We start from the raw sequence: 55,620 nt of genomic DNA on the forward strand, positions 1-55,620 counted from the left end.
CCCGCGCGGTCACCTACACGCGCTGGCTGCACATTTTCCTGGGGTCGGCCATTGCGTGGGTGTGCGCCTCGATCTATCCGGGGCTCTCCGAGCCCTCGTACACCGACTGGGTGCTCGTCGGGGTCACCCCCGTTCCCCTGCTGGTGATCGCTGCCATGGTGCCCGTCATGCGCAGGGCCGAGGGGCTGCAGGCCAGGATGATGCTGTTTCCCGGTCAGCACGCGCGCGTGCCGGGCGGTGAGATGGAGGAGACCGGCATCTCCGTGGCCCCGTCCGCCTCCTGGCGCGACCGGCTACGGACCGCCGTCTGGCTGGTGTTCCGCCTGGAGCTGGGCATCGCCCTGGTTCATGTGACGGGCCAGCTCATCGGGATGGTCTTCGCCGTGACGGGCGCGAACGACCAGCCCCCGGATGCGGACGGCCTGCTGCTCGACCCGCCCGAGGCGGCCTGGATCAAGCCGCCGCTGAGCCTGCTGCTCGTCCTGGCGGAGCTCGGCGTACTGCTGGCGGCGGGCCATCTGATGGCCGTGGTGGCCCGACGCCTGCTCGGCCCCTCCCCCGCCGAACGCCTCGCCGTCATGGAGGAGCGCACCGAACAGCTCCTGGAACGCAACCGCATCGCACGCGAACTGCACGACTCCATAGGCCACGCCCTGACCGTCGCCGTCGTCCAGGCGGGCGCCGCAAGGGCCGCCTCGGACCCGGAGTTCACCGCACGGGCCCTGGAGGCGGTCGAGGAGACCGGGCGGGCCGCCCTGGAGGACCTGGAGCGGGTCCTGCGCGTGCTGCGCGAGGACGAGCAGCCCGTGAGCGGACGGCCCACCCTCACCGACGCCGACCGGCTGCTCCAGTCGGCGCGTGCGTCGGGCGCGAAGGTGGACGTGGAGGTGTCGGGGCCCGTGGAGCGGCTGCCCGGCCCGGTCTCCCGGGAGGGCTACCGCATGCTCCAGGAGGCGCTGACCAACGTCCTGCGCCACTCCGGCCCCGTGCCGGTGCGCCTGCGCATCAGCGTGGACGACGCCCGTCTGGTGATGAACGTGCGCAACGCGCTGCCGGGCGCGACCAGTGCCACGGGACGCGGCGGCAGCGGCCTGCGCGGCATCCGGGAGCGGGCGACACTGCTCGGCGGGCGGGCCACCACAGGACCCCACGACGGCGAATGGCAGGTGCACGTCGAACTGCCCCTGCGGTGATCTAGGCTGATCCGATGCCTGTGACAGTGCTCCTCGTCGACGACGAACCCCTCGTACGCGCGGGCCTGCGTGCCGTCCTGGAGGCGCAGCCCGACATCCGGGTGGTGGGTGAGGCGGCGGACGGCGCGGCGGTGATCCCCCTCGTCCGCGAGCTGCGCCCCGACGTGGTCGCGATGGACGTCCGCATGCCGCTGCTCGACGGCATCGAGGCCACCCGCGCGGTGCTGCGCACGGTGCAGGATCCGCCGAAGATCCTGGTGGTGACGACCTTCGAGAACGACGAGTACGTGTACGAGGCGCTGCGCGCGGGCGCCGACGGGTTCCTGCTGAAGCGGGCCAGGCCCGCGGAGATCGTGCACGCCGTGCGGCTGGTCGCCGAGGGCGAGTCGCTGCTCTTCCCTGCGGCGGTCCGGCAGCTGGCGGGCGAGTACGGCGCGGAGCGGGGCAATCCGCAGGCCAGGGACACGCTCGCGAAGGCGGCCCTGACCGAGCGCGAGGCGGACGTGCTGCGGCTGATGGCACGCGGTCTGTCCAACGCGGAGATCGCCGCCCGGCTGATCGTGGGCACCGAGACGGTCAAGTCTCATGTCAGTGCCGTCCTCGCGAAGCTGGGGGCCCGGGACCGGACGCAGGCGGTCATCGCCGCGTACGAATCCGGTTTCGTCTCGCCGGGATGACGCCCCTGTGTGCGTCGCAGGCGGGCCCGGCACTCGCCGCCGTACCGTCCTGCGAGTACGATCCGGCCATCATGCGCACGAGCTGGGAGGACGGACGTTGGGACAGCTGAGTGGCGGGGACCCCTCTCTGTTGCGGCGTATCAACTCCGCGGTGGTGCTGCACGCGCTGCGTGCCGCGGACTTGGCGACGCTCACGGAGATCACCCGCGTGACCGGGCTCTCCCGGCCCACCGTCGAGGGGGTCGTGGAGGGGCTCATCGAGGCCGGACTCGTGGTGGAGTCACCGGCCGAGGACGGCGGCGCACGGCGCCAGGGCCGCCCTGCGCGGAAGTTCCGTTTCCGGGCGGAGGCGGGTCATCTGCTGGGCCTGGAGATCGGTCCGCACCGGGTGGCCGCCGTGCTCTCGGACCTGGACGGCAAGGTGCTCGGGGCGGCCTCGAAGGGTGTCTCGGCGGAGGCCTCCGCGGACGACAGGCTCGAACGTCTGCGTACCGTGGTCGCCGATCTGCTGCGGCGCGCCGGGATCGCCCGCAGTTCGCTGCGTGCCGTCGGGGTGGGCAGCCCGGGCATCCTGGACGCGGACGGCACGGTGCGGCTGAGCACGGCGCTGCCCGAGTGGACGGGGCTTCAGCTCGGCGAGCGGCTGCGCAGGTCGTTCAAGTGCCCGGTCCTGGTGGAGAACGACGCCAACGCCGCGGCTGTCGCCGAGCACTGGCAGGGCGCGGCAGCCGACACGGATGACGTGGTGTTCGTCCTCGCCGGGCTGAGCCCGGGGGCGGGGTCGCTGATCGGCGGGCGGCTCCACCGGGGCTACGGCGGCGCCGCGGGCGAGATCGGCGCGCTGCACCTGCTGGGCAGGGAGGTCACTCCGGAGACGCTGCTCTCCACCACGGGCGAGCCACTGCATCCCCTGGACGAGCAGGCCGTCGCCGAGGTCTTCGCGCATGCGCGCGAGGGTGACGAGCGGGCGCAGGCCGCGGTGGAGCGGTTCATCCAGCGGCTCGTGCACGACGTGGCCGCTCTGGTACTCGCCCTCGATCCGGAGCTGGTCGTCGTGGGCGGCTGGGCGGCGGGTCTGGACGGCGTCCTTGAGCCCCTGCACCGGGAGCTGGCGCGCTACTGCCTGCGGCCGCCGCGGGTCGCGCTGTCGATGCTGGGCGAGGCGTCCGTGTCGACCGGAGCGCTGCGGCTTGCGCTCGACCATGTCGAGGAGCAGCTGTTCGCCGTCGAAGGGACCGTCACCGCGCGTCGGTGACGGTCCCTTCGGCCGGGCGAAGTCAGGAGGCGCGGCGCTCCGAGTCGTGGTGGATCTCCACCCCGCCGGAGTCCCCGAACGTGAGGCGGCAGGTGTCCGCGCGGTAGGTGGCCACGGACACCGCGGCCGTGCGGCCCCCGGCGAAGAAGCGGGTCGTCACGACGAGCACCGGTGCTCCGGGGAGCCGGTCGAGGGCCCTGGCGTCGTCCGCGCGGGCCGAGCCGAGCTCCACGGCCCGGTCCTGCCCTTCGAGGCCGAGCCTGGCGAGCTCGCGCAGGACGACACGCGCGCGTGCCGCGCCGGACGGCGCGTCCATGCCGGTCAGTTCGGCGACGGACGCCGTGGGCACGAAGAGCAGCTCCGCGGCCACGGGCTGGCCGTTCGACACGCGGGTGCGGCGCACCATGTGCACCTGCTCGTCCGCGGCGGTCTCCAGCATCCGGGCCACGTCGGCCGGCGGGACCGCCGGAGCGCAGTCCGCGGGCTGCCAGGCGTCGCCGACCGCGCCCGGCCAGGCGCCCTGCGCGGATCCGACGGCCACGCCCATCCGCGGCGGGGCCACCGTGGTGCCCACTCCGCGGCGGCGCTGCAACCTGCCTTCGAGTTCGAGCTGTTCGAGGGCCTGCCGGAGAGTGGCGCGGGCGACACCGAAGCGGGCCGCCAGATCGCGCTCGTTCGGCAGGATCTCGCCCACGGCAAATTCGGAGTCGAGCGCCTCACTGAGCACGGTCTTCAGATGCCAGTACTTCGGCTCCGGCACCGTTTCGAGCTGAGTGGTCCCCACCCTGTCCTCCGCAATCGCCGTGACCGGCGGCGTTTTAGCGCCCTTGTTTATTAAAGGTTCCTGCACTATCCCTGCGACCATAGGCCTGCACCCACCCTTGGTCAAGACCAATCCTCGATCCGTTACAGCCTGCACAGGGACGATGCCACAGAGCATTCATCCGGAGTTCGCGCGGGGCCAAGCAGGCGTAATCGGCCAGGCACACATGAACGGCTGGCAAAGATCGCACGACTGAGCCCCCGCCAACCGGGACGGGGGCTCTGAAGTGCGACGACGCACCGCCGATGGCGGCGCGGGGCCGGGACCCTACGGAACGAGCGACGTGAGCTTGTCCGGATTGCGGACGATGTAGACGTCCTGGATGAGGCCGTCGGCGACGTCCAACTGGAATACGGAGTCGGCCCTGCCGTCGACCAGGATGAAGAGGCACTCCGCGCCGTTCGCCTCGATGAAGCGGACGTCCAGCTCGCGCGCGGCCCTCGCCACCTTGCCCGCGGTGCTGTGCAGGAAGCGGCCCACCTTGTCGGCGGAGTGCAGGGTGCGCAGCGGCGCCTTCGACTTGCCGCCGCTGTCGCCGACCAGCCGGACGTCCGGCGCGAGGAGGGACATCAGCCCGTCCAGGTCGCCCTCGGTCGCCGCGGCGAGGAAGCGTTCGGTCAGGTCGCGGCGCTCCGCGGGGTCGACCTTGTAGCGGGGCCTGCCCTCGTCGACGTGCTTGCGGGCCCGCCCGGCGAGCTGGCGCACGGAGGCCTCGGTGCGGTCGAGCGTGACCGCGATCTCGGCGAAGGGGAACCCGAAGGCCTCGCGCAGCACGAACACGGCGCGTTCCAGCGGCGAGAGGGACTCCAGGACCACGAGGACCGCCAGGGACACCGAATCGGCGAGCACGGCCCGCTCCGCGGTGTCCGGGACGGACGACTCCAGTTCGGTGGCGTAGGGCTCCGGGAGCCAGGGACCCACGTACGCCTCGCGCCGGGACTGCAGGTGGCGCAGGCGGTCGATGGCGAGGCGGGTGGTGACGCGCACCAAGAAGGCGCGGGGTTCGCGCACTTGGTCGTGGTCGGACGTCGACCAGCGCAGCCAGGCCTCCTGGACGACGTCCTCCGCGTCGGCCACCCGGCCGAGCATGCGGTAGGCGACGCCCATCAGGACTGGTCGGTGCTCTTCGAAGACGTCGGTCATGCTGTTGGTGGCCACGCTTCTATCCCAGCCCACGGAACAGCGCCTGTCCAGGCACTTTGGCTGCGGCACGCGGCACACTCGCCGCCTGTGGAGACCGGCCTCGCGAAGCGCCGCCGACCGCCCTCTTGAACTGGGAGCTACTGAGCGGTAATTGTTGCTGACAGCGTGTCTAACGTAGCGCGTGCCCAGCGTGTTGAGGAGCCGTCGCCCGGCGGCGGGGACAGGAGCAGTCATGGCCGCAGAGGTCTCCTTCAGTGTCGCGTCGCCCGGTGGCCCGCACACCGTGACGATCTCCTACGAACGGGCGGGCGCCGGAGAGCCCTTGCTGCTGCTCCACGGCATCGGCCACCACCGCCAGGCCTGGGACCCGGTGCTTGAGATCCTGGCCGCCGAGCACGACGTGATCGCGGTGGACCTGCCGGGCTTCGGCCGTTCGCCCGCGCTGCCCGACGCGATGGAGTACGGCCTGCCGTCGGTCGTCCCGGCGCTCGGCGCGCTGTGCGAGACGCTGGGGATCGAGCGTCCGCACGTGGCAGGCAACTCCCTGGGCGGGCTGCTCGCCCTCGAACTGGGCCGCGAGAAGCTGGTCCACTCCGTCACCGCGCTCTCCCCCGGCGGCTTCTGGACGCCCGCGGAGCGCCGGTACGCGTTCGCCACGCTCCTCGCGATGCGGCAGGGCGCACGGCTGCTGCCGCGGCCCGCGATCGAGCGGCTGTCCACCAGCGCGGCCGGACGCACGGCGCTCACGAGCACCATCTACGCCCGCCCCTGGCGCCGTTCCCCGGAGGCCGTCGTCGCCGAGACGCTCGCGCTGCGCGACGCCACGGGGTTCGACGCGACGCTGGCGGCCGGGCGCGACGTCCTCTTCCAGGACGACGTGACGGGCGTGCCGGTCACCGTCGCCTGGGGCACGCGGGACCGGCTGCTCCTGCGCCGCCAGGGGATACGCGCGAAGCACACCATCCCCGGCGCACGGCTGGTCCGGCTCCCGGGCTGCGGCCATGTGCCGATGAACGACGACCCCGCTCTCGTGGCCCGCGTCATCCTCGACACCTGCCGCTGACCGGCGCCCGGCGCGGGCGGCTCAGCCGTTGGTCCACGCGCGCGTGGAGAGCACCAGGCGGTAGCCGTCGGGGTCCTCGACGGTGACACCCCACTCGTTCCAGTACGGGTTCGGCGACTGGACGCGCTTGCCGCCGTGCCCCTCCAGCCGTGCCACCAGCTCTTCGGGAACCTCTCCGTCGAGGTAGATGACGAGCAGGTCCTCCTCGGTGGGGCGCGGCAGGACGGGCGCGGACGCCTCGTGGACGAGCTCCAGGTGCCACGAGGCGTCCGGACGGCCCACCATCAGGAGATCGTGCTCGCCGGGGGCGCCGCCGCCCTCGGCCCGGTACAGGACGCCGAGGCCGAGTCCTTCGACCCAGAACCGCTCGGCTGCCGCGAGGTCGCGGGACGGGCGGGCGATGCGGATGTGGCTCTGACCGCTGAACGGCACGGGACTCCCCCTCTGGTGCGGCGCGCCGGTCGGCCCGCCTGCGGGGCAAGAGCCTAGACAGTGACCGCGCGGCGGTTCCCCCACGCCTGTGGTGAGTTGTTCACTTGTGCTTCGCGTGGGCGCTGTGGCGCGGTACCGCCCGGGCACCCGCACACTGGTCGCACCCGTCAACTGGAGGCGCATTCATGTCGCAACGTCAGCCGAGTCCGTCCCCCCGTCGCCGCAGCGTGCTGCGCGGATCGCTCGCCGTACCGGCGGCGCTCGCCGTGCCCGCACTGGCCGGGGCCGCTCCTTCGCTCGCCCTCTCGGGCCGTCCGAAGGCCGAGTGGGGCGTACAGGCCGGAGACGTGACGGCGCACTCGGGGCTCGTGTGGGTCCGGTCGGACCGGCCCGCCCGGATGATCGTGGAGACGTCCGCCACCGAGTCGTTCCGCAACCCCCAGCGGTGGCGCGGCCCGCTGCTCGGCCCGGACACGGACTTCACGGGGACGACGCGGCTGCGCGGACTGCCCGCGGGAGAGCAGATCCACTACCGGGTACTGCTCGCCGACCCGGACGACCCGCGTCGTACGGGGAAGCCGGTCCCCGGCACGTTCCGCACCGCGCCGAAGGGCCGCAAGCAGGACGTCCGCTTCCTGTGGTCGGGGGACATCGCGGGCCAGGGCTGGGGCATCAACCCGGACCGCGGCGGCTACCGCATCTTCGAGGAGATGCGCCGCAGGGACCCGGACTTCTTCCTGTGCAGCGGTGACAACATCTACGCCGACGGACCCATCCTGCCCAGCGTCACGCTGCCCGACGGCAGCGTGTGGCGGAACGTCACGACGGAGGAGAAGTCCAAGGTCGCCGAGTCCCTCGCGGAGTTCCGCGGCGCGTTCCGCTACAACCTGCTCGACGAGAACCTGCGGCGGTTCAACGCCCAGGTGCCTTCGATCGTCCAGTGGGACGACCACGAGGTGCACAACAACTGGTATCCGGGGCAGATCCTGGCGGACGCACGGTACACGGAGAAGAACGTGGACGTCCTCGCGGAGCGCTCGCTGCGGGCGTTCAGCGAGTACTTCCCCGTCTCGACCCTGCCGCCGGGCGACGAGGACGGCCGGGTGTACCGGGTGCTGCGGCACGGCCCGCTCCTGGACGTGTTCGTCCTCGACATGCGCACCTACCGCAACGCCAACTCCCCCGGCAGACAGCCCGACGACGCCACCGGCATCCTCGGCGCCCGGCAGCTGGCCTGGCTCAAGCGCGAGCTGTCCCGCTCGCGGGCCGTGTGGAAGGTGATCGCCTCCGACATGCCGCTCGGCCTTGTCGTGGCCGACGGCAGGGAGAACTTCGAGGCCGTGGCGCAGGGCGATCCCGGCGCGCCGCTGGGCCGTGAGCTGCAGATCGCCGAGCTGCTGCGGCACATCAAGCACCGCAGGATCACGGGCACGGTATGGCTGACCGCCGACGTGCACTACACCTCCGCGCAGCACTACGACCCGTCGCGTGCGGCGTTCAAGGACTTCGCGCCGTTCTGGGAGTTCGTGTCCGGGCCGCTGGCCGCGGGCGGCTTCCCCGCGGCGAAGCTCGACGCGACGTTCGGCCCCGAGCAGAAGTTCATCAAGGCCCCGAGCCGGGCGAACACCTCTCCGGCAGAGACTCCGCAGTACTTCGGGGAGGTCGACATCGACGGCGGCAGCGGTGAGTTGACGGTGCGGCTGCGGCAGGAGGGCGGCGGGGTGCTGTTCTCCCAGGTTCTGCAGCCGGGCCGGGTGGGGCAGTGAGCAGCTGCCGGTGACCCGTCGCGGGCGGCGCCTGCGAAATTGCCGCCAAAGGGGCAGATGACCTCTTTACCCATCAGTCACAGGACGTTCGTGATCACGAAACACCGGTCAAGCACAGTGAACGTATGCGAGCTGACATGTCTGACGTGACACGGACCAAGCACGGACGCCCCGTTCATCACTGGCGGCGCGACGTGGTCGAACTGGCGGCCCTGTTCACCGCCGTCGCGGTGGCCGACGCCGTCGCGAACATGGTGGGGCACGGCCCCGACGGGCCCGCCCTGCTGGTGGTGTCTGCCGTGGTGCTGCTCGCCACGGCAGGCTTCCACATCTGGTGGGCCAGGAGGCACGACCACGCCCCTCCGCCCGCGCACGATACCGTCGCCCGGCCGCCCGCGGACGCGGAGCAGGCCGGGCCGACCACGACCTCCCCCACGGCCGGGGCGTCCTCGGCACTCCCCGGCGAGACCACCCTCTGGCGGATGCGCACGACCGTCCGGGACGAGCCGGGATCCCTGGCCGCGCTGTGCGTGACGCTCGCCGAGCACCGGATCGACATCCTCAGCCTCCAGGCGCACCCGCTGGCCGAGGGCACCGTCGACGAGTTCCTGCTGCGGGCGCCCGCGGAGCTCTCCGGCGCCGCCATCAGCCGGTCGATCGCGCAGGCGGGCGGCGCGGGCACCTGGATCGAGCGCGCCGACGCCCACGACCTGGTGGACGCCCCGACCCGGATCCTCGGCCTGGCCACCCGCACCGCGCTCGACGCGGCCGAACTCCCCCTGGCCCTGCGGCACCTCTTGGGCCGCTGCACCATCCGCTCGCTGCCCGCCACCTCGCGCACGGGAACCCGCGGGGACGAGGCCGCACCGTCGGAGGCGACCCCGGTGGACGGCGTGCTCGAAGGCACGGTGCTGCGACTGAAGGGCCCCGACGGTGAGGTCATCACCGTGGAGCGCCCCTATCTGCCGTTCACCCCCACGGAGTTCGCCCGTGCGCGGGCCCTCGTGGAGCTCGACACGCGGCTCGGCCCGCGCATTCCGCGCAGCCAGGACGTCCTGACGCTCCCCGAGGGCAACTCCATCACGGTGCGGCGCGCCGACACGGCCGACATCGAGGCCGCCAAGGCCATGCACGAGCGCTGCTCGCCCCGCACGCTGGACAAGCGTTACCACGGCCCGGTGCACGACGCCGACCGCTACCTCAACCACCTCCTCAGCCCCCGGTTCGGTCGCACGCTCGCGGTGCACACCGCGTCCGGACGGATCGTCGGCATCGGCCACCTCCTCTGGGACGGCGACGAGACCGAGGTCGCGCTGCTGGTCGAGGACGAGTGGCAGCGCCGCGGCATCGGCAGCCAGCTGCTCAGCCGCCTGGTGACGATGGCGGTCGAGGCGGGCTGCGAGAGCGTGTACGCGGTGACGCAGGCGTCCAACACCGGCATGGTGGCCGCGATGCGTGGGCTCGGCCTGCCGCTCGACTACCAGATCGAGGAGGGCACGCTGGTGATCACGGCCCGCCTGGACGTCACGCCGGTCAGTTCGCGGCTGCCGTACGACCACGCGCAGCGCCCTGCAGAGCGCCTCGGACATCCTCGGCAGGCGGAGCGCTGACGGTCCCGACTGCCGCCGGAGCAGGGACGGCGACCGGCACGGGACCCAGCGCCCGGTCCAGGTCGTGCCACAGGTCCTCGACGTCCTCGAGACCGCACGACATGCGCAGCAGCCGGTCGCTCACACCGGCCGAGCGCCGGTCCTGCGCATCCACCACCCGGTGGCTGATGGACGCCGGGTGCTGGATGAGCGAGTCGACGCTGCCGAGGCTGACCGCCGGGGTGATCAGCCGTACACCGGCGATCACCCCGTGCGGGTCGCCGTGCACCTCGAAGGCGACCATGGCGCCGCCCATCCGTGGATAGTGGACGCGGTCCACGCGCGGGTCGGCGGCGAGGCGGCGGGCCAGTTCCGCCGCGTTCGCCGAAGCCGCGCGCACCCGGACCGGGAGCGTCGCAAGGCCGCGCAGCAGCAGATATCCGGCGAGCGGATGCAGCACCCCGCCGGTGGCGAACCGGACCTGGCGCAGGCCGCGCGCGAGCTCCTCGTCGCACGCGACGACTCCGCCGAGGACGTCGCCGTGCCCGCCCAGGTACTTGGTGGCGCTGTGCAGCACCAGACGGGCGCCACTCTCGGCGGGCCGCTGCAGGACGGGCGTCGCGAAGGTGTTGTCGGCGAGCAGCGGCACCGTGCCGCAGGCGCGGGCGACCTCGGCCAGGTCCAGTTCGGCGAGGGTGGGGTTGGCGGGCGACTCGACCATCACCAGGCCGGTGTCGGGGCGGATGGCGTCGGCGATGCCCTCCGGGTCGACCCAGGTCACCTCCGTGCCGACGAGCCCCGCGGTGAGCAGGTGGTCGCTGCAGCCGTACAGCGGCCGGACGGCCACGACATGGCGCAGGCGCGCTGATCCCCGTACGAGAAGCACCGCGGTCAGCGCCGCCATGCCGCTGGCGAAGGCGACCGCGCTCTCGGTGCCTTCGAGCCGGGCGAGGGCGGTCTCGAAGCGGGCGACGGTCGGATTGCCGAGCCGGGCGTAGACCGGCGGCCCGTCGTCGACGACCCCTTCGGCGGCGAAGGCGTCGATGCGGGCGGCCTCGGCCCTGCTGTCGCGGGAGGGGTAGGTCGTGGAGAGGTCGATCGGCGGGGCGTGCAGGCCCATTTCGGCCAGATCGTCCCGCCCTGCGTGCACCGCTTCGGTGGCCAGGGCGCGCGAGGGTGGGGTGCTGCCGACGGAGGGTGTGTGCGGTGCTTTCCCGGTGTTCGCTTCCATGCCGCACAGGCTGAACAACACCCGGGGCCATGGGCCCGCACCCCGTGCTACGTTCGGCCGATGGCCGATTCTGTCGCACTGGACCCGGTGGACCTCCACATATTGCGCGTGCTGCAGAACGATGCCCGGACCACTTATCGGGACCTGGCGGCGCACGTCGGGGTCGCGCCCTCCACGTGTCTCGACCGTGTGACCCGGCTGCGGCGTTCCGGGGTGATTCTCGGACACGAGCTGCGCCTGGACCCGGCGAAGCTCGGCCGCGGGGTCGAAGCGCTCCTCTCCGTACAGGTCCGACCGCACCGCAGGGATCTCGTCGGCCCCTTCGTGGAGCGCGTCAGGGCCCTGCCCGAGTCGTTGTCCCTCTTCCACCTCACGGGCCCCGAGGACTTCCTCGTGCACGTGGCGGTGGCCGGGCCCGCGGACCTGCAGCGGCTCGTCCTCGACGAGTTCACCGCACGGCGCGAAGTGGCGCGCGTCGAGACCCGGTTGATCTTCCAGCAGTGGGCGTGCGGCCCGCTGCTGCCGCCCGACGCCGCATCCGACCCGGCGCAGGATCCACCGAGTGAATCATGGTGACGCGCAGCGGTCCCGCGTACGAGGATGTCCGCATGTCAGTCACCGAGAACCCGCATCCGAACACCGGCCCCCTGCCCCGCGCCGTCGCCGACGCCTACGTCGACGAGCTCATCGCCCTCGACCCCATCACGGGCACCTACCTCGGCATCGCGGAGAGCAGCAGCAAGCTCCCCGACACCTCCCCCGAGGGCCAGGAGGCCATCGCCCGGCTGGCGCGCACGACATTGGCCCGGCTGGACGAGGCGGAGCGCAGGCCCGGCGCGGACAGCGAGTCCGAGCGCCGCTGCGGGCGGCTGCTGCGGGAGCGGCTGACCGCGCAGCTGGCCGTGCACGAGGCCGACGAAGGGCTGCGATCGGTCGGCAATCTGCACACGATGCCGCATCAGGTGCGGGAGATCTTCAACCTGTCCCCCATGGAGACGGAGGACGACTGGGCCGCGATCGCCGAGCGGCTGCGCGCCGTACCGACCGCGCTCGAGGGGTACCGGGCCTCGCTCGAACTGGGCCTGGAGCGGAAGCTGTTCGGGCCGCCGCGCCCCACCGACACCTTCATCGGACAGCTCACCGAGTGGGCGGGGGAAAGCGGCGACGCCCCGAGCGGGCGCGGCTGGTTCGAGGACTTCGCGTCCGCGGGGCCGGACGCGCTGCGCGCCGATCTCGACACCGCGGCCCGCGCGGCCACCGCGTCGGTCGTGGCGCTGCGCGACTGGATGCGGGACGTCTACGCACCCGCGATCGAGGGCGCCCCCGACATCGTGGGCCGCGAGCGCTACGCCCGCCTGTCCCGCGAGTGCAACGGCACGGACCTGGACCTCGACGAGGCGTACGCGTACGGCTGGTCGGAGTTCCACCGGCTGCTCGCCGAGATGAAGACCGAGGCCGAGAAGATCCTGCCCGGCGCGGCCACGCCGTGGGTGGCACTCGCCCACCTGGACGAGCACGGTGCGCACATCGAGGGCGTGGACGAGGTCCGGGTCTGGCTGCAGGAGCTGATGGACGAGGCGATCGACGCCCTGGACGGCACCCACTTCGAACTCGCCGAGCGGGTGCGGAAGGTGGAGTCGCACATCGCTCCGCCCGGCGGCGCGGCGGCCCCCTACTACACGGGCCCGTCCGAGGACTTCTCGCGGCCCGGCCGCACCTGGCTGCCGACGATGGGCGAGACCCGCTTCCCGGTCTACGACCTCGTCTCGACCTGGTACCACGAGGGCGTGCCGGGCCATCACCTCCAGCTCGCCCAGTGGGCGCACGTGGCGGAGGACCTCTCCCGCTACCAGGCGACCGTCGGCATCGTCAGCGCCAACGCCGAGGGCTGGGCGCTGTACGCGGAGCGGCTGATGGACGAGCTCGGTTTCCTCACCGACCCGGAGCGCAGGCTCGGCTATCTCGACGCGCAGATGATGCGCGCGCTGCGGGTCATCGTCGACATCGGGATGCACCTGGAACTGGAGATCCCCGCGGACTCCCCCTTCCGCCCCGGTGAGCGCTGGACGCCGGACCTCGCCCAGGAGTTCTACGACGCGCACTGCAGCCGCCCCACGGACTACGTGACGAGCGAGATGACCCGCTACCTCACCATTCCGGGCCAGGCGATCGGCTACAAGCTCGGTGAGCGTGCCTGGCTGCTCGGCCGGGAGAACGCGCGGCGCCGGCACGGTGCCGCGTTCGACGCGAAGGCGTGGCACATGGCCGCGCTGTCGCAGGGGCCCCTGGGCCTGGACGACCTGGTGGAGGAGTTGTCCGCGCTCTGAGCGCCGGGCTTCAGCGGCGGCAGCCGCCTTCCGAGTCGATGACCTGACCGGTGATCCACTCCGCCTCGTCCGTGGCGAGCCACGCGATGAGGCGGGCCGGGTCGTCCGGCATGCCCCAGCGGCCCGCCGGGAAATGGGACTCGACCTCCGCGTAGGCCTCGCCGTGGAGGTAGTCCGTGTCCACGGGGCCGGGGTTGATGCAGTTCACCGTGATGGCGAGGTCGGCCAGTGCGGTGGCGAGCGAGCGGGTCGCCGAGGCCAGGGCGCCCTTCTGCAAGCCGTACGCGATCTCGTCCGGCATGCCGTCCGCGATGTCCTGCCCCGACGTCATCATCACGACGCGGCCGCCCGGGGTGCGGTGCGGCACCTGTGTGCGCAGCCGTGCGTACGCCTGGACGAGGAGGATCACGGAGCGGGTGTCGACCGCCCAGTGCGCGTCGAGCATGGCCGCATCGATCTCGTCGAGCGATCCGTCGCTGCCGCTCAGCGCATGGTTGGCGACGAGGATGTCGAGGCGGCCGCCGAGTGCTTCGGCGGCCGTCCCGATCAGCTCGGCGGGCGCCGAGGGCTCCGTGAGGTCGCCGGGCCCGGCGACGACCGGCGCGTCCGGGTCGCCGAGCGCCTCGCGCACTCCGGCGACGACGTCCTCCGTCCGGTCGGCGCCCCAGGGCATCGCGGCATCGTGCGGGATGTGATGGTGCAGGTAGACCCCGGCGCCGTACGCGGCGAGCCGTCGGGCGACGGCATATCCGATGCCCCCGCGTCGGCTGGCCCCGGTGACGAGGGCGGTCCTGCCGCGCAACGGGAGCGGGTCACGGCGGAGTTGGGCGGGTGTGGGCGGTGGCAAGTGCGGCATGACTGACCATGGTGGACGCCGGGACTCCGTCCCGCACGTGATTTCTTCCGGCCTGGCAGTCAGCAGCCGCAGTCCTCGGCGTCGACCGGGGCGGTGAGCGCGTCGGGGTCGCGCCGCTCGCGGCCCTCCCACGTCTCGAACTCGAATCCCTCGCGCGCCCAGTACTCGAAGCCGCCGAGCATCTCCTTGACCTGGAAGCCCAGTTGGGCGAGGGCGAGTGCCGCGCGGGTCGCGCCGTTGCAGCCGGGGCCCCAGCAGTAGGTGACGACCGGCACCGACTTGTCCAGGAGCAGCTCCGCCTGCTCGGGGATGAGGGCGGTCGGCAGGTGGACGGCGCCGGGGACGTGTCCCTGGTCCCAGGAGGCGGTGGAGCGGGTGTCGATGACGACGAAGCCCGGGTCGCCGTCCTCGGCGAGCGCCGCGGCCACATCGGACACGTCGGCGTGGAAGGCGAGGCTCGCGCCGAAGTGGGCGGCGGCCGCGGCCGGGGACGCGGGAGGAATCCGCAGGACCGCATTTCCGGCTGCGGGCGGTGCCGCAGTGGGGTGGGACGGAGCGGAAGAAGGGGCGCTGAGCTGCACGTTCGTGTTGTTCATGGCCAAAAATCTACGGGTGGCGACCGGAACTCTGAAGCGGTGATCCCCGGCATCCCCACGGGCTCACCGTCGAATTCCCGGCGAATCACGGTTCGACCGCCCCCTTCCCCCGCGGGCCGCGCAGGGGAAGCCAACAGGGTTGTCGTGAAAGGGCGTTGCCAGGAGTACGCACCTTCCGCCGAGAATGGTCCGGACCAGGATTCGGCTTGATCATGCACTGCTCCGCAAGCCCACCCATGGCCGCGACAACCGCACAGAAGGCACGGTCGGCACCCTTGCGCCGCCCACAACTCCTCTGCCAGATTCTCTCCCGCCAGAGATGGCATGCACGCGACAGAAGATACCCGCCTTCCAAGCGTGCACTGCGACTGCATACCTATGCGGTCTCGTCCTCATCAAGGACGTTTCATCCCCACACAATGGAGACGAACGTGCGAATATCCAGACTCGTCCCCGCGCTCGCGGCCACCGCCCTCGCTGTTCTGGGGCTCGCCCCCACCGCGGCGGCCCAGAGCGCGACGCGCGCGGAAACGCCCGCCGTGGCATCCACCCAAGGCCCCCGGCCGATCATCGGCGGCGGCTACGCCAGCAACGCGCCCTGGGCGGCCAGGCTCTTCTCCAACGGCCGGCAGACCTGCAGCTCCACGATCATCGCCCCGACCTGGATCCTCACCGCCAAGCACTGCGTCAGCGGCGGCGGCCTGTCGTTCCGCATCGGCAGCCTCGACCAGACGTCCGGCGGCACCACGGCCAACGGCACCAGCGTCAGCACCCACCCCTCCGCCGACCTGGCCCTGGTCAAGCTGGACCGCTCCGTGCCGGGCACCTACGCACGCCTCGGCTCCCCGGGCTCGGTGACGGTGGGCCAGACCGTGCAGGTGTACGGCTGGGGAGCGACGTCCCAGTGCGGTCAGGAGATCAACTGCCAGTCCCAGTTCCTGAAGGTCGCCGACGTCGTCGTGACCGGCGGCTGCCGCGACGCCTACCAGGGCCAGGCCATCTGCGCCCGGCGCGGCAACGGCATCACCGCGGGCGGCGACTCCGGCGGCCCCATGAATGCCAACGGCGCACAGGTCGGCGTCGCCTCCACCAGTGACCGCCAGACCACGACCGCGTACACGAACGTGACGGCGTACCGCTCCTGGATCCAGAGCATCGCGGGCGTCTGACAGCGCGCCGTGTGCGGCGGCGTTCCGCGGAGCTGTGCCGCCCCCGCGCCCTCACCGCGCGGGGGCGGCACAGGTCCGCTCCCCCGGACCTTTGCGGACGAGTGGGACCAATCCCCGGCATCCCTCTTGATCGGCCGGGGATTTCCCTGTTACCTCTCGGCCATGACCGGTTATTCCACGGACGCCACCGACTGGCGCATCCTCGATGTCCTCCAGCGGGAGGGCCGCGCCAGCTACGCCGAGCTGGCGCGCGCCGTCTCGATGTCCGCGAGCGCCGTGACCGAGCGGGTGCGGCGCCTGGAGGAGGCCGGTGTCATCCAGGGGTACGGGGCGGTGGTGGACCCGGAGCGGCTCGGTCTGCCCATCCTCGCGTTCGTGCGCCTGCGCTACCCCAACGGCAACTACAAGCCGTTCCACGACCTGGTCGACGCCACCCCGGAGATCCTCGAGGCGCATCACGTCACCGGCGACGACTGCTTCGTCATCAAGGTCGCCGCACGCTCGATGCAGCACCTCGAAGAGGTGGCGGGCAAGATCGGCGCGCTGGGGTCGGTCACGACGAGCATCGTGTACTCCTCGCCCCTGCCGCGAAGGCCGCTGGGCCGCTGAGCTTACGGTCGCTGAGCTTGCGGTCGCCGACCGGCCGTGCCCTTCAGGCGGACTTGCGTGCCACGCCGCCGTAGATGCCGATCGCGTCGGACCCCGCGGGTGACGGGGCGTCCGGACGCCAGAACGGCACCTGGGCCAGGCCGGGCTCCGCCAGCTCGAAGCCGTCGAAGAACCGCATGACCTCGGCCTTGGGCCGCAGGTTCAGGGTGGCGGTGGCCTGGTTGTACACGGCCTCGGCGTCGCGGCGGTCGGCGAAGTCGCTCGTGGCGTGCGAGAGGACGAGGTAACTTCCGGCGGGCAACGCGTCGCGCAGGGTGGCGACGATCCGCTCGGGCTCATCCGCCTCGGTGAGGAAGTGGACGATCGCCACGAGGAACAGGGCGACCGGTTCGTCGAAGTCGATGACGCGGCGGACGTCGGGGTGGTCGATGATCGCCCGTGGGTCGCGCAGGTCGGCGAGGACGGTGCTGGTCGTGCCGGAGCCGCTGAGCAGCGCTCCGGCGTGCGTGTTCACGATCGGGTCGTTGTCCACGTACGCGACGCGTACGTCCGGCGCCATCTCGTGGGCGGTCTCGTGCACGTTCGGAGGGGTGGGCAGCCCGGTGCCGATGTCGAGGATCTGACGGACGCCCTCGCCCACGACGTGGCGGACGGCACGCCGCATGAAGTCGCGGTTGGCCTGCACGCCGATCCGCACCTCGGGCGCGGCCGCGGCGAGTTCGTCCCCGGCCCTGCGGTCCACCTCGTAGTTGTCCTTGCCGCCCAGCAGGTAGTCATAGATCCGGGCCGGATGCGGCCTGCTGGTGTCGATCTCCTCGGCACGGAAGCCGCCGTCCTGTCCCACGCTTCGCCCCTTTCGACGACCGCCACGGCCACCCGGCCCGCGAGCGGCTGGCGACAGCTTGCCACATCAACTTGCCTGCACAGCAAGCGGTTCCGGGCAAACGATCTCCTCAGGCCCCGCCCCGCTGGCGTACGGCCGAACCGTCCCGCCCCTTCACGACCTCGAGCTGTGCGTGCACCCGCCGCCGCAGGTCCGCGACGTGGCTGACGATGCCGACGCTGCGGTCCCGCTCACGGAGCGAGTCGAGCACGTCGAGGACCTCGTCGAGCGTCTGGTCGTCGAGGCTGCCGAACCCCTCGTCGATGAAGAGCGTGTCCAGCCGGACGCCGCCCGCCTCGTCGGTGACCACATCGGCGAGCCCCAGCGCCAGGGCGAGGGAGGCGAAGAACGTCTCGCCGCCGGACAGGGTCGCCGTGTCGCGCTCGCGCCCCGTCCAGGCGTCGACCACATGCAGCCCGAGGCCCGAACGGCCGCGCCCTGTGCGGTCGTCGGAGTGCACCAGGGTGTAGCGCCCGGACGACATGCGCCGCAGCCGGACGGTCGCGGCCGCGGCCACCTGCTCCAGCCGGGCCGCGAGGACGTACGACTCCAGGCGCATCCTGCGTTCGTTGTCCGCCGAGGTGCCCGCGGCGAGACCGGCCATGCGGGCCACCCGGTCGTACGCGGCACGCAGCGGCGCGAGCCTGCGGGTCCCGGCCGTCGTCCGCGCGGAGAGCCGGTCGAGTTCGGTGCAGCGGCCCGCGGCGGCGTCCCGCGCGGATGCCGCGTCCCGGAGGCGCCGGGCGGCGGCCTCGGCGACGTCCCGGGCAGCCCAGAGGTCGGCGGTCGGCTGCTGGGCGGCGGCGGCCGTGTCCGGTTCGGCGAGGACGGAGCGCACGGCGGCCTCTTCGTTCCGCCAGGCGTCGATGCGGTGCTGGACCTCGCGGTACCTGGCGTCGTCGAGGAGGGCGGCCGCGGCGGCCGTCGGCGTGTCGAACCCGGCGCGGAAGGCCGCGTCGGCGAGTCGCGCGTCGGCGTCCTTGAGGCGTTCGGCGGTGTCGTCCGCGGCGCGGGCGGCGTCCGCCGCCTCGGTGAGCAGCTCGGTCTGCCGCTCCAGCTGGGCGGCGCGGGCGGCGACGCTGCCGGTGGCACCCCGCGCGCGGGTCAACTCCTCGTCCAGGGAGTCCTGCTCGCGCATCAGGGCGTCGCGCAGGGTGGTCCGGGAAGCGGCGCGCCGCGCGGCCTCCTGCTGCTGGACGAGCCTGCGGTCGTACTCGCGCTCGGCCTGCGCCAGGGCTTCCCGGGCGGCGTGCAGCCCGGAGGCACGGTCGCGGGCCTCGGTGTACGCGTGCCGCAACGCGTCGACGGACGCGGCGAGTTCGTCGGAGGCGGGGTCTTCGGAGGCGGGGTCTTCAGAGGTGCGGTCTTCAGAGGTGGGTACGTCCGCGCCTGACTCCGTGCCGGTGGCGTTGGTGTCGTCCGGGTCCAGCACGGGGCCGCCCCGCGCGGCGGCCTTCGCCGCGGCCAGGGATTCCCGGACCTCTCCGAGGGCGCCCTCGGCGGCCGCGCGGGACTCGTCCGCGCGGCGGTGGGCGGCGAGCGCCGCCTCCTCGGCCTGGCGGTCCACGTGCCCGGCGATCTTTCGCGCGGGGTCGGGGTGCTCCGTGGCTCCGCACACCGCGCACGGTTCGCCGTCGCTCAGGTGGGCCGCCAGTTCGGCGGCGATGCCGGTGAGGCGCTGCTCCTTGAGGGCGAGCCAGTGCTCGTGGGCGGCGGTGGCGGACTCGCGGGCGCCGAGGGCGTGTTCCTGCGCCGCCGCGACGTCCCGGGCGAGCCGGTCGCGGCGGCGGGCCGCTTCGAGGCGGGCCTCGGCGGGTGCGAGCAGGCCCGCCAGGCGCTCGGCGCGGGTCGCGGCTTCCTGGGCGGACTCGATGCGCTCCTGGAGCGTGGCCCGGGTCGTGTCCCAGCCGTCGAGCCAGCCGGAGGCGTCCTGGAGCAGCTCGTCGTCCGCGCGCTCCTGACGGTCGAGTGCCGCACGTTCGGTGTCGATCTCGGTGGTCCGCCGCTCGGCGCGCCGGGCCGACGCGAGGCCGCCCAGTTCCTCGGCGGCCGTGCGCGCGGCGGCGGCGAGGCCCGCCGCGCCGGAGGAGGCGAACGTCTCGGGCAGTCGGCCACGCGCGCGTGCCTCGGCTGCCGCGGCGTGGCGGTGCTCGGTGTCGGCGGTGTCGCGCAGGCCGAGCGCGGGCGCGACCGTCTCGGCCTTGCGGGCCCTTTCAAGGCGCTCTTCGAGAACGCGCTGTTCGTCCACGCGCGCGTGGAGCTGCGCGGCGCGTGTCTGCGCCTCGGCGAAGCGGTCCTGCAGCCGGTCGAGTTCGCGCACCTCGCCGAGCCTGCGTTCCGCGGCGGCCTGGGCGGATTCGGCGGCCGTGAGCGCACAGTGCGCGACGGTGAGGCGTTCCCGGGCGCCCGCGCGGGCGACGGCCGCCCAGGTGAGGACCGCGTCCGCCAGGCCAGGGTCGCCGGGCGTCAGGTCGGGCAGGGGCAGTTCGGCTTCCTGCCCGCCGTCGCCCGCGGCCTGCTGCATGCGGTGCGCGTCGGCGAGGAGCGCGGCGTCGCCCTCCTTGACCTCGGTCTCGGTGGTGCGCCGCTGCTCGGCGAGCCGCTGTTCCACGGCGGCGAACCTGCGCGTGTCGAAGAGCCGCCCGAGGAGCTTGCCGCGTGCCTCGGCGTCCGCGCGCAGGAAGCGGGCGAAGTCGCCCTGGGGCAGGAGCACGACCTGGCAGAACTGTTCCTTGCTCATGCCGAGGAGCTGGGTGATCTCCTCGCCGATCTCCTGGTGGGACCGGCTCAGGGCCTTCCAGGCGCCCGGTCCCGCCCCGGTGTCCGCGCCCTCTTCCGGCGCCGCCCCGGCGTCGTACTCGCGCAGCCAGCTCTGTGCCTTCTCCGTGGTGGTGCCCGTGCCGCGCTTCTTGGGGCGCTCCCACGGAGGCTGGCGGGTGACCTCCAGACGGCGTCCGGCGACGGTGAGTTCGAGGCACACTTCCGTGCGCGTGCCCTGCTGCGCGTGGTCGCTGCGCAGTGTCATGCCCTGGCCGCTGCCCTGCCGGGCGCCCGGCACCGAGCCGTAGAGCGCGTAGCACACGGCGTCCAGGACGGAGGTCTTGCCCGCGCCGGTCGGGCCGTGCAGCAGGAAGAGTCCTGCGGTGCTGAGGTCGTCGAAGTCGATGTCCTGGGTGGTGCCGAAGGGCCCGAAGGCGGTGATGCGGAGCCGGTGCAGCCTCATCGGGCGACCTCGCGCACGGTGGCGTCGGTGCGGACCGCGTCGAACGCCGAACGCAGCACTTCCTGTTCCTGCTCGTCGGGTCCCGCACCGCGCACGTGGGTCACGAAGTCCTCGGCGATCTGCTGGTCGCTGCGGCCCTGGAGACGCTGGGCGTACGAGACGTCCGGGTCGTCGGGGGCCCGGTCGGGGGCGAAGACGAGGCTGAGGGTGTGCGGGAAGCGCTCGCAGAGCCTGGCCATCGGGTCGTCGGGGCGCACCGCTTCGGTGAGGGTGGCCTCGACCCACGCGTCCTCGTGGCGGGCGAGGGCCGGGTCGTCGAGCAGGTCGTCCAGGGTGCCCCGGACGCGGGCGAGCGGGCGCGGCACCGGGCAGTCGACCCGCTCGGCCTCGATGTGCCCCTCGGGCCCGAGGTCGACGAGCCACATGCTCTTGCGGTGGTCGGCCTCCGAGAAGGAGTACGGCAGGGGCGAGCCCGAGTAGCGCACGCGGTCGCCGAGGGTCTGGCTGCCGTGCAGGTGGCCGAGGGCTGCGTAGTCCACGCCTTCGAAGACACCGGCAGGCACGGCCGCCACCCCGCCGACGGTGATGTCCCGCTCGCTGTCGCTGGCCTCTCCACCGCTGACGAAGGCGTGGGCGAGGACGACGGAGCGGGTGCCCGGTGTGCGGGTGGCGAGGTCGGCCCGCACGCGGTCCATGGCGGCCCCGATGACCGCCTCGTGCCCGGCCCTGTCGACCGCGAACTCGTCCTTCACCAGGGCGGGTTCGAGGTACGGCAGGCCGTAGAACGCCACGTCCCCGTGGGCGTCGCCGAGGATCACCGGATCCGCGCAGGCGGCCGGGTCGGTGCGCAGGTGGATGCCCGCGCGGTCGATGAGGCCCGCGCCGACGCCGAGGCGGCGGGCCGAGTCATGGTTCCCGGAGATCATCACCGTCGGCACGCCGAGGTCCGCGAGGCGGTGCAGGGCGTCGTCGAAGAGCTCGACGGCCGCGAGCGGGGGCACCGCCCTGTCGTACACGTCCCCGGCCACCACGACGGCGTCCACCTCGCGCTCGCGCACGGTCGCCAGCAGGTGGCCGATGAACGCAGCCTGGGCGTCGAGCATGTTCACGCGGTGGAACGATCGGCCCAGGTGCCAGTCGGACGTGTGCAGCAGCCTCATGATTCCCGAGACTATCGGGCGGGTCGGACATCACGGGCGGCCACTCCCGTAACTCCCCCGGACACCCGTGCGGCTCCCCTGGCCCCTCGTACGTCAGACATCCCCGTACGCCTCTCCCCCGAGCTCGAACACCGCGCTTCCGGCGGTGGCGTCGGCCAGCCAGCCGCGGAAGGCGTCCACGTCGGCGTCGGGCAGCCCGATCTCGATCGTGACGACGTCGCCGTAGTGGACGTCGCGCACCTCGCGGCCCGCCGCCCGCAGATCGTTCTGGACCTTGCCCGCGCGCTGGTGGTCGACCGTGACGGTGGCCAGGCGGAAGCGGCGGCGGGTCACGGTGCCGAGGGCGTCGAGCGCCTCGCCGACCGATCCTCCGTAGGCCCGGATCAGTCCACCGGCGCCGAGCTTGACCCCTCCGTAGTAGCGGGTCACGACGGCGGCGACGTAACGCATGTCGCGGCGCATCAGCATCTGCAGCATCGGGACGCCCGCGGTGCCGCCGGGCTCGCCGTCGTCGCTCGCCTTCTGTACGGCGGCGTCCGCCCCGATCACGTACGCGAAGCAGTTGTGGCTGGCGGTCGGGTGCTCCTTGCGGATGCGTGCGACGAATTCCTGGGCCTCCAGCTCGGTGGCCGCGGGTGCCAGGGCGCACAGGAAGCGCGAGCGGTTGATCTCGGTCTCGTGCACGCCCTCGCGGGCCACTGTGCGGTACTCGTCCTGCATCACGCCAGCGTATGCGCTCGTCGGAGGGCGGCCGCACCCGGGCGTGCCGCCGGGTGGCGTAGGCCACAGCCCGTACTCCTGTGCGGGGCACCCGGTACCGTGATCTCCCGTGACGTCACCTTCGATACCCGCGCGCCAAGTCCCCGATCCGGCGGGCCCCTTGGCAACCCTGCTCGACGGCGTGCCCGTCACCGTCGTCGAGACCCACGACGACCCGGCCGACGCCGTCCTCTTCCCTGAGGAGGAGGCGGTGGTCGCGAACGCGGTGGCCAAGCGGCGCAACGAGTTCACCACCGTGCGGCACTGTGCCCGTACCGCGCTGGCCCGGATCGGCGTGCCGCCCGCGCCGATCCTGCCGGGGCACCGCGGCGCTCCCGGCTGGCCGGACGGCGTCGTCGGCAGCATGACGCACTGCGCCGGGTACCGCGCGGCGGTCGTGGCCCGCGCGGGCGAGGTGATCTCCGTCGGCATCGACGCGGAGCCGGGCGAGCCGCTGCGCGACCCGGACGTCCTGAACCTGGTCGCCGACGAGACGGAGCGTGCCGTGCTGGCCTCGCTCGGCTCCCGGCAGCCCGCCACACCCTGGGACCGGCTGCTGTTCAGCGCGAAGGAGTCCGTCTACAAGACGTGGTTCCCGCTCACCGGACGCTGGCTCGGCTTCGAGGACGCCCGCGTGGAGCTCGCCGCGGACGGGACGTTCACCGCGCGGCTGCTGGTCGAGGGGCCGGTCGTGCAAGGCGTCGAGCTCAAGGGGTTCTCGGGTCGGTGGATCGTGCGGGACGGGATCGCCGCCACGGCCATCGTCCTTCGCTGACGCCAGTGCCGCTCATTGCCTGTAGGTGGCGCGGCCGCCCAGCCAGGTGCCCAGCACGCGCGCGTGCCGGATCTCCATCGGGTCCGCCGCGCGCGGGTCGGCGGAGAGCAGGACCAGGTCGGCAGGTGCGCCCGGGGCGAGCGCCAGGCGGTCGTCGGCACCCGCCTGGTGGGCGACGCCGGTCGTCGCGGCCGTCAGCGCCTCGTCGACGGTGAGCCGCTGGTGCGGGAGCCAGCCGTCGGCGGGCTCGCCCGTGAACGTACGCCTGGTGACGGCGACTTGAATGCCCTCCAGCGGTACGTGTGAGCTGACCGGCCAGTCGCTGCCGAAGGACAGCCGCACGCCGCCGCGCGCCAGTTCCCCCATGGGGTACTGCAGCGCGGCCCGCTCCACGCCGATGCGCGGGATGGACAGCTCGGTCTGGAGCGGGTCCGGCTGTGCCCACAGGGGCTCGAAGTTGGCGATGACACCGAGCTCCGCGAAGCGCGGCAGGTCGGCGGGGTCGACGACCTGGACGTGGGTGATCACCGGGCGCCGGTCCCAGGCCGGGTTGGCGGCGGTCGCGGACTCGATGGCGTCGAGAGCCGCGCGCACACCGGCGTCCCCGATGGCGTGGATGTGCGTCTGGAAGCCGTCGGCGTCGAAGGCCCGCACGGCCTCGGCGAGGGCGCTCGGCTCCCACACCGGCATGCCGCAGCTGTGCGGCGCGTCCAGGTAGGGGGCGAGCATGGCGGCCGTGCCGCCCTCGACGACCCCGTCGCTGAAGAACTTCACCGTCCGCGCGGAGAGCAGTTCCCCGCCGTCGGCCGCCACGCGCGCGCGGGTCACGGCGAACGGCGCGAGCTGCCCGCGCCAGCGGTCCGGGTCGGCGCGCTGGGCCAGGTCCACGCGGAGGGCGAGGGCCCCGCGCCGGGCGGCCGCGAGATAGGCGTCCACCATCTCCGGTTCGACCCAGGCGTCCTGGACCCAGGTGATGCCCGCGCGCGCGTACGCATGCCCAGCGCGGCGGATCGCCTCCACCAGCTCGTCCTCCTCGCGCACCGGCACCTGGTCGAGCACGAGGTCGCAGGCGTGCCATTCGCGCAGGGTGCCGAGAGGGCTGCCGTCCGCGCGCCGCACGATCCAGCCGAGGCGCGGCTCCGGAGTCGCCTCCGTCACCCCGGCCCTGCGCAGCGCCTCGGTGTTGCACCACACGGTGTGGTAGTCGTGGGCGCGCAGGACGACGGGCCGGTCGGGCACCGCGGCGTCCAGCCAGCGCGCGTCGAACTCGCCGTCGGGCGCGAGCGCGGGGTCGTAGGAGGCGCCGACGACCCACTTGGCCTCAGGGTGCCGCTGCGCCCACCGTCCGACCTCGGCGACGATCGCGTCGACGGAGTCAAGCTCCTTGATCTGCGGCCCGAAACTCTCCAGGCCGCCGAAGAGGGGGTGGGCGTGCCCGTCTCCGAAGGCGGCCATCAGCAGCCCCTCGCCGACGTCGACGACCTCGTCGGCGGTGGGGGCGAGGGCGCGGGCTTCGTCGCCGAGCGCGAGGACGCGGCCGTCGCGCACGGCGAGAGCGGTGGTGTCGCCACCGGTTCCACTGATCCCGCCGGCCACGGTCCCGGTGCGGACCGTGCCGAGGAAGACGAGGGTCGCCGCCGTCATGCTGTCGCTCTCTCCTTCTGGTCGTCGTTCAGACCGTCATGGTTCGGACGGGCCGTCGTTCAGGCGCGTTCCGCGTCCACCGTCGTCAGCCGCTCGTACGCCGCCGGGGCGCGCCGCCGGATCCGCAGCGCCACTCCCACCCCCACCACGAACAGCAGCGGCAGCGGTGCGATCAGGGCCGCGTTCACACCGCTCGACGCCCCGGTGAGCAGATCGAGGTCGGCGCAGACCAGGACGATCATGACGGCGAGCCCCGCACAGGCCAGCAGCGGCGCGACGACCACGCGCCAGGACGGCATGCCGCGCCGGTCGCGGCGGAAGAACCCGTACACGGCAAGCGCCGCGAGGGCCTGCATGAAGATGACGCCGAGGATGCCGGAGCCGCTGCTCCACAAGAAGGTGACGGTGTACGGATCAGCCCCGCCGATCATCGTCACGACGATCACGGCGAGCGCGATGGCCGACTGCGTGAGCACCGCGATGGCCGGTGCCCGCGTCTTCGGCGACACCGTGCCGAGGCGCGCGGGCAGCAGGCCTTCCCTGCCCAGGGCGTAGAAGTAGCGGGCGGCGCCGTTGTGGAAGGCCAGGGTCGCGGCGAAGGCGCTGGTGATGATCAGCACGTGCATGGAGTCGGCGGCCCAGGCGCCCGCGAACCGCTCGGTGGCGGCGAACACCATGTCGGGGCCGCCCTCCCCGGAGGCGACGGCCTGGGCCTCGTCGGATCCGTACGCGTTGATGATCATCCAGGCGGTGAAGGTGTAGAAGAGCGCGAGGAACGCCACCGCCACGTAGGTGGCACGGGGCACGGTCCGCTCGGGCCGCCGCGCCTCCTCCGCGTAGATCGCGGTCGCTTCGAAGCCGATGAACGCCCCGATGGTCAGGACGAACATGCCGCCGACCCCCGGCTCCCCGAGCCGGGCGGGCGAGAGCGTGCCGAAGTCGAGGCCCTGCGGGCCGCCCCCGTGCGCGAGGACGCCCGCCTCGAAGACGAACAGCACGAGGACTTCAAGGACGAGCGCGACGCCGAGGATCTTGGCGCTGAGCGTGACCCGGAGGTAGCCGAGCACACCGATGGCGACGAGGCCCGCCGACGCCCAGATCCACCAGGCCACACGCACCCCGGTGAGGTCCTCGAAGCCGGACTCGGTGAACCACCCGAAGGCGGCGAGCAGTCCGACCTCGATCGCGTTGTACGCGAAGAGGGCCACGTACGCGGACCCCGCCCCCGTCGCACGTCCCAGTCCCCGCCCGATGTACGCGTAGAACGCACCGGCGTTGCGCACGAACCGGCTCATGGCCGTGAACCCCGCGGCGAAGACCACGAGCAGCAGTCCGGAGAGCAGATAGCCGACCGGCGCCGCGTCGCCCGCCATGCCGATGGCCACCGGGGCCACACCCGCCATGACGGTGAGCGGCGCGGCGGCGGCCACGACGAAGAACACGAGGTCGCCGGTGCCGATGGCGCCTTCGCTGAGGGCATCGGCGCCGGGCGCCGACGGGGGTCCGGAGGAGCTGGGTCGGGTGGAGAGGGGATCGGAGGAGGCAGGTCCCGAGGAGGTGGGTGCGGTCACGCGCGTACTCCAAAACTAAACCCTTTAGTCCGGGCTGCCAGGACCGTACTCTGCGGGGGAAGCATCTGGGAAGAGGGCATGAAGTGACGGGCAAAGGACGGCCGCACAGACCCGTGTTGAGCGCGGATCTGATCGCGCGCGAGGCGCTGGCGATGATCGATGCGGGCGGCACGGACGCGTTCAGCCTGCCGCGGCTCGCCGACCGTCTCGGCGTGCGGACCGCCTCCCTCTACAACCACTTGGACGGCCGCTCCGCCGTCATCGAGGGGGTGCGGCGGCTGGTCGTCGAGGAGATGGACGTCTCCGCGTTCGCCGCGCTGCCGTGGCCCGACGCCCTTGCCGCGTGGGCGCGTTCGTACCGCGACGCGTTCGCGCGCCACCCGCACGCCATCGAGCTGCTGGCCACGACGACGATCAGCTCTCCGGCGACGCTCGCCATGTACGAGGCCGTGGTGGCGGCGCTGGCGCGCGGCGGCTGGCCGGAGCGGCACCTGATGGCGGTCCTGACGAGCGTGGAGTCCTTCCTGCTCGGCTCGGCGCTCGACCTCGTCGCGCCGCCGCTGATGATCGCCCCCTCGGATCACGCCCCTCGGGTGCCCGTCCTCGCCGCGGCACTGCGCGCCGCACCCGAAGGCAGCAAGTCGGCACGCGCGGACCAGGCCTTCGACGCGGGACTCGACGCGCTGATCCGTGGCCTGACGGCGCGGTTGGCGGAGCTGGGCGAGACGGGAGCGGAGTGAGTCAGCGGCCCCCGTCACGCCCGGCGAGAGTCGACCAGAACATCTCCTCGTAGTGCCCCAGCAGTCGGCCGAAGCGCAGATGGGCCGCCGTCACGCGCCCCCGCTCAAGGCCCGCCCGCACCGCGGCGAGGGCCTGCCGGTCGACGTCCGGCGCGGGCTCCGCGAACAGGTCGAAGAATCCGCACGCCTCGCCGTCGAAGCCGTAGTGGTCGCGCAGCCCGCGGGCGACGGTGGCACAACAGCTGCCCCAGGCGGCGAAGTTGGCGGTGAGCGCGAGGACGACGTCGGCCGGTTCGCCGTTCAGGGCGAGCCAGGACACGTACGCCGGATAGGCCTGGCAGCCCGGCTGCGGTTCGTACGTCGACGCCTCGGGCCTGCTCACTCCGCAGGCCTCGAACAGCGGGTTCAGCCGCTCCCTCGCGAGGCTCTCGCCGTCGGCGAGGGTGTCGAAGAAGGCAGCCGATTCCAGATCCTTCGCCTCGTCCGCCCGGCGGGCCAGATGCAGGAAGGAGCGCCGGTCCGAGGGGATCACGTGCCGCTGCTCCAGCGCCAGGAGCGCGATGGTCCGCGTCGACGCCCGGCCGTCGGCGATGCGCGGCACGAGCGGGTTCTTGTCCGGGTCGGGGGCGAGGCGGGCAGCCGTGCTCCGCAGGAGTTCTTGTGCCGTCGGAGTCATCACGCGCACCTTCCGCTGGGCGGGAACTTCTCGATCCGACTGCTAGTTTCTACTCTGCTGTAGAAACTGGCGGGGACCCGGACCTGCGCGCAGCGTACCGGGGACTCGTCCAACACCCCTGATACATCGATACGTTTATGGAGTTCCCCATGGCTCTGTGGGACCGCGTCAAGGAATCCGCATCGACGATGCAGACGCAGTTGATGGCGAAGAAGAACGACCTGAAGAGCGGAGCCTTCCGCGACGCGAGCATGGCGATGTGCGCCCTGGTGGCGGCCGCCGACGGCACCGTCGACCCGTCCGAGCGCCAGCGCGTCGCGCAGCTCATCGGCTCGAACGAGGTGCTGCAGAACTTCCCCGCGGACGACCTGCGCCGCCGCTTCGACGAGTACGTGGACAAGCTGACCGCGGACTTCGCGTTCGGCAAGGTGAGCGTGCTCCAGGAAGTCGCCAAGGCGAAGAAGAAGCCCGCCGAGGCCCGCGCGGTGATCCAGATCGGCATCGTCATCGGCGGCGCCGACGGCGACTTCGACAAGGACGAGCAGGCCGTCGTGCGGGAGGCGTGCTTCGCGCTCGACCTGCCGCCGCACGAGTTCGACCTCTAGCAGCGCAGCCGGACCGGCCCCGGACCCCTCGGGCCGGTCCGTTCGCGGCGAGCGGCGAGTCCCCTTGGAACCACACGTTGGAGCCGCGCGCCGTTCAGAGCGGCGTGGCCGCCCGCAGGATCAGGACCATCGTGACGGCGGAGTTCGCGGAGGACATCGCGGACACGGCCGTGCCGAACGCGGCGGACCACAGGGCGAGCCCCACCCCCGTGAACACGGAGGGCCGGGTCGCGGAAGACGGGGCCGGGGCGAGGAGCGCGGCGACGCGGCGCGGCACCGGCCCGGGCGCCGCAAGACCCGCGAGGGTCGGCGCGGGCACGCCTCGCGAGACCAGCGCCGCCTTGCCGATCGCCCGGGCGACGACGCGCCGGTCGCGCACCGCGCGGGCCGCCGCTTCGTCGGCCCAGCGCTCCGCGGCGTAGGCCACGGAGGTGCGCAGCGGCCGCAGGAAGGGGTTGGCGCGGGCGGCGAGCTGCGTGACGATCAGATGCCGGTGGTGGCGCGCCGACAGATGCGCCCGCTCGTGGGCGAAGAGCGCGCGGCGCTCCGGGGCGGCGAGCCGGGACAGCATCCCGGTGGTGACCACGACACGGCCGCCGCCGCGTGAGGGCAGGGCGTAGGCGTACGACGCCTCGTCGGCGAGGACGGCGACGGAGCTGCCGGGCAGCCCTTCGAGGGCGCGGCGCCCCCGGCGGCGCACTCGGGCATGCCGCCAGAGCGTGCGCACACATGCGGCGCACACCACGAGCAGCGCGGGGATCGCGACCTTCCCGGCCACCTCGTCATAGGGAACGGCCGCGCGCACCTCGGGGTCGGACCAGCCGTCGGGCAGCGGGTTGCCCGGCAGCTGGGCGGTGCCGACGACCATCAGGAGGGCCAGACAGAGCGTGCTGCACAGCGCCATCACCCCGGCGACGGCGGTGAGCAGCCGGGTCGCGGTGCGCGGGTGGAGGTGCTGCTCGGCGAGGCGGGCGATCGGCCACGCGGTCAGCGGCAGCACCAGCGGCAGGAAGACGAAGACGCCCATCAGCGAAGTACCCCCATCGGGCGTCAGTCGTCGGCCTCGGCGCCCGCCTGCCCGAGCAGCCCGCGCAGGAGCTCCTCGTCATCAGGGGTGAGCGTCGTGACGAAGCTGGCGAGCACGGCCTCGCGGTTGCTCTCGCCGTCGAGCACCTTGCGCATGCGGAAGGCCGCGAGTCCGGCCTCGTCCGACGCGGGCGTCCAGGCGAACGACCGGCCCGCGCGCTCACGGGTGACCGCATCCTTGGCGAGGAGGCGGGTCAGGATCGTCATGACGGTCGTGTACGCGAGATCGCCGCCGATCCGCTCCTGCACCCAGGCCGCGCTGACCGGGCCGCGCGCGGTGTGCAGCGCGGCGAGCACCTGCGACTCCAGCTCGCCCTGCGCGCGACGGCGCAGCCGGGGCTGCCGCTCGTCGTGCGAGTCGTGCCCCTCGCCCGAGTCGTGCTCGTCCTGGTGCGTCATGCCCGCGATCCCTCCAGCCTCAGTGTGCTCCACGGCGGACGCGGAGCGCCCTATCGTAACGGGACACCGCCGCACCACCCACTTCTACACTCCTGTAGATTTCAGTGAGCCAGAAGCCAGATCCAGCACTCGGACCGTAGGAGGACATCGTGGGAGTTTCCCTGGCCAAGGGCGGCAACGTCTCGCTCAGCAAGGAGGCCCCGGGCCTCACCGCCGTGGTGGTCGGCCTGGGCTGGGATGTGCGCACCACGACCGGCACGGACTACGACCTCGACGCCAGCGCCCTGCTCTGCAACGAATCGGGCAAGGTCGTCTCCGACCAGCACTTCATCTTCTACAACAACCTGACGAGCCCGGACGGCTCGGTCGAGCACACCGGCGACAACCTCACCGGTGAGGGCGAGGGCGACGACGAGGCCGTGAAGGTGAACCTCGCGCAGGTCCCCGCCGACATCTCGAAGATCGTCTTCCCGGTGTCGATCCACGACGCCGAGAACCGCGGCCAGAGCTTCGGCCAGGTCCGCAACGCGTTCATCCGCGTGGTGAACCAGGCGGACAACGCGGAGATCGCCCGCTACGACCTCTCGGAGGACGCCTCGACGGAGACCGCCATGGTCTTCGGTGAGCTCTACCGCCACGGCGCGGAGTGGAAATTCCGTGCGGTCGGCCAGGGTTATGCCAGTGGGCTGCGCGGCATCGCGTCGGACTTCGGCGTGAACGTCTGACCCGCGCGCGGCTCTGACGGCATCCCGCCGCGACATTCGAGGAGGCAGGCCATGTACGGCGACGACGAGACGGTGCGCAGGATCCTGACGGAGCTGGGCGACACCTGGGCCGTCGTGGGCCTGTCGAACAACCGGGACAGAGCGGCGTTCCGCGTCGCTTCCGTCCTGCAGCACTTCGGCAAGCGCGTGGTGCCGGTCCATCCCAAGGCCGAGACGGTCCACGGCGAGCAGGGGTACACATCCCTGTCCGCCGTGCCGTTCCCGGTCGACGTGGTGGACGTGTTCGTCAACAGCGCGCTGGCGGGCCCGGTCACCGACGAGGCGGTCGCCGCCGGTGCGCGGGCGGTCTGGTTCCAGCTGGGCGTGGTCGACGAGGCGGCGTACGACAGGACGCGCGCCTCGGGCCTGTCCATGGTCATGGACCGCTGCCCCGCCATCGAGATCCCGCGGCTCGGCTAGCGCTCTGGAGCGCCGGAGCCCTAGAGCGGCTGGTCGGGCCAGTCGAGCAGGCGGGCGCCGATCACCGCGGTCTGCAGGGTGTAGCGGTGCACGGGGGCGGCCGGGTTGGCGCCGGTGAGCTGGTGGATGCGGTCCAGGCGGTACGTCAGGGCGCGGACGCTCAGCGAGAGGCGCCGGGCGGCCTCCGCCGCGACACAGCCCGAGTCGAAGAACGCGGTGAGCGTGTCGATGAGGGGCCCCGCGCCGCCGCGGGCCTGCCGCAGCGGGCCGAGCGTGTGGACCACCAGGTCGGCCATGGCCTGCCGGTCGCGGGTCAGCACCGGATAGACGAGCAGATCGGCGGCGCGCAGCACGGGCCCGTCGAGTTCCAGCCGTTCGGCCAGGTCCAGGGCGTTCAGCGCTTCCTCGTACGACTGGACGACGCCGCCCGGGCCGGGCTGCGGCCTGCCGATGACGACACGGCCGCCGTCGATGGCCGCGTACGCGTGCTTGGCGAAGAAGGCGAGGACCTCGCTCTGGTCGCCCGGAGCGATGCACACCAGCCTGCCCTCCTTCGTGGTGAGCAGGATGCTGCGGTTGCCGAACCGGCCGATGAGGGCGGCCTCCACCTCGCGCGGCACGGTGTCCCCCTCCTCGTAGCCGCTCGGGCCCTGGGCGACGGCGACCGCATGCTCGAAGGAGAGGCGCAGACCGAAGCGTTCGGCACGTTCGGCGAGCCTGCCCAGGTCGCTGCGGCCGTGGAGCAGATCGTCGATGAACTCCCGCCGGGCCGCCTCCTGCTGGCGCACCGCCAGACGCTGGGCACGTTCATATCCCTCGGCCAGGGCGTCCACGGCCTGCTCGACGGCGGCCAGCACGCCGTCGGCGGAGGCCGTCCCTGCGGCGGGCCAGTCGGCACGGGTCGCCGCGAGGTGCGCGCCCACCAGCGCCCGCAGCCCGATGCCCGCATCCGCCGCGCGCTCCCCCAGCGCGCGGCGCGAGGACAGTTCCTCGCGGGTCAGCCGTCGCCCGGTGGCCGCCGCGGCGGCCAGAATGCCCGCGTAGCCGTCGAGATAGGCCTCGGGTATGCCGTGCCCCGCCATGTCCGCCCCCGGGGTCGTGGTGAACTTCAGCCACCGTGATGAATCAATTGATGCCTTTCTAGCCCATAATGCGACCGGACCGTTAACCAACCGTCGTTGGGACAGGCATGCCTCTGACTGGTGAGTACGAGCCCGGAACCTGGGTCTGGTCGAACGAGCAGACCGATCTGTACGAAAGCTCCGGCGGGACGAGGGGGACGACGCTGCAGGGAAAGCCGGTCGTCCTGCTCATCTCGGTCGGCGCCCGGAGCGGGAAGCTCCGCAAGAACCCCCTGATGCGCGTCGAGCACGCCGGGGAGTACGCCGTGGTCGCGTCGAAGGGCGGCGACCCCGCGCACCCGTCCTGGTACCACAACCTGGTCGCGCAGCCGCATGTGGAGCTGCAGGACGGACCGGTGAAGAAGGACTACAGCGCACGGGTCGTCACCGGTGAGGAGCGGCAGCTCTGGTGGGAGCGGGCCGTGGCGGTCTGGCCCCAGTACGACGAGTACCGGACGAAGACGGACCGTGAGATCCCGCTCTTCGTCCTGACACCGCTCGAATCCTGACCCGAACGGCACCGCACGTGCCCCGTGGGGCTCTCCGGAGCCCCACGGGAGCCGCGACGTGACGTTCGACGCAAACGGCGTCCGCCCGTTGTGGAGGGGCGCACCGAGCTGATCGGCTACGGGGACCGGGACCCGGGGGAGGCACCGGTGCAGCCGAACAGCACAGGAGAACTCCGCATGACGACCGGGTACTTCACGTCCGTCGACGACGTCGCGGCCCGCCTGGCCGCGACCGGCTATCTGGCCTCGCCCGCCGTCGCCACCACCGTGTTCCTCGCCGACCGCCTCGGCAAGCCCCTGCTGGTCGAGGGCCCGGCCGGGGTGGGCAAGACGGAGCTGGCGAAGGCCGTCGCCGCGGTCGCGGGCGCCCGGCTCGTGCGGCTGCAGTGCTACGAGGGCGTCGACGAGTCGCGCGCCCTGTACGAGTGGAACCACGCCAAGCAGTTGCTGCGCATCACCGCGGGCCGCGACGAGTCGTGGGACGAGGCGCGCACCGACATCTTCAGCGAGGAGTTCCTGCTCTCACGGCCGCTGCTCACCGCGATCCGCGGCAACGAGCCGAAGGTCCTGCTGATCGACGAGACGGACAAGGCCGACGTCGAGGTCGAGGGGCTCCTCCTCGAAGTCCTGAGCGACTTCCAGGTCACGGTGCCGGAGCTGGGCACGATCAGCGCGGAGCGCCGTCCGTTCGTCGTCCTCACCTCCAACGCGAGCCGCGAGCTGTCCGAGGCACTGCGCCGTCGCTGTCTCTTCCTCCACATCGGCTTCCCCGAGGAGGAGCTGGAGCGTCGCATCGTCCGGATGAAGGTGCCCGGTCTCGACGAGGCGCTCGCCGCTTCGGTGGTGCGGGTGGTCGGCGCGCTGCGCGCGATGGACCTGCGGAAGGTGCCGTCGGTCGCGGAGACCATCGACTGGGCGCGGACGCTGCTCGCGCTGGGCGCCGACACTCTGGACGAGACCGTGGTGCGCGACAGTCTCGGCGTCGTCCTCAAGCATCAGGACGACGTGCTGAAGGCCGCCGCCAAGCTGGACCTGGAAGCCGTGTGACGGCGCCGCCCGAGGGTCTGCCCGGCTCCCCCGCCGACGGGATCACCGGCCGGGTCACCGGCCTGGTCAGGACGCTCCGGTCGCACGGGCTGCGCATCGGTCCCGGCGAGACCGTCGACGCGGCGGCGGCCCTGGAGGCGCTCGGCCTCACCGACAGGGAGCGGGTCAGGGAGGGGCTTGCCACCGCGCTGCTCCACCAGGAGAGCCAGCGTGCGGTCTTCGACCCGGTCTTCGATCTGTACTTTCCGGCGGGCGTCGGCGCGCCGGGCGGCCGGGACGACCCCGTGCGCGAGGGCGGCAACGCCGAACGGGACGCGCTGCGCGAACGGCTCGTCGCCGCGCTCGCCGCGGACGACCAGGCGCTCATCGGGCAGCTGGCGGGCGAGGCCGTGGACGGCTTCGGCGGGTACGGCGCGTCCTCGCCCGGCGGGGACGGCTGGTCGTCGTACCAGACGCTGAGCAGGCTGCGGCCCGAGACGCTGCTCTCACGCGTGCTGGCCGCCATCCGTGCGGGCTCGGCCGGACAGGACACCGGCCTGGCCGCGTTCACCGACCGCCTGCTGGCCGACGAGGTCCGGCGCCGCATCGAAGGGTTCCGTGAGCGCGTCAGGACCGAGGCGCGCCGCCGGGTCGCCGAGCGGCGCGGCACGGAGGAGATCGCCCTGCGCGCCGTGGCGACGACCGCCGACCGCGTCGACTTCCTCCTGGCGGGCCGCGGACACCTGGACGAACTGCGCAGGGCGGTGCATCCGCTGGCCCGCAAGCTCGCGACGCGGCTTGCCGCCCGGCGCCGCAGGGCCGCGCACGGCAGCATCGACCTGCGCCGCACCCTGCGCGGTTCGCTGTCGACGGGCGGCGTGCCGATGCGTCCGGTGCTGCGCCGTCGCCGTCCCGCACGCCCCGAGCTGGTCCTGCTGTGCGACGTGTCCGGTTCGGTGGCGGGCTTCGCGAACTTCACGATGCTGCTGGTACAGGCGCTGCACGACCAGTTCAGCAAGGTGCGGGTGTTCGCCTTCGTCAACCGGGTCGACGAGGTGACGGGGCTCGTCGCGCACGGCAGCGCGGATCCGGCGGGCCTCGGCGCCCGGATCCTCGGCGAGGCGACGGTGACGGGCTGGCACGGCAGCAGCGACTACGGCACTTCCCTGGGCGAGTTCGCCGAGCGGTACGTCGACGCGGTCGGCCCGCGCTCGACGGTCTTCGTCCTCGGCGACGCCCGTACGAACATGAGCGACCCCAATCTCCCCGCCCTGCGGCACATCGCCGAGCGGGCCCGCCGGGTGTACTGGCTCAACCCGGAGGGGCGCGGGAACTGGTCGACCGGGGACTCGGCGGCGTATGCGTACGCCGAACTCGTCGAGATGCACGAGTGCCGCAACGCGCAGCAGCTCAGCGGGCTGATCGCGCGGCTGCTGCCGGTCTGAGGGCCGATCTGACCGTCCCCGCGCACACGCACAGCCAGACCGCCACCGCGATCCACAGCAGCACCCGGCCCGGCTCCTCCAGCCAGGGGAGCCGGGCCGCGGCGCTCACCGAGAGCGCGGCGACCGCCGTCATTCCCATGGGGAAGACCGTGGCCCAGCGGCGCACGTCGTAGCGCAACCGCGGGCGACGCACCTCGGCGAGGAGCAGGACGAGGTACCACGCCAGGTCGAGGGCCAGCACGATCAGCGTCACGGTGCGCAGGACGTCGTGCCAGGCCCCGCCGTACAGGGGCGCGGCGACGAGCTTCGACCCCGCGAGCGCCGAGATCGCGAGGGCGCCGCCCGCCACCCACTGGTCCCCCGCGCCCGTCCGGACCTCCGCGAAGTCGAACCGGGCGAGGGCGGCGGCGTACAGCGCCAGGCCCAGACAGAAGAAGACGAGCGCGACGACGCAGAGCGGGCGCGCGGGCAGGACGGCGGCCAGGGTGCCGGACAGCACCGCAATGGCCTGGGTGGCGACGCAGACGAGGAAGACCGCCCCCGGCATGCGGTGCCCCCAATGGCGTACGACAGCGGGCAGCAGGACCAGCCAGAGGGCGGCCGCAACCACCAGCAGGCACACGGCGATGAACGCCAGGTCCAGGAGCGCGAGGCGGGTGCCGAGCACGCACGTCGCGGCGACGGCGGTGAGCGCGGGCGGGGTGTCCGCCTCGGACTCCCAGCGGGCGCGGTCGGAGAACAGCCGGACGGCGAAGTCCGCGGCGAGCGCGAGCCAGGCGGCGACGGTCAGGCCGAGCGCCACGCGGGAGGGCGTCTCGTGGCCGAGGAGGTGCAGGCCGACGGAGATGATCCCGGTGGCCATCACCGCGGAACCCGCCGCGGGCGGCAGCCCCGACCACCACGACGCGCGAAGGGTCATGGCCCCAGCATCGGTGACCGCGCACGGACCCGCCGGTCGGGCGGGTCCGATCGGTGAGCCCCGTAGGTCACCTCGCCGAGCTCACTCGGGCTGGGGCACCGGCCCGTCCGTCAGGGACGCGGGCAGGGCGCCGGGCGTGCCCGTGCGGGCGAAGGCGAGCCATGCGGAGCGCAGCGCCCTGCCGAGCTCCTCGATCTCCGCCCGCGGCGTGGTGCCTAGGACCGGCGCCGACCGCCAGGCGTCGTAGGTTCCGAAGAGCAGGGGCAGTTCGAGGCAGTGGGCGGCACCGAGCGGAGATCCGGCGGGGCGCCAGTTGATGCGGTACGCGTGCACCCGGGCGCCGGCCTCGGCCAGGCGCTCGCCGTACCGGGTGAGCGGCTCCTCGTACACCTCACGGGTGCGGACCGCCGTATCCTCTCCCTCGCCCTGGAAGACGGTCATGTCATCGGCGTTCCACCCGTACAGGACGTCGAGGCCGCGCACGTTCTCGCCGGACGGGGCGCCGGGACCCGGGAGGGGATCGATGCCCTCCACCGGGACGAACGCGGGTTCCATCCGTCTGCCCGCGGTGCGCAGGTGGAACAGTGCCGTCTCGCCCTGCGCCACGAGGATCGCGGGGATGTCGGCCGTGCGCGGGTCGGTGCCGAGCGTTTCGGCGAAGAACTGGCCGAGTGCGAGTGACTCCTTGTGGGGCCGGGCGGTGATCTCCAGTGGGGCGCTCTGGAGGACGGCCCGGCGGAACAGGCCGCGGGCCTCGGGCAGTTCCATCAGGAGACGGACGGAGATGCCGCCCGCGGACTGTCCGAGGACCGTGACGTTCGACGGGTCGCCGCCGTACGCGGCGATGTGCGTGTGGACCCAGCGCAACGCCTCCACCTGGTCGTACAGACCGAGGTTGCCCTCGCTCACGCCGTCGAGGCAGAGGTAACCCAGTGCACCCAGACGGTAGTTGACGCTGACGACCACCACGTCGCCCTCGGCGGCGAGCACGCTGCCGTCGTACCAGTCCATGAGGCCCGCGCCGCTGCTGAAGCCGCCGCCGTGCAGCCATACGAGCACCGGCCTGGCACCCTCGTCCCGGGCCGGGGTGGATATCGACAAGTTGAGACAGTCCTCGCCCTGGGGGTGGCTGTCCTGGGGCGTGCCCATGACGAAGTCGAGCCTGGAGGGCGGTTGCGGGCTTATCTCGCCGTCGACGGGGCGAGGGTCGTGGTCCGCGACGGGCCGGGGCCGCGCGAAGCGTTCGGCGGTGGCATAGCGGATCGGTCCCGTACGGACCACTTCCGTACGGGTCGTCATCGTGTCGGTCATGCTCCGCACCTCTCAAATGTTGACGGTTCAACCCTGTGAAGTTTCCGTCAACGGGCGGTACGGCGCCACTGGTTGGGCCGGTCGTCGGCCAGGGCAGTCCGCTCCTTTCCGCTCAGACCATCGCGTCTCCTGTCAGCTCAGACCATCGCACCGGTCCGCGACGGGCCGCCCGGCACGTCGTGGTGGATCGGGGTCCGTGAACCGGTCAGCGGGCGGCCCGTGCCGCCCTGGCGCGCCGCGACGATCTCCGCCGCGATGGACAGGGCGGTCTCCTCGGGCGTGCGGGCGCCGAGGTCGAGGCCGATCGGCGAGCGCAGCCGGGCCAGTTCGGCCTCGGTGACGCCCTCCTCGCGCAGCCTGCGGTTGCGGTCCTCGTGGGTGCGGCGCGAGCCCATCGCGCCGACGAACGCGACGGGCAGCCGCAGGGCGGACGCGAGCAGCGGCACGTCGAACTTGGCGTCATGGGTGAGCACGCACAGGACGGTGCGGGTGTCCGTCCCGGTGCCGCGGAGGTAGCGGTGCGGCCACTCGATCACGATCTCGTCGGCATCCGGAAAGCGGGCCCGGGTGGCGAAGACGGGGCGGGCGTCGCAGACCGTCACGTGATAGCCGAGGAACTTGCCCGCACGGACGAGGGCCGCCGCGAAGTCCACGGCACCGAAGACGATCATGCGGGGCGGCGGCTGACTCGACTCGACGAGGACCGTCACTGCGCTGCCGCAGTGCGCTCCGCTCTCGGAGACCACGAACTCCCCGGTGCGCCCCGCCGCGAGGAGGGCGCGGCTCTCCCCCACGGCGGTCCTGTCGAGCTCCGGGTGCCCGCCCAGCGTTCCTTCGTACGCCCCGTGCCGCCCGGCCTCGTCGGGCCCGGCCGGGGCCACCAGGAGCGGTCGGCCCAGCAGTTCGACGGGGCCCCTGAACACCCGGGCCAGGGCCGCGGCCTCACCACGGGCGGCGGCCGACAGGGCGGCGGCGAAGACCGCCCTGTCGGGTGCGTCCGCGGCCACCGGAGCGACCAGGACCTCGATGACCCCGCCGCAGGTGAGCCCGACCGCGAAGGCGTCGTCGTCGCTGTAACCGAACCGCTCGACGACGGCTTCGCCCTGTTCGAGGGCCTGGACGCACAGGTCGTAGACCGCCGCCTCCACACAGCCGCCGGAGACCGAACCGATGACGGTTCCCTCCCCGTCGACGGCGAGCGCGGCGCCGGGACCGCGCGGTGCGCTGCCGCCGACGCTCACGACGGTGGCGACCGCGAAGTCCCGGCCCTCCTCGACCCAGCGGTTCAGGTCGGCGGCGATGTCAAGCACGGTGCTCTTCCCCGGGTACGGTCCCCGCCCGCAGGACGCGGTCGGGGCGGATGGGGAGGGACCGGTGCCGGACGCCGGTGGCGTGCCGGACCGCGTTGGCGATGGCCGCCGCGGCGCCCACGATGCCGATCTCCCCGACGCCCTTGATGCCGACGGGGTCCTCGGCGTCCGGGTCGTCGACCCAGTCCGCCTCGATGTGCGGCACGTCGGCGTGCGAGGCGATGTGGTAGCCCGCGAGGTCGGGGCCGACGAGGCCGCCCGTCGCCGGGTCCCTGACGGCTTCCTCGTGCAGCGCCATGGACAGGCCCCAGGTCATGCCGCCGATCAGCTGGCTGCGCGCGGTCAGCGGGTTGACGATCCGGCCCGCGGCGAAGATGCCGAGCATGCGCCGCACGCGCACCTCGCCGGTGGTGACGTCCACGGCGACCTCGGCGAACTGCGCGCCGAAAGCGTGCCGTTCCTTCTGCGAGAGCGCCCCGATGACGTCGCTGGTGTCCGCCCGCGCCGTGAGCCCATCCGGCGGAATGTCACCGCCGAGGACCAGCTTCTCCCGCAGTTCGCGCGCGGCGAGCGTGATGGCCCAGCCCCAGGAGCGGGTGCCCATGGAGCCGCCCGCGAGCATCGCGTGACCGAAGTCGCTGTCGCCGATGCGGACCCGGACCAGGTCCGTCGGCACTTCGAGGGCGTCCGCCGCGATCAGGGTGAGCGCGGTCCGTGCGCCGGTGCCGACGTCCGCCGCGGTGATGCGCACGGTGAAGGTCCCGTCGGCCTCCGCCGTCACCGCCGCCGTGCTCGGGGCGACGAGCACCGGGAAGGTGGCCGATGCGGTGCCGGTGCCGAGCAGCCAGCGGCCTTCGCGGCGCAGGCCGGGGCGCGGGTCGCGGTCCGCCCAGCCGAACCTGCGGGCGCCCTCTTCGAAGCACGCGAGCAGGTTGCGGCTGCTGAACGGCAGACCGGAGACGGGGCCCACGTCCGGTTCGTTGCGGGCCCGCAGCGCGATCGGGTCGACGCCGCACCGCTCCGCGAGTTCGTCGAGCGCGGACTCCACCGCGAAGGAGCCCGGCGCCTCGCCCGGGGCCCGGACCCAGGTCGGCGTCGGCAGGTCTAGGCGGACGACGCGGTTGACGGTGTGGTGCGCGTCGGCCGCGTACATGGCACGCCCGAATCCGGCGCTCTCCTCGACGAACTCGTGGACCGTCGACGACAGGCTCTGCGCCTGGTGGTCGAAGGCGCGCAGCCGTCCGTCCGGGTCGGCGCCGAGCCGGACGCGTTGCGTGGTGGGGCTGCGGTAGCCGATGAGCGAGAAGACCTGGGGGCGGGTCAGGACGACGCGGACGGGCCGGTCGAGGGCGGTCGCCGCCATCACGGCGAGCACCTGGTGGGCCCGCGGCCCCTTGGACCCGAAGGCGCCGCCGACGTGCTCCGACTGCACCCGCACCGAGGCCGGGTCGAGGGAGAAGAGCTGCGCCAGTTCGCTCGCCACCCAGCTGCTGCCCTGGTTGGAGTCGACGACCTCCAGGCGGCCGCCGTCCCAGCGTGCCGTCGCGACGTGCGGCTCCATCGAGCTGTGGTGCTCTTCGGGCGTCGTGTACTCGGCGTCCACGACGTGCGCGGACGCGCCGAGCTGCGCCTCCAGGTCGCCCTTCGCCATGCGCATTCCGTCGGTGTCCGGCGTGTACGTCCCCGGGCGTCCCGCGGAGAAGGCGACGTCGTGCTGCTCCTGGTCGTAGTGGACCACGAGCGCCTCCGCGGCCTCCCTGGCCTGTTCGGAGGTCTCGGCGACGACCAGCGCCACCGGCCAGCCCACGTAGGGCACCCGGTCGTGCTGGAAGACTTCGAGGACCGGGTCGGGCCGCCCGAGCATCCCCACGTAGTCCCCGTCGACGCGTGGCGCGTTCCCGTGGTGCAGCACGGACACGACACCGGGCATGGCGAGGACGGGCGCGGTGTCGACCGAACGGACCCGGCCGCGGGCGATGGTGGACAGCACGAGCCAGCCGTGGGCGAGGTTCGTGAAGGGGATCTCGCCTGCGTAGCGGGCCGCGCCGGTGACCTTGTCGCGGCCTTCGATGCGGGTGTGCGGGGTGCCGACGGCGCCCGTCACCGCGGTGGTTGCGGTGGTCGTGGTCATCGGGCGGCCTCCTCGGTGAGTTCGGACAGCAGGGCCACGACGAGGTTGCGCGTCAGCGTCACCTTGTAGCCGTTGTCGGGCAGCGTGCGGGCGGCCGCGAGTTCGGCGTCGGCCGCTGCGGCGAAGGCCTCGGCGGTCGCGGGTCCCCCGGTCAGCGCCCGCTCGGCCGCCCGCGCCCGCCATGGACGGGACGCGACCGCGCCGATGCCGATGCGCACGTCACGGACGACGCCGTCCCGTACGTCCAGGGCGGCGGCGATCGAACCGATGGCGAACGCGTACGAGGCGCGCTCGCGCACCTTGCGGTAGCGGGAGACTTCGGCGACCGGAGCGGGCGGCAGGCTGACGTGGGTGATGAGGGCGCCGGACGGCAGCGCGGTCTCCAGGTGCGGGGTGTCGCCCACCGGCAGGTAGAACTCGGTGATCGGCAACTCGCCGGGTCCGTCGGCCGTTTCGTAGTGGACGACCGCGTCGAAGGCCGTGAGGGCCACGCCCATGTCGGAGGGGTGGACGGCCACGCAGTGCTCCGTGGCGCCGAGGATCGCGTGGTTGTGGTGCTCGCCCTCGACGGCGGAACAGCCGCTGCCGGGCTCGCGCTTGTTGCAGGGCTTGGTGAGGTCGGTGAAGTACCCGCAGCGGGTGCGCTGGAGGAGGTTCCCGCCGACCGTCGCCATGTTGCGCAGCTGGCCCGAGGCACCGGCGAGGACCGCCTGTGCCAGCGCGGGGTAGCGGCGGCGCACGTCGGGGTGGGCGGCGAGGTCGCTGTTGGTGACGGTCGCGCCGATGCGCAGTCCGCCGTCCTCGGTGGTCTCGATGGTGTCCAGGGGCAGTTCTCGTACGTCGACGAGGAGCGCGGGCCGCTCCACGCCGGTCTTCATCAGGTCGACGAGGTTGGTGCCGCCGCCGAGGTAGCGGGCTTCGGGGTCGGCGCCGAGGACGGCGACCGCCCCTGACACGTCGTACACCCGCTGGTAGCCGAAGTCCCTCATGCTGCTCCCTCTTCTGCACGGGCGGCCTCCGCGACGGCCTGCACGATCGACACGTACGCGCCGCAGCGGCACAGGTTGCCGCTCATCCGCTCGCGGATCTCCTCGGCGGTGAGCTCGGGCACGCCCGCCTCGGGCCGCACGTCGGTGGTGGCGGCGCTCGGCCACCCCTCGGCGTGCTCCTGGAGCGCGCCGAGTGCGGAACAGATCTGTCCCGGTGTGCAGTAGCCGCACTGGAAACCGTCGCGGTCGAGGAAGGCCTGCTGGACGGGGTGCAGCCGGTCGCCGTCCGCGACGCCCTCGATGGTGGTGATCTCGCGGCCCTCGGAGGCGACCGCGAGGGTCAGACAGGAGACGGCCCGGCGGCCGTCGATCAGCACCGTGCAGGCCCCGCACTGGCCTTGGTCGCACCCCTTCTTGGTGCCGGTCAGATCGAGCCGCTCGCGCAGGGCGTCGAGCAGGGTCGTGCGGTGGTCGACGGACAGTGTGTGCTTCTCACCGTTGATGTTCAGGGTGACGGCACTGGACGTCGATGGAGCCATGAGCAGCCTTCTTTCGCGAATCGCGTAGATCCAGGCGGTCCCGGTGGAAGATCGGGAGTGATGGCGCTTTACAGGAGGCGGGGGCCGCGGCCGCTTCGGCAGCGGGGGTCCCCAGCGGGCGTGTCTGCGGTATGGTGAGCCTAAGTGGACAGCTGTCCGTTAACCGTCGAACTTAGCGGACAGTTGTCCGCTCAGCAAGGCACAACCAGGCCGTGACGCGCAGAATCGGCCATGACGCGCCGAAGGAGAGCGAATGGGTCAGCACAAGACCCCGCCCCTGCGCTCGGACGCGCAGCGCAATCGCGAGCGGATCCTCGAAGTGGCCCTGGCGGAGCTGACACTGGCCAGTGACGCCCCGCTCAGCCTGATCGCGAAGAAGGCGGGCGTCGGGCAGGGCACGTTCTACCGCAACTTCCCGAACCGCGAGTCGCTGGTCCTGGAGGTGTACCGCTACGAGGTCCAGCAGGTCTCCGACGCCGCCTGCCAGTTGCTGGCGAGCCGGGATCCCGACCGGGCCCTGCGGGAGTGGATGGACCGCCTCGTGCGGTACGCGATGGCCAAGGCGGGCCTGGCCGAGGCGATCCGCAAGGCGACGAGCACGCTCGGCAGCCTGGCCGGGGTCGGACCCGGCCCGCTGACCGAGGCCGTCGGCCACCTGCTGAGGGCGAACGAGGAGGCCGGGACCATCCGGCCGGGGGTGACCCCCGACGACTTCCTGCTCGCCATCGCCGGTCTCTGGCACATCGACCCGCACGACGACTGGGAGACCCGGGCCGGACGCCTGATGGACCTGGTCATGGACGGACTGCGGACCGGCGCCCCCGGGCGCCGGGAGCACGGCTGATCCTGCTCACCCACGGGGGCGGCCGGACCCGCCCTGTCCGCAGCCATCGGATTTCCGATACCTCCCATTGGTTTCCTCATTGGATACCTATGCCCGATGGATTTACGTTTGGGGACATCACGCACTGACGTTCTGACTCCAGAACGTCAGAGTGACCGGAACGTCAGACCGCCCGCCCATCGGAGGCCCTCACATGTCGAAGATCCTGTTCGTAGTCACCGGCGTCGACCACTGGACCCTGGCCGACGGAACCCGGCACCCGACCGGCTTCTGGGCCGAGGAAGCCGTGGCGCCGTACGAGGCGTTCAAGGCCGCCGGTCACGAGGTCGTCGTCGCCACCCCCGGCGGCGTCGTCCCGACCGTCGACGGCGGCTCGCTCGCCCCCGAGTTCAACGGCGGACAGGAGGGCGCCGACCAGGTCGCCGCCGCGCTCGCCGCGTTCACCGAGCTCCAGCACCCGGTCAAGCTGACCGAGGTGAACCTCGACGACTACGCCGCCGTCTTCTACCCCGGCGGCCACGGGCCCATGGAGGACCTCGCCGTCGACGCCGAGTCCGGCAGGCTGCTCACCCGCGCCCTGGAGACGGACAAGCCGCTCGGGATCGTCTGCCACGCCCCGGCCGCGCTCCTGGCCGCCGTCTCCGCCGACGGCACGCCCGCCTTCGCGGGCTACCGCCTCACCGGTTTCACCAACGTCGAGGAGACCCAGGCGGGCCTCGCCGACCGGGCGAAGTGGCTGCTCCAGGACCGCCTGGTGCAGGGCGGCGCCGACTTCCAGGAGGGCGAGCCCTGGGCCCCGCACGTGATCGTCGACCGCAACCTGGTCACCGGCCAGAACCCCGCGTCCGCCGCCCCGCTCGCCGTCGAGCTGCTCGGGAAGCTGGCCTGAGCCATGGGCACCGACCGGCTCGACGAGGTCCTCGACGCCGCCTACGACTGCCTCACGCGGTACGGCGTGCGACGCACCACGATGGACGACATCGCCTCCGCCATGGGCGTGTCCCGGTCCGCCGTCTACCAGTACGTGCGCAGCAAGGACGACGCCTTCCGCAGGCTCGCCGGACGCCTCCACGAGCAGGCGCTCCGGCGGGCCAGGGCGGCCGTCACCGCCGACGCCCCGTACGCGGAGCGGCTCCACGGCGTCCTGGCCGCCAAGCTCGACCTCGTGCTCCAGCTGGCCGGGGACTCCCCGCACGCCGCGGAGCTGCTCGACGAGAAGGCCCGCCTGTTCGGCGACATCTGCACGTCGTTCACGGCGGAGCTGCGCGAGCTGCTGACCGCCCTGTTCACCGAGGCGGGCACAGTCGCGGAGGTCGAGCCCCCGCAGGCCGCCGACATCTGCGTCGCGCTGGTCGTCGGCCTGGAGCGGGCGGCAGACCCACGAAGCCTGCTGGCCCCGGCCACCGACGTGCTCGCCGCGGGCCTGCTCGGCACGGCCGCCCCGGCGGACAGCCGCAGCACCCCCGGCAGCCCCCAGCACTGATCGACACAGCACAAAGCACACAGCACGAACCACCCCCTGAGGACCCCCCATGACCACCGACGTCACCCCCACCGACCGGACCGCCGCCCTGGTGGCCCGGCTCCGCGCGACCTTCGCCACCGGCCGCACCCGGCCCCTCGCCTGGCGCCAGGAGCAGCTGACCCGGCTGCGTGCGCTGTTCACCGAGAACCGCGAGGCCATCGCCGACGCGCTGCACAGCGATCTGCACAAGCCCCGCCCCGAGGCGTACGGCGCCGAGGTCGACCTGCCCGTGCACGAGATCGACCACACGCTGGCGCACCTCACTCAGTGGCTGGCACCGCAGCAGCTGGACCAGGGCTCCCTCGCCGGGCTGCCCGCGGGATCGACGGCCGGTACGCAGTACGAGCCGCTGGGCACCGTGTTGGTCATCGCCCCCTGGAACTACCCCGTCCAGCTCTCCCTCGTGCCGGTCGCGGGAGCGCTCGCCGCCGGTAACACGGTGATCCTGAAGCCGAGCGAACTCGCCCCGGCCACCTCGGAGCTGATGGCCCGTCTCGTGCCGGAGTACCTGGACCCGGAGGCGGTCGCGGTCGTCGAGGGCGGCATTCCCGAGACCACGGCGCTGCTCGCCCAGCGCTTCGACCACATCTTCTACACCGGCAACGGCGCGGTCGGCCGCATCGTGATGCGTGCCGCCGCCGAGCACCTCACCCCCGTCACCCTCGAACTGGGCGGCAAGTCACCGGTGTTCGTGGACCGGGACGCGGACGTGGTGACCGTCGCCGCCCGCCTTGCCGACGCCAAGTTCCGCAACGCCGGGCAGACCTGCGTGGCGCCGGACTACGTCCTGACCGACCCGGCCACCGCCCGCGCCCTCGAAGTCGCGCTCGCGGAGGCCGTGGAGCGGCTCTTCGGCGCCGACCCGCAGTCCTCCCCCGCGTACGGGCGGATGGTGAACCAGCGGCACTTCGACCGGGTGAGCGCCCTGCTGGCTTCCGGCACGACGGCGTTCGGCGGGAAGACCGACCGGGACGACGTGTACATCGCGCCGACCGTCCTGACCGGAGTGACCGGCGACGACCCCGTCATGGGCGAGGAGATCTTCGGCCCGGTCCTGCCCATCGTGGAGGTCGCGGGCCTGGACGAGGCCATCGCCTTCATCAACGACCGCGACAAGCCGCTGGCCCTGTACGGCTTCACTGAGAGCGAGACGACACGACGTCGCCTCGCCGCCGAGACCTCGTCCGGCGGGCTCGGCTTCGGACTGCCGATGGCTCATCTGCGCGTACCAGAGCTGCCGTTCGGCGGCGTCGGCGAGAGCGGCCTCGGCAGCTACCACGGCCCGCACTCCATCGCCGCGTTCAGCCACCGCCGCGCCCGCCTCGACGTGCCGCTGGGCCCGGCCTGACGGGTCAGGTGGCCAGCGCTCCGTAGCGGGCGTGCGGGGCGCCGGTCACGAAGGCCCAGTAGCGGTCGCCGTAGGACCAGTGCCACCACTGCCCGGGGTAGTTCACAAGGCCCGCGGTGGCCAGGGCCGCGGTGAGGGTGCGGCGGTTGCGGCGGGCCGTGGCGGAGATGCGGCCGGCGTCGGCGTGGCAGGCGCCGTCGCACTCGGCGGGGTGGGCGTTCACCGGTGTGCCCAGATCGAGTTCGGCGCCGTTGGTGGCGCGCAGGGTGATGTCGACGGCGGCACCCGCGACGTGCGGGGCGACCTCGGGCGGCGCCGGGGAGCGGTGCTCCTCGAAGTACTTGGTCTGCAGGTCGAACGGCCGGTATCCCTCGGTGACCAGCAGGCGCAGCCCCTCGGGCAGCAGCCGGGCGGCGCGGGCGAGCCGCCAGGAGACACCCTCGCGCAACTGGGCGTACGCGCCCTCCGGGTCGGCGAAGCGGTCGTCGACGTCCACGAAGGGCAGGTGGCGGAGGTCGACGAGGGGTTCGCCGCAGTCGCGGACGGGGATGCCGACGACTCTTGGATCGTTCATGAGGACGATCGGCGACATGCTCGGCCCCCCATGGTGACGTCACTCTTCGCGGCGAGGGGCACAGCCCCGGGGACGGACTGCTGCCCGTCCCCGGAGTCCCCCGGTACTGCAGCGGCTCCACGCGCCGCACGGCCCATCCGGCCGACTGAGTCGGTCGTATGAGCCGTGCGCGCAACAGCGGCCTTTCCCCCGATAGTCCCCCGTTGGCTCCCCCGTTGCTGTCGGCCTGACTGCGCCGCCGACACGTAGAGCCTGACGCGGTGCGCTGCAAGTTCTCTGCAAATCCGCGCCAAGTGCGCTGTGGGAGCGCTCTGTCTACAGGCCGGGCTCGTGCCGCTCGCGTGCCTCGTACGCCGTGAAGACGTCCCGCGCCTCGGCGCGCAGTGCGAGCGCGTCCGCCCGTTTGCCCGCGGCCTCCCGCGCCGCGGCGAGATCGCGCAGGGTACGGGCGCGGGCCAGCGGCAGGTCCAGGACGTCCCAGAGCGCCGCCGCCCGGGTGAGCCGTACCTCGGCGGCGGCGATGCGGCCGTCGGCGAGCTCGCACTCGCCGAGCGTGCGCAGCGTGAGTGCCTCCCCGAACCGGTCGCGGTGGGCCCGGCAGGTGTCCAGGACGCCGCGCAACTCGGCGGCGGCCGCGGCGGAATGCCCCTGCCTCATGCGGCACTTGGCACGCGCCTGTACTGCGTAGGCCGCCATCAGCGAGTCCCCGATCTCGGTGAGGAGCGTCACCGCACGGTCGGCGAGCCGCTCCGCATCGGCGTACGCACCGAGCGCGCGGTGCACGAGGCTCAGCGAGCGCAGCGTGAGCGCTTCGCCCCGTCGGCTGCCGAGTCTGCGGTAGGCCCGCAGGGACTCGTCGAGGAGCGTGAACGCCTCTTCGTCCTCACCGAGTTCGAGGTGGACGGTGCCCGCGAAGCGGCAGGAGAGGCCGAGGCCTGGATCGTCCCTCAGCTCCCGGAAGCCGTCGACGGCCCGGGCCAGCACACTGAGCGCGGCCCGCAGCCGTCCCGCCTCGCGCAGGGCGCTCCCGAGTCCGGCGAGGGCGGCGGCCCGGCCGCGGGTGTCCCCGAGGTCGGCGCAGATCCCGGACGCCTGCCGGAAGTAGTCCTGCGACTCGGTGAACCGGTCCTGTTCGTAACGGAGTTGACCGAGGCCGATGAGGAGCAGGGCCTCGCCGGAGCGGTCCTCGGCGCGCCGGGCGGCGGCCAGTGCCGCGTCGTGGCTGCGCCACCAGGCCTCGAAGCGGTTGCCGACGGCGTACGCGGACGAGCACAGGGCGGCCGCGGCCTCGCAGGCCAGGGTGTGCAGGTCGAAGGCCGCGGCGCGTTCGACCGCGGCGGCGAACGCGTCGGCCTCGGCCTCGAACCAGGCGGCCGGGTCCGCGAGCGCGCGCCGGGTGGCCGCGGGACCGACGGGCCGCACGTGGTGCCGCCGGTCCCCGGCCGCCGCGCCGACGGGTCCGCCCGAGTCAAGGAAGCCGCGGTGCAGTTCGACGGCGCCGGACGGCGTGGCCGACGCGACGCGTCCGGTGAGCCAGAGTCCGGCGCCGAGGGCCCGGCCGACGGCGGCGGAGCGTTCGGCGGGGCTGTCCTCGGCCTCGGCGCGTTCGGCCGCGTACACGCGCACGAGGTCGTGCGGCCGGTAGCGGGGCTGCCCGGCGCGGTCCACGAGGGTGCAGTGCAGGAGCTGGGCGTCGATGAGCTGCTCCACGACGCGGTCCGCCGCGCCCTCCGGCACGTCGAGCAGCGCGGCGACCACCCAGGACGCGACGTCGGGCGCGGCGAGCAGGCCGAGGCGGCGCAGGGCGGTGCGGGCGGCCGGGTCCAGGGCGCGGTAGCTCAGGCCGAGGCCCGCCCTGACCTCCAGGTCGCCGACGGAGAGTTCGTCCAGGCGGTGGTGTTCGTCGGCCAGCCGGTCGGCGAGCGTGCCCGCCGACCAGTGGCTGCGGGTGGCGAGGCGGGCGCCCGCGATGCGCAGGGCGAGCGGGAGCCCGCCGCACAGCTCCACGATGCGGCGGGCGGCGTCGGGCTCGTCGCGCACGCGCTGTTCGCCCGCGACCCTGGCCAGCAGATCGGTCCCGGGCGCCACGTCGAGGACGTCGAGGTCGGTGCGGTGGGTGCAGGGCAGCGCGCCGAGGCGGGCGCGCGCGGTGATCAGCACACCGCAGGTGGGGCTCCCCGGGAGCAGGGGGCGCACCTGGGACTCGCTGCCCGCGTCGTCGAGGACGAGCAGGATGCGGCGCCCGGCGACGAGGCTGCGGAAGAGGTCCCTCCGTTCGGCGTCCCCCTCCGGCGGGTCGGCGCCCAGGGCGCGCAGCAGTCGGCCGAGCACCTCGCAGGGTTCCACGGGGGCGGTGGCGCCCCGCAGTTCGGCGTAGAGCTGTCCGTCGGGGTAGGCGTCGGCGATCCGGTGGGCGGCGGTGACGCCGAGGACGGACTTGCCGATGCCGCCGGGTCCGGAGATGACGACGACGGGCACGGCCTGGCGCGGTCCGGGCCCCGTCAGTGCGGCCTGCACCTCGCTGAGCTGCGCCTCGCGTCCGGTGAAGTCTCCGATGGCGGGCGGGAGGAGGGCGGGTGCGGGAGGAGGGGGTTCGGCGAGGGGCACGCTGCCGGTGGTGGTCTCGATGCCGCCGGGGGCGGCGGCGGGGGCTCCCGTGTCCGCGGCGTACGTTCCCGTGTCCCTGGTGGACGACTCCTCCCCCGGGCCTGGCAGCAGGGACGCGTCCGCCCGCAGGATGGCCTCGTGCATCGACCTGAGCCCCGGCCCCGGGTCGATCCCCAGCTCCTCCGTGAGGACGTCGCGCCCGTCCGTGTACACCGCGAGGGCGTCGGCCTGTCGGCCCAGCCGGTAGAGGGCGAGCATGAGTTGGGCCCGCAGTCGCTCGCGGGTGGGGTGCGTGGCGACCAGCGCGGTGAGCTCGCCGACCAGCTCCGTCTCCCGGCCCGCCTGCGCGAGTTCGGCGCCGATCCGCTCCTCCAGGGCGGCCTGCCGCGCCTCCTCCAGACGGTCGGCCATGGCGCGCAGGGTCCCGCCGATCCCGCCGAGCGCGGGGCCCCGCCACAGCGCGAGGGCTTCGCTCAGGAGCCGGGCCGCCACGGCGTGGTCGCCCGTGGCGGCCGCCCGCCGCCCCCGGGCCGTGAGCCGTTCGAACGCCGCACGGTCGACGACATCGGCGTCCGCGTGGATCAGATAGCCGGGCGGACGTGTCTCGATGACGTCGGCGGACAGGGCGCGGCGCAGCGCGGAGACGTACGACTGGATCAGGGATCTCGCGGTGTCCGGCGGGCGGTCGCCCCAGATGACGTCGATGAGCGTCTCCGCGGAGACCACGCGCCCGGGTTCCAGGAGCAGCGCCGCGAGCAGCGCCCGGGGCTTGGGCCCGCCGAGGGCGAGCCGGTGGCCCGCGCGCCACGCTTCGACCGGCCCCAGTAAGCGGTAGCGCATGTCCGGATGTGCGCCGTACACGCCCTCCGTACCGTACGCACCGTCCGCGCTGTTCACGCCCTTCACGCCGTTCACGCCCAGCTCCATGGGTCCTGCCCCGCACCGCCCCCGATCCACGATCCCCATACCCGGTCCGGCGCACCGCGCCCCGGTCCGGCTTACCGATCGACTGGTCATGCTACGGGGGCGGGACCCCAACCTGCCTGCGCATACAGCGAATCAGGCCAGCTCGGCGACCGGGCGTCCGGACCGGTGCCGCCTCCCGGCGAACGCAGAAGTCGCCAGCCTCGGCGCCATCGGGCACTGCGGCTGACGACTCTGGGCGCGGGGTGTTACGCGCCGCTCGCCTTGAGCATGTCCTCGCGCTCGACGATCTTCACGCGCTCGCGGCCCTGCGGCTCGCCGAGCGCCTTCTCCGCGGCGTCCAGGCGGTACCAGCCGTCCCACGTGGTGAAGCGGACGTCGCGCTCGCCGAGGAAGGCGTCCACGGCCTCCGGCTCGGGCGAGGCGGGGGTGTGCAGGCGGCCGTTCTCGCGGTCGGCGAGGAGGCTGGCGACGGTCTCGTTGGCGTCGCCCTTGGTGTGGCCGATGAGGCCCACGGGGCCGCGCCGGATCCACCCGGTGACGTACGTCGACTGGAGGTGCTCGCCGGACTCCTCGATCACGCGGCCCGCCTCGTCCGGGACCGTGCCGGACGTGACGTCCCAGGGGAGCTTGGGGAGCTCGTCGGAGAGGTAGCCGACGGCGCGGTAGACCGCCCCGAGGTCCCAGTCCTTGAACTCGCCGGTGCCCTTGACGTTGCCGGTGCCGTCGAGGGCGGTGCGCTCGGTGCGCAGGCCGATGACCTTGCCGTCCTCGCCGAGGATCTCGGTGGGCGACTCGAACAAGTGCAGGAAGAGTTTGTGCGGGCGGTCGCCGGCGTCGCGGATGGCCCAGTTCTCCAGGGTCTTGGCGACCATGTCGGCCTGCTTGTTGCCGCGCCGGGTCGCGATCGAGCCGTCGTCGTAGTCGATGTCCTCGGGGTCGACGATGACCTCGATGTTGGGCGAGTGGTCCAGCTCGCGCAGCTCCATGGGGCTGAACTTCGCCTGCGCGGGGCCGCGGCGGCCGAAGACGTGGACCTCCAGGGCCTTGTTGGCCTTGAGCCCTTCGTGGACGTTGGCCGGGATCTCGGTGGGCAGCAGCTCGTCGCCGGTCTTGGCGAGGATGCGGGCCACGTCGAGCGCCACGTTGCCGACGCCGAGGACGGCGACCTTCTCCGCCTCCAGCGGCCAGGTCCGCGGCACGTCGGGGTGTCCGTCGTACCAGGACACGAAGTCCGCGGCGCCGTACGAGCCGTCGAGGTCGATGCCGGGTATGTCGAGCGCACGGTCCGCGGTGGCACCCGTGGAGAAGATCACTCCGTCGTAGAAGGTCCGCAGGTCGTCCAGGCTGATGTCGCGCGGGTAGTCGACGTTGCCGAAGAGACGGATCTGGGGCTTGTCGAGCACCTGGTGCAGGGCCTTGATGATGCCCTTGATCCGCGGGTGGTCGGGGGCGACGCCATAGCGGATCAGACCGAACGGCGCAGGCATCCGCTCGAAGAGGTCGATCGACACACCCGGCTCGACCGCCACTGCGGATTTGAGCAGCGCGTCGGCGGCATAGATCCCGGCGGGGCCGGCTCCGACAATGGCTACCCGCAGAGGGCGAGGCATGTGAGGTTCCCTTCGAGCGGTGATGGAGTGACTCGAGGGGAAGCCTAAACTAAGGCAAGCCTAACTAAGTAGGCGGGTCATATTTATGACCCCATAAGGCTGCCTTATGAGTCCTACCCTACGCTGCCGGGGTACCGGAAGATCATCCGGGGGGGGCCGCCCGCGCTCCGTCGGCCTCGCCCGACGCTCACACGCTCGCGAACAGCCCGTCGAGCGGAGCCGGTACCTCGCCGGGAGCGAGGGCCTCCGTCAGCAGACGACCGTAGCGGATCTTGCGCCCCTTCTTGGTGCCGAGGAAGCGCCGCAACTGCTGATGGCGCGGCCTGCCCTGGTGGGCGGGCTGGCGCTGCAGAGTCTGCCAGGCGCGCAGGTCGCCCTCGTCCCGGACGATCTCCTCGACCCTCGCCGTGCCCAGCGCGCGGATGAGCTCGTCCTCCAGGTCCGCCGCACAGACGTGGATGTCCCGGCGCGGCGCCCCGGCCCGCTCGAGCCCGCGATCGTAGAAGCCCTGCTCGGCCACGTCGCACAACCCCGTCAGGCGCAGGCCGAGACCGGGCGGCCCGAGCAGTCCGGCATAGCGGCCGACGCTCATCGCCCCGCCCATCGGCACGACGCACACCCCTTCGGCGGCCAGGTCCCGGCCGCGCAGCGCGGCCAGCGCGTCGACGGCCGCGAGATCGCTTGGCCCCTCCAGGAGCACCGCCGTCCGCAGCCCCAGGTGCACGGCCAGGTCACTCGCCGGTCCCCCGGGACCACCCGCCGCCCAGCCGCTGACCGCATCCCGGAACGCCCACATGTCCGCCATGGCACGAGTCTGCACGTACGCGGCCCGGCGCGGCACCGAATATCAACACCCGGCGATCAAGAACCGTCCGCCGAGGCCGCGCCGCACCGCCGCCAGGGGACAATCTCCTCATGACACGCGAGAACGACTACCTCCTCGACAACGCACGGTCCGAGGCGGGCGTCCGTTTCGACGCGCTGAGCGAGCTCTTCGACCCCGTGACCTTCCGGCACATCGACACCTTGGGGATCGCTTCGGGATGGAAGTGCTGGGAGGTCGGAGCGGGCGGCTCCTCGGTGGTGGCATGGCTGGCCGACCGGGTCGGGCCGACCGGCCGGGTACTGGCGACCGACATCGACACCTCCTGGGCGTCCCGGGCGACGGGAGGGGTCGTCGAGGTGCTCCACCACGACGTGGGACGGGACGATCCACCGGCGAGCGGCCTCGACTTCGTGCACGCCCGACTGGTGCTGGTGCACGTCGCCGACCGGGAGCGGGCCCTGCACACCATGGTCTCCGCGCTGCGGCCCGGCGGATGGCTCCTCCTGGAGGACGCCGATCCGGCGTCGCAGCCACTGATCTGCCTGGACGAGTACGGACCCGAGCAGGCCCTGGCCAACAGGCTGCGCACCGGCTTCCGCGCACTGCTCGCGGCCCGTGGCGCCGACCTGTCCTACGGCCGCAAACTCCCCCGGCTGCTGCGGGAGTCGGGCCTGACCGACGTCACCGCGGACGCCTACTTCCCGATCACGTCCCCGGCCTGCGACATCCTGGAGGCGGCGACGGTACGGCACGTCCACGGGCAGCTCGTCTCGGCGGGGCTCGCCACCGACGAGGAGATCGACCGGCATCTCGCGAACGTCACATCCGGCCGCCTCGACCTCGCGACCTCGCCGATGGTCTCCGCGTGGGGCCGACGCCCGCTGTCGTGACCACCGCCGGACGGAACGGGCACCGTGCGGGGTGCAGACATTAGACACCTGACAGATCACGGCGAGGAAGCTACGATCTGCGCAATGACGACTCATTCTGCTGGCAGATTGGGGGTCCCGTCCGCGCAAGGTGAGTGCTGATGCTCACTCAGATCGCAGACGGTCGTACCCGCCACACCACTTGCACCTCCTCTCCGTTCTCTTTGGTCTCTTCGCCCCCGCCTTCTTTCACTTCCTTCTGGCCGCGCGTACGAGAGTTCGCCGTGCCGCCCTCCATGATCGAGAAGGCGACCGCCCGCCGTGACGTCGGCGACTGGGCGGGGGCATGCTCCGCCGCCAACTTCGACGTCGACCTCAGCCCACGCACCGTGGCGCACACGCACGGTCGGCTCATCGCGGCCCAACTCCGTTCCGACCTCCGCCACTTGGCACCTGACCTGCTGCGCTGGCACATGCCGAGGATCGCTCCCGACGGGCTGCTCCGCCCGGGGCTGACCCTCGCGCTCGCCCGGTACGACGCGGCCGACCGGGACGGCGTACGTCCCCTGCATCTCGTCGCCCGGACACCGCCCGCCTGGGCCGATGCCGGTCAGCGGATCAGTCTGGCGCTGTGGGACGGTTCCCACAGCGGCACCGGCGCGTCCCGTCACCCGCATCCCCACCCCCATCCGCGGTTCCGCCTCGACCTGCACCGACATCTGTGGGACGTGCGCAGAGCCGGAGAGTTGCGGGTCCGGTCCGGCGGCGACGGTGGCCCCGCCCGGGACCCGGTGGCCGTATCCGACGCACTGGAGACGGCGGTGCGGGGGCTCCGCTGTGCCGTCGACCGATGGGCGGACGAGGCGGCGCTCCTGTTGCGCGCCGACGGGCGGCCCGCCGGGCCCGTCGGCGTGCGACTGGGAGCCGGTCGCCGACTCGTCCTGGAACCCGGCGGCGACGCATACCCGGATGTGGGCACAGGCACCGAGCTCCCCGTCCTGCCCGACGCCGCGACCTGGGTCCTGCCCGACCTGGACCTGATCCGGAGCGGCACCGTCGAGGCCGGGCGGCTCCATCCGCTGGTCGCCGCGGCGTTGGCACCCGGGTGCCCCAGAGCCACCGCCCCGGCCACGCCCCGGGCGGGGCAGCCCCGCATCGTCGAGTGCCGCGGCGCACAACACCGCATCGGCCTGGTCGACGGGGCGCTGGCGCCACTGGACCACGACCCTGCCGAGGTACGCCGCGAGGAACTCCTGGCCGCCCTCTCCGGCACCCCGCTGCCCTGTCTGCAAGCCATCGACCAGGCACACCGCAGGCCGGACAGCCTCACCGGGGTCCGCGAACGCCTCGATCACGGCGACGTCGACGGCGCCCTCGCCGTCGTCGAGAGCCTGCTCGGCCCCGAAGCGCTGCTGCGGGACGGTCCGTTGCGGGACGAGTTGGAGACGGCCGCGCACCGGCGGGTCGTCCATGGGCTGTACCGGGCGGGGCTGATCGGCTCCGGCCCCTCCCCCACCCGCGCGGCCGTCAAAGCCCGTCACGGCGTCCGGTCGCACCCGCGCCACTCGTCCACGCGCTGACCCGCACCCGCACCCTCACACGGGGCCGCCCGACCGGCCCTGCCACCACACGTCGCACGACCAACCCAAAGGTGATCACACATGCCCCAGCACGCCCCGAACCACCCCACCCGACAACTCGACGTCGCAGGCGCCCTGTTGGACCTGCTCCGCGACTCGACCACCGAACCCCGCAC

Annotated in this window: 50 protein-coding genes and 1 pseudogene (2 of these 51 cut by a window edge); 25 read left to right on the plus strand and 26 right to left on the minus strand. The window is 72.9% G+C overall.

What is annotated here, in order from left to right; genetic code table 11:
- The 3 genes from ABZV77_RS09365 to ABZV77_RS09375 form a co-directional block, all read left to right on the plus strand.
- Positions 1-1,193, plus strand: the 3' portion of a protein-coding gene (locus tag ABZV77_RS09365) for a histidine kinase (RefSeq protein WP_356252592.1). Its footprint begins 25 nt before the window's first position; the window shows 1,193 of its 1,218 coding nt (coding positions 26-1,218); its start codon lies beyond the left edge, outside the window; the stop codon is at positions 1,191-1,193.
- Between the two features lie 14 nt (positions 1,194-1,207).
- A complete protein-coding gene (locus ABZV77_RS09370) occupies positions 1,208-1,870 on the plus strand; it encodes a response regulator transcription factor (RefSeq protein ID WP_356252595.1) in 663 nt (220 codons plus the stop codon).
- A gap of 97 nt (positions 1,871-1,967) precedes the next feature.
- Entirely contained in the window at positions 1,968-3,125 is a 1,158-nt protein-coding gene (locus tag ABZV77_RS09375; RefSeq protein ID WP_356252598.1) for an ROK family transcriptional regulator, read from the plus strand.
- A gap of 22 nt (positions 3,126-3,147) precedes the next feature.
- Here the strand turns inward: ABZV77_RS09375 and ABZV77_RS09380 are convergent, their stop codons facing one another.
- Both ABZV77_RS09380 and ABZV77_RS09385 read right to left on the minus strand, forming a co-directional pair.
- Positions 3,148-3,909, minus strand: a complete 762-nt coding sequence (locus ABZV77_RS09380) for a GntR family transcriptional regulator (RefSeq protein ID WP_356252601.1) — start codon at positions 3,907-3,909, stop codon at positions 3,148-3,150.
- Positions 3,910-4,215: 306 nt separating this feature from the next.
- On the minus strand, positions 4,216-5,106 hold the full coding sequence (locus ABZV77_RS09385) for an RNA polymerase sigma-70 factor (protein WP_356252604.1): 891 nt from the start codon (positions 5,104-5,106) through the stop codon (positions 4,216-4,218).
- Between the two features lie 217 nt (positions 5,107-5,323).
- Between ABZV77_RS09385 and ABZV77_RS09390 the strand changes: the two genes are divergently transcribed.
- Complete coding sequence (locus tag ABZV77_RS09390) at positions 5,324-6,154, plus strand: alpha/beta hydrolase (RefSeq protein ID WP_356252607.1); 831 nt, start codon at positions 5,324-5,326, stop codon at positions 6,152-6,154.
- Between the two features lie 21 nt (positions 6,155-6,175).
- Here ABZV77_RS09390 and ABZV77_RS09395 read toward each other — a convergent pair whose 3' ends face one another.
- Positions 6,176-6,586, minus strand: a complete 411-nt coding sequence (locus ABZV77_RS09395) for a VOC family protein (RefSeq protein WP_356252610.1) — start codon at positions 6,584-6,586, stop codon at positions 6,176-6,178.
- 185 nt (positions 6,587-6,771) lie between these two features.
- Here ABZV77_RS09395 and ABZV77_RS09400 point away from each other — a divergent pair, with 185 nt between their 5' ends.
- Together ABZV77_RS09400 and ABZV77_RS09405 are read left to right on the plus strand one after the other, a co-directional pair.
- On the plus strand, positions 6,772-8,352 hold the full coding sequence (locus tag ABZV77_RS09400; protein WP_356252613.1) for an alkaline phosphatase D family protein: 1,581 nt from the start codon (positions 6,772-6,774) through the stop codon (positions 8,350-8,352).
- A gap of 137 nt (positions 8,353-8,489) precedes the next feature.
- Positions 8,490-9,962, plus strand: coding sequence for a GNAT family N-acetyltransferase (locus ABZV77_RS09405; RefSeq protein WP_356252616.1), 1,473 nt, complete (start codon positions 8,490-8,492; stop codon positions 9,960-9,962).
- On the opposite strand, the gene ABZV77_RS09410 is transcribed toward ABZV77_RS09405, so the two are convergent.
- Entirely contained in the window at positions 9,886-11,172 is a 1,287-nt protein-coding gene (locus ABZV77_RS09410; RefSeq protein ID WP_356252619.1) for a PLP-dependent transferase, read from the minus strand. The two genes, ABZV77_RS09405 and ABZV77_RS09410, sit on opposite strands and share 77 nt — an antisense overlap.
- Before the next feature lie 60 nt (positions 11,173-11,232).
- On the opposite strand from ABZV77_RS09410, the gene ABZV77_RS09415 reads away from it, so the two are divergent.
- Together ABZV77_RS09415 and ABZV77_RS09420 are read left to right on the plus strand one after the other, a co-directional pair.
- Positions 11,233-11,748, plus strand: a complete 516-nt coding sequence (locus ABZV77_RS09415) for an Lrp/AsnC family transcriptional regulator (protein WP_356252622.1) — start codon at positions 11,233-11,235, stop codon at positions 11,746-11,748.
- A 32-nt stretch (positions 11,749-11,780) separates the two neighbouring features.
- On the plus strand, positions 11,781-13,499 hold the full coding sequence (locus ABZV77_RS09420) for a DUF885 domain-containing protein (protein WP_356252625.1): 1,719 nt from the start codon (positions 11,781-11,783) through the stop codon (positions 13,497-13,499).
- A gap of 10 nt (positions 13,500-13,509) precedes the next feature.
- Here ABZV77_RS09420 and ABZV77_RS09425 read toward each other — a convergent pair whose 3' ends face one another.
- Positions 13,510-14,355: an SDR family oxidoreductase gene (locus ABZV77_RS09425; RefSeq protein ID WP_356252628.1), complete on the minus strand. Its 846-nt coding sequence runs from the start codon at positions 14,353-14,355 to the stop codon at positions 13,510-13,512.
- A gap of 59 nt (positions 14,356-14,414) precedes the next feature.
- The gene (locus ABZV77_RS09430) at positions 14,415-14,951 is read right to left on the minus strand and encodes a rhodanese-like domain-containing protein (protein WP_356252631.1); all 537 of its coding nucleotides are present in this window, start codon (positions 14,949-14,951) and stop codon (positions 14,415-14,417) included.
- Positions 14,952-15,382: 431 nt separating this feature from the next.
- Here ABZV77_RS09430 and ABZV77_RS09435 point away from each other — a divergent pair, with 431 nt between their 5' ends.
- A complete protein-coding gene (locus ABZV77_RS09435; protein ID WP_356252634.1) occupies positions 15,383-16,120 on the plus strand; it encodes a trypsin-like serine protease in 738 nt (245 codons plus the stop codon).
- A gap of 162 nt (positions 16,121-16,282) precedes the next feature.
- Complete coding sequence (locus ABZV77_RS09440) at positions 16,283-16,729, plus strand: Lrp/AsnC family transcriptional regulator (protein ID WP_356252636.1); 447 nt, start codon at positions 16,283-16,285, stop codon at positions 16,727-16,729.
- A gap of 43 nt (positions 16,730-16,772) precedes the next feature.
- On the opposite strand, the gene ABZV77_RS09445 is transcribed toward ABZV77_RS09440, so the two are convergent.
- The 4 genes from ABZV77_RS09445 to ABZV77_RS09460 form a co-directional block, all read right to left on the minus strand.
- The gene (locus ABZV77_RS09445; protein WP_356252639.1) at positions 16,773-17,573 is read right to left on the minus strand and encodes an SAM-dependent methyltransferase; all 801 of its coding nucleotides are present in this window, start codon (positions 17,571-17,573) and stop codon (positions 16,773-16,775) included.
- Between the two features lie 109 nt (positions 17,574-17,682).
- Entirely contained in the window at positions 17,683-20,835 is a 3,153-nt protein-coding gene (locus ABZV77_RS09450) for an SMC family ATPase (protein WP_356252642.1), read from the minus strand.
- Positions 20,832-21,995 carry an exonuclease SbcCD subunit D gene (locus tag ABZV77_RS09455; protein ID WP_356252645.1) on the minus strand — a complete coding sequence of 388 codons (1,164 nt, stop codon included), beginning with the start codon at positions 21,993-21,995 and terminating at the stop codon, positions 20,832-20,834. Before ABZV77_RS09455 ends, ABZV77_RS09450 begins: the two co-directional genes overlap by 4 nt.
- 93 nt (positions 21,996-22,088) lie before the next feature.
- Entirely contained in the window at positions 22,089-22,715 is a 627-nt protein-coding gene (locus ABZV77_RS09460; RefSeq protein ID WP_356252647.1) for a YigZ family protein, read from the minus strand.
- A gap of 169 nt (positions 22,716-22,884) precedes the next feature.
- Between ABZV77_RS09460 and ABZV77_RS09465 the strand changes: the two genes are divergently transcribed.
- A complete protein-coding gene (locus ABZV77_RS09465; RefSeq protein WP_055566743.1) occupies positions 22,885-23,529 on the plus strand; it encodes a 4'-phosphopantetheinyl transferase superfamily protein in 645 nt (214 codons plus the stop codon).
- A gap of 12 nt (positions 23,530-23,541) precedes the next feature.
- On the opposite strand, the gene ABZV77_RS09470 is transcribed toward ABZV77_RS09465, so the two are convergent.
- Both ABZV77_RS09470 and ABZV77_RS09475 read right to left on the minus strand, forming a co-directional pair.
- The gene (locus ABZV77_RS09470; protein WP_356252649.1) at positions 23,542-25,173 is read right to left on the minus strand and encodes an amidohydrolase; all 1,632 of its coding nucleotides are present in this window, start codon (positions 25,171-25,173) and stop codon (positions 23,542-23,544) included.
- A 59-nt stretch (positions 25,174-25,232) separates the two neighbouring features.
- The gene (locus tag ABZV77_RS09475; RefSeq protein ID WP_356252652.1) at positions 25,233-26,744 is read right to left on the minus strand and encodes an APC family permease; all 1,512 of its coding nucleotides are present in this window, start codon (positions 26,742-26,744) and stop codon (positions 25,233-25,235) included.
- 116 nt (positions 26,745-26,860) lie between these two features.
- Here ABZV77_RS09475 and ABZV77_RS09480 point away from each other — a divergent pair, with 116 nt between their 5' ends.
- Positions 26,861-27,484 (plus strand): TetR/AcrR family transcriptional regulator C-terminal domain-containing protein, encoded by a 624-nt coding sequence (locus tag ABZV77_RS09480; RefSeq protein WP_356252655.1) that lies wholly within the window; start codon positions 26,861-26,863, stop codon positions 27,482-27,484.
- A gap of 1 nt (position 27,485) precedes the next feature.
- Here the strand turns inward: ABZV77_RS09480 and ABZV77_RS09485 are convergent, their stop codons facing one another.
- A complete protein-coding gene (locus ABZV77_RS09485; RefSeq protein ID WP_356252658.1) occupies positions 27,486-28,160 on the minus strand; it encodes a transcriptional regulator in 675 nt (224 codons plus the stop codon).
- A 149-nt stretch (positions 28,161-28,309) separates the two neighbouring features.
- On the opposite strand from ABZV77_RS09485, the gene ABZV77_RS09490 reads away from it, so the two are divergent.
- Positions 28,310-28,765: a TerB family tellurite resistance protein gene (locus tag ABZV77_RS09490; RefSeq protein WP_356252661.1), complete on the plus strand. Its 456-nt coding sequence runs from the start codon at positions 28,310-28,312 to the stop codon at positions 28,763-28,765.
- A 94-nt stretch (positions 28,766-28,859) separates the two neighbouring features.
- On the opposite strand, the gene ABZV77_RS09495 is transcribed toward ABZV77_RS09490, so the two are convergent.
- Both ABZV77_RS09495 and ABZV77_RS09500 read right to left on the minus strand, forming a co-directional pair.
- Positions 28,860-29,792: a M56 family metallopeptidase gene (locus ABZV77_RS09495; RefSeq protein ID WP_356252664.1), complete on the minus strand. Its 933-nt coding sequence runs from the start codon at positions 29,790-29,792 to the stop codon at positions 28,860-28,862.
- 23 nt (positions 29,793-29,815) lie between these two features.
- Positions 29,816-30,250: a BlaI/MecI/CopY family transcriptional regulator gene (locus ABZV77_RS09500; RefSeq protein WP_356252667.1), complete on the minus strand. Its 435-nt coding sequence runs from the start codon at positions 30,248-30,250 to the stop codon at positions 29,816-29,818.
- 149 nt (positions 30,251-30,399) lie between these two features.
- Here ABZV77_RS09500 and ABZV77_RS09505 point away from each other — a divergent pair, with 149 nt between their 5' ends.
- Positions 30,400-30,975 (plus strand): TerD family protein, encoded by a 576-nt coding sequence (locus ABZV77_RS09505; protein WP_356252670.1) that lies wholly within the window; start codon positions 30,400-30,402, stop codon positions 30,973-30,975.
- A gap of 51 nt (positions 30,976-31,026) precedes the next feature.
- Positions 31,027-31,434, plus strand: coding sequence for a CoA-binding protein (locus ABZV77_RS09510; protein ID WP_356252673.1), 408 nt, complete (start codon positions 31,027-31,029; stop codon positions 31,432-31,434).
- Positions 31,435-31,454: 20 nt separating this feature from the next.
- Here ABZV77_RS09510 and ABZV77_RS09515 read toward each other — a convergent pair whose 3' ends face one another.
- Entirely contained in the window at positions 31,455-32,516 is a 1,062-nt protein-coding gene (locus ABZV77_RS09515; protein WP_356252676.1) for a helix-turn-helix domain-containing protein, read from the minus strand.
- 107 nt (positions 32,517-32,623) lie between these two features.
- Here ABZV77_RS09515 and ABZV77_RS09520 point away from each other — a divergent pair, with 107 nt between their 5' ends.
- From ABZV77_RS09520 to ABZV77_RS09530, 3 genes are all read left to right on the plus strand, one after another.
- A complete protein-coding gene (locus tag ABZV77_RS09520) occupies positions 32,624-33,064 on the plus strand; it encodes a nitroreductase family deazaflavin-dependent oxidoreductase (protein WP_356252679.1) in 441 nt (146 codons plus the stop codon).
- A gap of 177 nt (positions 33,065-33,241) precedes the next feature.
- Positions 33,242-34,111 carry a MoxR family ATPase gene (locus ABZV77_RS09525; RefSeq protein WP_356252682.1) on the plus strand — a complete coding sequence of 290 codons (870 nt, stop codon included), beginning with the start codon at positions 33,242-33,244 and terminating at the stop codon, positions 34,109-34,111.
- Positions 34,108-35,535: a VWA domain-containing protein gene (locus tag ABZV77_RS09530; protein ID WP_356252685.1), complete on the plus strand. Its 1,428-nt coding sequence runs from the start codon at positions 34,108-34,110 to the stop codon at positions 35,533-35,535. Before ABZV77_RS09525 ends, ABZV77_RS09530 begins: the two co-directional genes overlap by 4 nt.
- Here the strand turns inward: ABZV77_RS09530 and ABZV77_RS09535 are convergent.
- The 6 genes from ABZV77_RS09535 to ABZV77_RS09560 all read right to left on the minus strand — a co-directional run bounded on the left by ABZV77_RS09535 (position 35,501) and on the right by ABZV77_RS09560 (position 42,734).
- Entirely contained in the window at positions 35,501-36,454 is a 954-nt protein-coding gene (locus ABZV77_RS09535; protein ID WP_356252688.1) for a tellurite resistance/C4-dicarboxylate transporter family protein, read from the minus strand. The two genes, ABZV77_RS09530 and ABZV77_RS09535, sit on opposite strands and share 35 nt — an antisense overlap.
- A gap of 81 nt (positions 36,455-36,535) precedes the next feature.
- On the minus strand, positions 36,536-37,765 hold the full coding sequence (locus ABZV77_RS09540; protein ID WP_356252691.1) for a carboxylesterase family protein: 1,230 nt from the start codon (positions 37,763-37,765) through the stop codon (positions 36,536-36,538).
- A gap of 137 nt (positions 37,766-37,902) precedes the next feature.
- On the minus strand, positions 37,903-39,075 hold the full coding sequence (locus ABZV77_RS09545; RefSeq protein ID WP_356252694.1) for an XdhC/CoxI family protein: 1,173 nt from the start codon (positions 39,073-39,075) through the stop codon (positions 37,903-37,905).
- The gene (locus ABZV77_RS09550; protein WP_356252697.1) at positions 39,068-41,206 is read right to left on the minus strand and encodes a xanthine dehydrogenase family protein molybdopterin-binding subunit; all 2,139 of its coding nucleotides are present in this window, start codon (positions 41,204-41,206) and stop codon (positions 39,068-39,070) included. Before ABZV77_RS09550 ends, ABZV77_RS09545 begins: the two co-directional genes overlap by 8 nt.
- Positions 41,203-42,195: a xanthine dehydrogenase family protein subunit M gene (locus ABZV77_RS09555; RefSeq protein ID WP_356252700.1), complete on the minus strand. Its 993-nt coding sequence runs from the start codon at positions 42,193-42,195 to the stop codon at positions 41,203-41,205. The genes ABZV77_RS09550 and ABZV77_RS09555 overlap by 4 nt, the downstream gene beginning before the upstream one ends.
- Positions 42,192-42,734, minus strand: coding sequence for a 2Fe-2S iron-sulfur cluster-binding protein (locus tag ABZV77_RS09560; RefSeq protein WP_356252703.1), 543 nt, complete (start codon positions 42,732-42,734; stop codon positions 42,192-42,194). The genes ABZV77_RS09555 and ABZV77_RS09560 overlap by 4 nt, the downstream gene beginning before the upstream one ends.
- A 253-nt stretch (positions 42,735-42,987) precedes the next feature.
- Between ABZV77_RS09560 and ABZV77_RS09565 the strand changes: the two genes are divergently transcribed.
- The 4 genes from ABZV77_RS09565 to ABZV77_RS09580 all read left to right on the plus strand — a co-directional run bounded on the left by ABZV77_RS09565 (position 42,988) and on the right by ABZV77_RS09580 (position 46,451).
- The gene (locus ABZV77_RS09565; RefSeq protein WP_356252706.1) at positions 42,988-43,578 is read left to right on the plus strand and encodes a TetR/AcrR family transcriptional regulator; all 591 of its coding nucleotides are present in this window, start codon (positions 42,988-42,990) and stop codon (positions 43,576-43,578) included.
- Between the two features lie 193 nt (positions 43,579-43,771).
- Positions 43,772-44,467: a type 1 glutamine amidotransferase domain-containing protein gene (locus ABZV77_RS09570; protein WP_356252709.1), complete on the plus strand. Its 696-nt coding sequence runs from the start codon at positions 43,772-43,774 to the stop codon at positions 44,465-44,467.
- A gap of 3 nt (positions 44,468-44,470) precedes the next feature.
- The gene (locus tag ABZV77_RS09575; RefSeq protein WP_356252712.1) at positions 44,471-45,061 is read left to right on the plus strand and encodes a TetR/AcrR family transcriptional regulator; all 591 of its coding nucleotides are present in this window, start codon (positions 44,471-44,473) and stop codon (positions 45,059-45,061) included.
- Positions 45,062-45,110: 49 nt separating this feature from the next.
- A complete protein-coding gene (locus tag ABZV77_RS09580) occupies positions 45,111-46,451 on the plus strand; it encodes an aldehyde dehydrogenase family protein (protein ID WP_356252715.1) in 1,341 nt (446 codons plus the stop codon).
- Positions 46,452-46,455: 4 nt separating this feature from the next.
- On the opposite strand, the gene ABZV77_RS09585 is transcribed toward ABZV77_RS09580, so the two are convergent.
- The 4 genes from ABZV77_RS09585 to ABZV77_RS09600 form a co-directional block, all read right to left on the minus strand.
- Positions 46,456-47,043 carry a M15 family metallopeptidase gene (locus tag ABZV77_RS09585; protein ID WP_356252718.1) on the minus strand — a complete coding sequence of 196 codons (588 nt, stop codon included), beginning with the start codon at positions 47,041-47,043 and terminating at the stop codon, positions 46,456-46,458.
- Between the two features lie 297 nt (positions 47,044-47,340).
- Positions 47,341-50,547 carry a BTAD domain-containing putative transcriptional regulator gene (locus tag ABZV77_RS09590; protein WP_356252720.1) on the minus strand — a complete coding sequence of 1,069 codons (3,207 nt, stop codon included), beginning with the start codon at positions 50,545-50,547 and terminating at the stop codon, positions 47,341-47,343.
- Between the two features lie 257 nt (positions 50,548-50,804).
- On the minus strand, positions 50,805-52,169 hold the full coding sequence (locus ABZV77_RS09595) for an FAD-dependent oxidoreductase (RefSeq protein WP_356252723.1): 1,365 nt from the start codon (positions 52,167-52,169) through the stop codon (positions 50,805-50,807).
- A 187-nt stretch (positions 52,170-52,356) separates the two neighbouring features.
- Positions 52,357-52,974, minus strand: a complete 618-nt coding sequence (locus tag ABZV77_RS09600) for a TOPRIM nucleotidyl transferase/hydrolase domain-containing protein (RefSeq protein ID WP_356252726.1) — start codon at positions 52,972-52,974, stop codon at positions 52,357-52,359.
- 110 nt (positions 52,975-53,084) lie between these two features.
- On the opposite strand from ABZV77_RS09600, the gene ABZV77_RS09605 reads away from it, so the two are divergent.
- From ABZV77_RS09605 to ABZV77_RS09615, 3 genes and pseudogenes are all read left to right on the plus strand, one after another.
- On the plus strand, positions 53,085-53,885 hold the full coding sequence (locus ABZV77_RS09605) for a methyltransferase domain-containing protein (protein WP_356252729.1): 801 nt from the start codon (positions 53,085-53,087) through the stop codon (positions 53,883-53,885).
- A 140-nt stretch (positions 53,886-54,025) separates the two neighbouring features.
- Positions 54,026-55,444, plus strand: coding sequence for a hypothetical protein (locus tag ABZV77_RS09610; protein WP_356252731.1), 1,419 nt, complete (start codon positions 54,026-54,028; stop codon positions 55,442-55,444).
- Positions 55,445-55,525: 81 nt separating this feature from the next.
- Positions 55,526-55,620, plus strand: a pseudogene (locus ABZV77_RS09615) (MoxR family ATPase) (its annotated part continues 1,102 nt past the right edge of the window); the annotation flags it as partial.

The sequence above is a fragment of the Streptomyces sp. NPDC004732 genome, from assembly GCF_040609235.1.
GTDB lineage: Bacteria > Actinomycetota > Actinomycetes > Streptomycetales > Streptomycetaceae > Streptomyces.

What these genes read in the sequence shown, in the direction of transcription:
- ABZV77_RS09550 (WP_356252697.1), bottom strand. Translation starts at nt 41,206, where the DNA reads ATGACCACGACCACCGCAACCACCGCGGTGACGGGCGCCGTCGGCACC.
- ABZV77_RS09520 (WP_356252679.1), top strand. Translation starts at nt 32,624, where the DNA reads ATGCCTCTGACTGGTGAGTACGAGCCCGGAACCTGGGTCTGGTCGAAC.
- ABZV77_RS09585 (WP_356252718.1), bottom strand. Translation starts at nt 47,043, where the DNA reads ATGTCGCCGATCGTCCTCATGAACGATCCAAGAGTCGTCGGCATCCCC.
- ABZV77_RS09580 (WP_356252715.1), top strand. Translation starts at nt 45,111, where the DNA reads ATGACCACCGACGTCACCCCCACCGACCGGACCGCCGCCCTGGTGGCC.
- ABZV77_RS09430 (WP_356252631.1), bottom strand. Translation starts at nt 14,951, where the DNA reads ATGAACAACACGAACGTGCAGCTCAGCGCCCCTTCTTCCGCTCCGTCC.
- ABZV77_RS09565 (WP_356252706.1), top strand. Translation starts at nt 42,988, where the DNA reads ATGGGTCAGCACAAGACCCCGCCCCTGCGCTCGGACGCGCAGCGCAAT.
- ABZV77_RS09575 (WP_356252712.1), top strand. Translation starts at nt 44,471, where the DNA reads ATGGGCACCGACCGGCTCGACGAGGTCCTCGACGCCGCCTACGACTGC.
- ABZV77_RS09470 (WP_356252649.1), bottom strand. Translation starts at nt 25,173, where the DNA reads ATGACGGCGGCGACCCTCGTCTTCCTCGGCACGGTCCGCACCGGGACC.
- ABZV77_RS09495 (WP_356252664.1), bottom strand. Translation starts at nt 29,792, where the DNA reads ATGGGCGTCTTCGTCTTCCTGCCGCTGGTGCTGCCGCTGACCGCGTGG.
- ABZV77_RS09485 (WP_356252658.1), bottom strand. Translation starts at nt 28,160, where the DNA reads ATGACTCCGACGGCACAAGAACTCCTGCGGAGCACGGCTGCCCGCCTC.
- ABZV77_RS09415 (WP_356252622.1), top strand. Translation starts at nt 11,233, where the DNA reads ATGGCCGATTCTGTCGCACTGGACCCGGTGGACCTCCACATATTGCGC.
- ABZV77_RS09455 (WP_356252645.1), bottom strand. Translation starts at nt 21,995, where the DNA reads ATGAGGCTGCTGCACACGTCCGACTGGCACCTGGGCCGATCGTTCCAC.
- ABZV77_RS09420 (WP_356252625.1), top strand. Translation starts at nt 11,781, where the DNA reads ATGTCAGTCACCGAGAACCCGCATCCGAACACCGGCCCCCTGCCCCGC.
- ABZV77_RS09370 (WP_356252595.1), top strand. Translation starts at nt 1,208, where the DNA reads ATGCCTGTGACAGTGCTCCTCGTCGACGACGAACCCCTCGTACGCGCG.
- ABZV77_RS09460 (WP_356252647.1), bottom strand. Translation starts at nt 22,715, where the DNA reads ATGCAGGACGAGTACCGCACAGTGGCCCGCGAGGGCGTGCACGAGACC.
- ABZV77_RS09490 (WP_356252661.1), top strand. Translation starts at nt 28,310, where the DNA reads ATGGCTCTGTGGGACCGCGTCAAGGAATCCGCATCGACGATGCAGACG.
- ABZV77_RS09570 (WP_356252709.1), top strand. Translation starts at nt 43,772, where the DNA reads ATGTCGAAGATCCTGTTCGTAGTCACCGGCGTCGACCACTGGACCCTG.
- ABZV77_RS09535 (WP_356252688.1), bottom strand. Translation starts at nt 36,454, where the DNA reads ATGACCCTTCGCGCGTCGTGGTGGTCGGGGCTGCCGCCCGCGGCGGGT.
- ABZV77_RS09560 (WP_356252703.1), bottom strand. Translation starts at nt 42,734, where the DNA reads ATGGCTCCATCGACGTCCAGTGCCGTCACCCTGAACATCAACGGTGAG.
- ABZV77_RS09610 (WP_356252731.1), top strand. Translation starts at nt 54,026, where the DNA reads ATGCTCACTCAGATCGCAGACGGTCGTACCCGCCACACCACTTGCACC.
- ABZV77_RS09390 (WP_356252607.1), top strand. Translation starts at nt 5,324, where the DNA reads ATGGCCGCAGAGGTCTCCTTCAGTGTCGCGTCGCCCGGTGGCCCGCAC.
- ABZV77_RS09605 (WP_356252729.1), top strand. Translation starts at nt 53,085, where the DNA reads ATGACACGCGAGAACGACTACCTCCTCGACAACGCACGGTCCGAGGCG.
- ABZV77_RS09425 (WP_356252628.1), bottom strand. Translation starts at nt 14,355, where the DNA reads ATGCCGCACTTGCCACCGCCCACACCCGCCCAACTCCGCCGTGACCCG.
- ABZV77_RS09510 (WP_356252673.1), top strand. Translation starts at nt 31,027, where the DNA reads ATGTACGGCGACGACGAGACGGTGCGCAGGATCCTGACGGAGCTGGGC.
- ABZV77_RS09400 (WP_356252613.1), top strand. Translation starts at nt 6,772, where the DNA reads ATGTCGCAACGTCAGCCGAGTCCGTCCCCCCGTCGCCGCAGCGTGCTG.
- ABZV77_RS09515 (WP_356252676.1), bottom strand. Translation starts at nt 32,516, where the DNA reads ATGGCGGGGCACGGCATACCCGAGGCCTATCTCGACGGCTACGCGGGC.
- ABZV77_RS09600 (WP_356252726.1), bottom strand. Translation starts at nt 52,974, where the DNA reads ATGGCGGACATGTGGGCGTTCCGGGATGCGGTCAGCGGCTGGGCGGCG.
- ABZV77_RS09595 (WP_356252723.1), bottom strand. Translation starts at nt 52,169, where the DNA reads ATGCCTCGCCCTCTGCGGGTAGCCATTGTCGGAGCCGGCCCCGCCGGG.
- ABZV77_RS09500 (WP_356252667.1), bottom strand. Translation starts at nt 30,250, where the DNA reads ATGACGCACCAGGACGAGCACGACTCGGGCGAGGGGCACGACTCGCAC.
- ABZV77_RS09525 (WP_356252682.1), top strand. Translation starts at nt 33,242, where the DNA reads ATGACGACCGGGTACTTCACGTCCGTCGACGACGTCGCGGCCCGCCTG.
- ABZV77_RS09540 (WP_356252691.1), bottom strand. Translation starts at nt 37,765, where the DNA reads ATGACCGACACGATGACGACCCGTACGGAAGTGGTCCGTACGGGACCG.
- ABZV77_RS09440 (WP_356252636.1), top strand. Translation starts at nt 16,283, where the DNA reads ATGACCGGTTATTCCACGGACGCCACCGACTGGCGCATCCTCGATGTC.
- ABZV77_RS09410 (WP_356252619.1), bottom strand. Translation starts at nt 11,172, where the DNA reads ATGGAAGCGAACACCGGGAAAGCACCGCACACACCCTCCGTCGGCAGC.
- ABZV77_RS09555 (WP_356252700.1), bottom strand. Translation starts at nt 42,195, where the DNA reads ATGAGGGACTTCGGCTACCAGCGGGTGTACGACGTGTCAGGGGCGGTC.
- ABZV77_RS09405 (WP_356252616.1), top strand. Translation starts at nt 8,490, where the DNA reads ATGTCTGACGTGACACGGACCAAGCACGGACGCCCCGTTCATCACTGG.
- ABZV77_RS09450 (WP_356252642.1), bottom strand. Translation starts at nt 20,835, where the DNA reads ATGAGGCTGCACCGGCTCCGCATCACCGCCTTCGGGCCCTTCGGCACC.